This window comes from Streptomyces sedi (assembly GCF_006335015.1).
GTDB lineage: Bacteria > Actinomycetota > Actinomycetes > Streptomycetales > Streptomycetaceae > Streptomyces > Streptomyces sedi.
Map to the genome: position 1 here is coordinate 170,093 of NZ_VDGT01000002.1, position 56,629 is coordinate 226,721.

At 73.2% G+C, this 56,629-nt stretch carries 50 protein-coding genes, 1 tRNA gene, 1 other RNA gene, 1 pseudogene and 1 riboswitch (2 of these 54 cut by a window edge); of the genes and pseudogenes, 29 read left to right on the forward strand and 24 right to left on the reverse strand.

Features of this window, described 5'->3' with window-relative positions:
* Positions 1-895: the start of a pyruvate dehydrogenase (acetyl-transferring), homodimeric type gene (aceE, locus tag FH715_RS03605; RefSeq protein ID WP_139640564.1), read on the reverse strand. It extends 1,838 nt beyond the left edge of the window; only the first 895 of its 2,733 coding nucleotides appear in the window; it begins with the start codon at positions 893-895; the stop codon falls past the left edge of the window.
* A 389-nt stretch (positions 896-1,284) separates the two neighbouring features.
* Between aceE and FH715_RS03610 the strand changes: the two genes are divergently transcribed.
* From FH715_RS03610 to FH715_RS03625, 4 genes are all read left to right on the forward strand, one after another.
* Positions 1,285-1,719, forward strand: a complete 435-nt coding sequence (locus FH715_RS03610; RefSeq protein ID WP_139640566.1) for a DUF3052 domain-containing protein — start codon at positions 1,285-1,287, stop codon at positions 1,717-1,719.
* Between the two features lie 153 nt (positions 1,720-1,872).
* Positions 1,873-2,331 (forward strand): peroxiredoxin, encoded by a 459-nt coding sequence (locus FH715_RS03615; RefSeq protein ID WP_139640569.1) that lies wholly within the window; start codon positions 1,873-1,875, stop codon positions 2,329-2,331.
* A gap of 164 nt (positions 2,332-2,495) precedes the next feature.
* Positions 2,496-3,626 (forward strand): DUF475 domain-containing protein, encoded by a 1,131-nt coding sequence (locus tag FH715_RS03620; protein WP_139640571.1) that lies wholly within the window; start codon positions 2,496-2,498, stop codon positions 3,624-3,626.
* Positions 3,627-3,731: 105 nt separating this feature from the next.
* Positions 3,732-4,472 carry a Tellurium resistance gene (locus FH715_RS03625; RefSeq protein WP_139640573.1) on the forward strand — a complete coding sequence of 247 codons (741 nt, stop codon included), beginning with the start codon at positions 3,732-3,734 and terminating at the stop codon, positions 4,470-4,472.
* Between the two features lie 34 nt (positions 4,473-4,506).
* Here FH715_RS03625 and FH715_RS03630 read toward each other — a convergent pair whose 3' ends face one another.
* A complete protein-coding gene (locus FH715_RS03630) occupies positions 4,507-5,145 on the reverse strand; it encodes a TerD family protein (protein ID WP_139640574.1) in 639 nt (212 codons plus the stop codon).
* A 110-nt stretch (positions 5,146-5,255) separates the two neighbouring features.
* On the opposite strand from FH715_RS03630, the gene FH715_RS03635 reads away from it, so the two are divergent.
* The 3 genes from FH715_RS03635 to FH715_RS03645 are packed head-to-tail and all read left to right on the forward strand — an operon-like array spanning position 5,256 to position 9,684.
* Positions 5,256-6,416 carry an HpcH/HpaI aldolase/citrate lyase family protein gene (locus FH715_RS03635; protein ID WP_139640576.1) on the forward strand — a complete coding sequence of 387 codons (1,161 nt, stop codon included), beginning with the start codon at positions 5,256-5,258 and terminating at the stop codon, positions 6,414-6,416.
* The gene (locus FH715_RS03640) at positions 6,413-8,812 is read left to right on the forward strand and encodes a phosphoribosyltransferase (RefSeq protein WP_139640578.1); all 2,400 of its coding nucleotides are present in this window, start codon (positions 6,413-6,415) and stop codon (positions 8,810-8,812) included. The genes FH715_RS03635 and FH715_RS03640 overlap by 4 nt, the downstream gene beginning before the upstream one ends.
* Positions 8,809-9,684 (forward strand): HAD family hydrolase, encoded by an 876-nt coding sequence (locus FH715_RS03645; protein WP_139640580.1) that lies wholly within the window; start codon positions 8,809-8,811, stop codon positions 9,682-9,684. The genes FH715_RS03640 and FH715_RS03645 overlap by 4 nt, the downstream gene beginning before the upstream one ends.
* Here FH715_RS03645 and FH715_RS03650 read toward each other — a convergent pair.
* Positions 9,575-10,285 carry a DUF4383 domain-containing protein gene (locus tag FH715_RS03650; RefSeq protein ID WP_139640582.1) on the reverse strand — a complete coding sequence of 237 codons (711 nt, stop codon included), beginning with the start codon at positions 10,283-10,285 and terminating at the stop codon, positions 9,575-9,577. The two genes, FH715_RS03645 and FH715_RS03650, sit on opposite strands and share 110 nt — an antisense overlap.
* Before the next feature lie 192 nt (positions 10,286-10,477).
* On the reverse strand, positions 10,478-11,779 hold the full coding sequence (locus tag FH715_RS03655; protein ID WP_211367433.1) for a hypothetical protein: 1,302 nt from the start codon (positions 11,777-11,779) through the stop codon (positions 10,478-10,480).
* A 528-nt stretch (positions 11,780-12,307) separates the two neighbouring features.
* On the opposite strand from FH715_RS03655, the gene FH715_RS03660 reads away from it, so the two are divergent.
* Positions 12,308-12,382 (forward strand) — tRNA-Val (locus FH715_RS03660).
* Between the two features lie 257 nt (positions 12,383-12,639).
* Here FH715_RS03660 and FH715_RS03665 read toward each other — a convergent pair.
* Together FH715_RS03665 and FH715_RS03670 are read right to left on the reverse strand one after the other, a co-directional pair.
* Positions 12,640-14,199, reverse strand: a complete 1,560-nt coding sequence (locus FH715_RS03665) for an alpha/beta hydrolase (protein ID WP_139640586.1) — start codon at positions 14,197-14,199, stop codon at positions 12,640-12,642.
* A gap of 125 nt (positions 14,200-14,324) precedes the next feature.
* Positions 14,325-14,993 carry a hypothetical protein gene (locus tag FH715_RS03670; RefSeq protein WP_139640588.1) on the reverse strand — a complete coding sequence of 223 codons (669 nt, stop codon included), beginning with the start codon at positions 14,991-14,993 and terminating at the stop codon, positions 14,325-14,327.
* 113 nt (positions 14,994-15,106) lie between these two features.
* Between FH715_RS03670 and FH715_RS03675 the strand changes: the two genes are divergently transcribed.
* From FH715_RS03675 to FH715_RS03685, 3 genes are all read left to right on the forward strand, one after another.
* Positions 15,107-15,706, forward strand: coding sequence for a TetR/AcrR family transcriptional regulator (locus FH715_RS03675; RefSeq protein ID WP_139640590.1), 600 nt, complete (start codon positions 15,107-15,109; stop codon positions 15,704-15,706).
* Positions 15,707-15,935: 229 nt separating this feature from the next.
* Positions 15,936-16,649: a histidine phosphatase family protein gene (locus FH715_RS03680; protein WP_139640592.1), complete on the forward strand. Its 714-nt coding sequence runs from the start codon at positions 15,936-15,938 to the stop codon at positions 16,647-16,649.
* A 92-nt stretch (positions 16,650-16,741) separates the two neighbouring features.
* Positions 16,742-17,596 carry an SAM-dependent methyltransferase gene (locus FH715_RS03685; RefSeq protein WP_139640594.1) on the forward strand — a complete coding sequence of 285 codons (855 nt, stop codon included), beginning with the start codon at positions 16,742-16,744 and terminating at the stop codon, positions 17,594-17,596.
* Between the two features lie 102 nt (positions 17,597-17,698).
* Here the strand turns inward: FH715_RS03685 and FH715_RS03690 are convergent, their stop codons facing one another.
* On the reverse strand, positions 17,699-18,394 hold the full coding sequence (locus FH715_RS03690; RefSeq protein ID WP_139640596.1) for a DedA family protein: 696 nt from the start codon (positions 18,392-18,394) through the stop codon (positions 17,699-17,701).
* A 270-nt stretch (positions 18,395-18,664) separates the two neighbouring features.
* Between FH715_RS03690 and FH715_RS03695 the strand changes: the two genes are divergently transcribed.
* Together FH715_RS03695 and FH715_RS03700 are read left to right on the forward strand one after the other, a co-directional pair.
* Positions 18,665-19,363: a superoxide dismutase family protein gene (locus FH715_RS03695; protein ID WP_139640598.1), complete on the forward strand. Its 699-nt coding sequence runs from the start codon at positions 18,665-18,667 to the stop codon at positions 19,361-19,363.
* Between the two features lie 194 nt (positions 19,364-19,557).
* Positions 19,558-20,157, forward strand: a complete 600-nt coding sequence (locus FH715_RS03700) for a TMEM165/GDT1 family protein (protein WP_139640600.1) — start codon at positions 19,558-19,560, stop codon at positions 20,155-20,157.
* A 30-nt stretch (positions 20,158-20,187) separates the two neighbouring features.
* Here FH715_RS03700 and FH715_RS03705 read toward each other — a convergent pair whose 3' ends face one another.
* Both FH715_RS03705 and FH715_RS03710 read right to left on the reverse strand, forming a co-directional pair.
* Positions 20,188-20,853, reverse strand: coding sequence for an HAD-IA family hydrolase (locus FH715_RS03705; protein ID WP_281290692.1), 666 nt, complete (start codon positions 20,851-20,853; stop codon positions 20,188-20,190).
* Between the two features lie 279 nt (positions 20,854-21,132).
* The gene (locus tag FH715_RS03710) at positions 21,133-23,160 is read right to left on the reverse strand and encodes an MDR family MFS transporter (protein ID WP_139640602.1); all 2,028 of its coding nucleotides are present in this window, start codon (positions 23,158-23,160) and stop codon (positions 21,133-21,135) included.
* A 165-nt stretch (positions 23,161-23,325) separates the two neighbouring features.
* On the opposite strand from FH715_RS03710, the gene FH715_RS03715 reads away from it, so the two are divergent.
* Complete coding sequence (locus tag FH715_RS03715; RefSeq protein WP_139640603.1) at positions 23,326-24,333, forward strand: peptidoglycan-binding protein; 1,008 nt, start codon at positions 23,326-23,328, stop codon at positions 24,331-24,333.
* A gap of 373 nt (positions 24,334-24,706) precedes the next feature.
* Here FH715_RS03715 and FH715_RS03720 read toward each other — a convergent pair whose 3' ends face one another.
* Genes FH715_RS03720 through FH715_RS03740 form a run of 5 tightly spaced genes read right to left on the reverse strand, consistent with a single transcriptional unit; the run spans position 24,707 to position 30,735 of the window.
* On the reverse strand, positions 24,707-25,543 hold the full coding sequence (locus FH715_RS03720; RefSeq protein WP_246108525.1) for an ECF transporter S component: 837 nt from the start codon (positions 25,541-25,543) through the stop codon (positions 24,707-24,709).
* On the reverse strand, positions 25,540-27,183 hold the full coding sequence (locus FH715_RS03725; RefSeq protein ID WP_139640605.1) for an ABC transporter ATP-binding protein: 1,644 nt from the start codon (positions 27,181-27,183) through the stop codon (positions 25,540-25,542). Before FH715_RS03725 ends, FH715_RS03720 begins: the two co-directional genes overlap by 4 nt.
* Entirely contained in the window at positions 27,180-28,373 is a 1,194-nt protein-coding gene (locus FH715_RS03730; RefSeq protein ID WP_139640607.1) for an energy-coupling factor transporter transmembrane component T, read from the reverse strand. Before FH715_RS03730 ends, FH715_RS03725 begins: the two co-directional genes overlap by 4 nt.
* Complete coding sequence (locus FH715_RS03735; RefSeq protein WP_139640609.1) at positions 28,370-29,020, reverse strand: SCO2322 family protein; 651 nt, start codon at positions 29,018-29,020, stop codon at positions 28,370-28,372. The genes FH715_RS03730 and FH715_RS03735 overlap by 4 nt, the downstream gene beginning before the upstream one ends.
* Before the next feature lie 29 nt (positions 29,021-29,049).
* Positions 29,050-30,735: an SCO2321 family membrane protein gene (locus tag FH715_RS03740; RefSeq protein ID WP_246108526.1), complete on the reverse strand. Its 1,686-nt coding sequence runs from the start codon at positions 30,733-30,735 to the stop codon at positions 29,050-29,052.
* Positions 30,736-30,852: 117 nt separating this feature from the next.
* Positions 30,853-30,988: riboswitch (cobalamin riboswitch) on the reverse strand.
* Between the two features lie 531 nt (positions 30,989-31,519).
* Between FH715_RS03740 and FH715_RS03745 the strand changes: the two genes are divergently transcribed.
* The 3 genes from FH715_RS03745 (at position 31,520) to FH715_RS03755 (ending at position 34,744) form a co-directional block, all read left to right on the forward strand.
* Positions 31,520-32,812 carry a glycosyltransferase family 4 protein gene (locus tag FH715_RS03745; protein WP_246108527.1) on the forward strand — a complete coding sequence of 431 codons (1,293 nt, stop codon included), beginning with the start codon at positions 31,520-31,522 and terminating at the stop codon, positions 32,810-32,812.
* A gap of 86 nt (positions 32,813-32,898) precedes the next feature.
* Positions 32,899-33,657: a class I SAM-dependent methyltransferase gene (locus FH715_RS03750; RefSeq protein WP_139640613.1), complete on the forward strand. Its 759-nt coding sequence runs from the start codon at positions 32,899-32,901 to the stop codon at positions 33,655-33,657.
* The gene (locus FH715_RS03755; protein WP_139640615.1) at positions 33,644-34,744 is read left to right on the forward strand and encodes a prenyltransferase/squalene oxidase repeat-containing protein; all 1,101 of its coding nucleotides are present in this window, start codon (positions 33,644-33,646) and stop codon (positions 34,742-34,744) included. The genes FH715_RS03750 and FH715_RS03755 overlap by 14 nt, the downstream gene beginning before the upstream one ends.
* 89 nt (positions 34,745-34,833) lie before the next feature.
* On the opposite strand, the gene FH715_RS03760 is transcribed toward FH715_RS03755, so the two are convergent.
* From FH715_RS03760 to FH715_RS29425, 3 genes are all read right to left on the reverse strand, one after another.
* Entirely contained in the window at positions 34,834-35,667 is an 834-nt protein-coding gene (locus tag FH715_RS03760; RefSeq protein ID WP_139640617.1) for a DUF5336 domain-containing protein, read from the reverse strand.
* Between the two features lie 178 nt (positions 35,668-35,845).
* The gene (locus FH715_RS03765) at positions 35,846-36,448 is read right to left on the reverse strand and encodes a class I SAM-dependent methyltransferase (protein WP_246108554.1); all 603 of its coding nucleotides are present in this window, start codon (positions 36,446-36,448) and stop codon (positions 35,846-35,848) included.
* A gap of 176 nt (positions 36,449-36,624) precedes the next feature.
* Positions 36,625-38,199: a hypothetical protein gene (locus tag FH715_RS29425; RefSeq protein ID WP_170184617.1), complete on the reverse strand. Its 1,575-nt coding sequence runs from the start codon at positions 38,197-38,199 to the stop codon at positions 36,625-36,627.
* Positions 38,200-38,646: 447 nt separating this feature from the next.
* On the opposite strand from FH715_RS29425, the gene FH715_RS03770 reads away from it, so the two are divergent.
* The 3 genes from FH715_RS03770 to FH715_RS03780 are packed head-to-tail and all read left to right on the forward strand — an operon-like array spanning position 38,647 to position 41,391.
* Positions 38,647-39,492: a Nif3-like dinuclear metal center hexameric protein gene (locus tag FH715_RS03770; protein WP_139640620.1), complete on the forward strand. Its 846-nt coding sequence runs from the start codon at positions 38,647-38,649 to the stop codon at positions 39,490-39,492.
* Positions 39,489-40,232 (forward strand): zinc ribbon domain-containing protein, encoded by a 744-nt coding sequence (locus FH715_RS03775; protein ID WP_211367435.1) that lies wholly within the window; start codon positions 39,489-39,491, stop codon positions 40,230-40,232. The genes FH715_RS03770 and FH715_RS03775 overlap by 4 nt, the downstream gene beginning before the upstream one ends.
* A gap of 7 nt (positions 40,233-40,239) precedes the next feature.
* Positions 40,240-41,391: a bifunctional RNase H/acid phosphatase gene (locus FH715_RS03780; RefSeq protein ID WP_139640622.1), complete on the forward strand. Its 1,152-nt coding sequence runs from the start codon at positions 40,240-40,242 to the stop codon at positions 41,389-41,391.
* On the opposite strand, the gene yaaA is transcribed toward FH715_RS03780, so the two are convergent.
* Complete coding sequence (yaaA, locus tag FH715_RS03785) at positions 41,378-42,163, reverse strand: peroxide stress protein YaaA (RefSeq protein ID WP_139640624.1); 786 nt, start codon at positions 42,161-42,163, stop codon at positions 41,378-41,380. The genes FH715_RS03780 and yaaA overlap by 14 nt on opposite strands.
* A gap of 63 nt (positions 42,164-42,226) precedes the next feature.
* On the opposite strand from yaaA, the gene rnpB reads away from it, so the two are divergent.
* From rnpB to FH715_RS03810, 5 genes and pseudogenes are all read left to right on the forward strand, one after another.
* An RNA gene (rnpB, locus tag FH715_RS03790) (RNase P RNA component class A) lies at positions 42,227-42,643 on the forward strand.
* A 133-nt stretch (positions 42,644-42,776) separates the two neighbouring features.
* Positions 42,777-43,046: pseudogene (locus FH715_RS03795) on the forward strand (transposase family protein); the annotation flags it as partial.
* Positions 43,047-43,335: 289 nt separating this feature from the next.
* Positions 43,336-44,085 (forward strand): hypothetical protein, encoded by a 750-nt coding sequence (locus tag FH715_RS03800; protein WP_139640626.1) that lies wholly within the window; start codon positions 43,336-43,338, stop codon positions 44,083-44,085.
* Positions 44,086-44,149: 64 nt separating this feature from the next.
* Positions 44,150-44,902: a hypothetical protein gene (locus tag FH715_RS03805; RefSeq protein WP_139640628.1), complete on the forward strand. Its 753-nt coding sequence runs from the start codon at positions 44,150-44,152 to the stop codon at positions 44,900-44,902.
* On the forward strand, positions 44,899-45,258 hold the full coding sequence (locus tag FH715_RS03810; RefSeq protein ID WP_139640630.1) for a hypothetical protein: 360 nt from the start codon (positions 44,899-44,901) through the stop codon (positions 45,256-45,258). Before FH715_RS03805 ends, FH715_RS03810 begins: the two co-directional genes overlap by 4 nt.
* A 98-nt stretch (positions 45,259-45,356) precedes the next feature.
* Here the strand turns inward: FH715_RS03810 and FH715_RS03815 are convergent, their stop codons facing one another.
* The 4 genes from FH715_RS03815 to FH715_RS03830 are packed head-to-tail and all read right to left on the reverse strand — an operon-like array spanning position 45,357 to position 46,977.
* On the reverse strand, positions 45,357-45,815 hold the full coding sequence (locus tag FH715_RS03815) for a hypothetical protein (protein WP_139640632.1): 459 nt from the start codon (positions 45,813-45,815) through the stop codon (positions 45,357-45,359).
* 18 nt (positions 45,816-45,833) lie between these two features.
* Positions 45,834-46,178 carry a DUF7848 domain-containing protein gene (locus tag FH715_RS03820; RefSeq protein WP_139640634.1) on the reverse strand — a complete coding sequence of 115 codons (345 nt, stop codon included), beginning with the start codon at positions 46,176-46,178 and terminating at the stop codon, positions 45,834-45,836.
* A complete protein-coding gene (locus FH715_RS03825; protein ID WP_139640636.1) occupies positions 46,175-46,552 on the reverse strand; it encodes a hypothetical protein in 378 nt (125 codons plus the stop codon). Before FH715_RS03825 ends, FH715_RS03820 begins: the two co-directional genes overlap by 4 nt.
* Positions 46,549-46,977 carry an ATP-binding protein gene (locus FH715_RS03830; RefSeq protein WP_246108528.1) on the reverse strand — a complete coding sequence of 143 codons (429 nt, stop codon included), beginning with the start codon at positions 46,975-46,977 and terminating at the stop codon, positions 46,549-46,551. The genes FH715_RS03825 and FH715_RS03830 overlap by 4 nt, the downstream gene beginning before the upstream one ends.
* Before the next feature lie 210 nt (positions 46,978-47,187).
* Here FH715_RS03830 and FH715_RS03835 point away from each other — a divergent pair, with 210 nt between their 5' ends.
* The 4 genes from FH715_RS03835 (at position 47,188) to FH715_RS03850 (ending at position 54,283) form a co-directional block, all read left to right on the forward strand.
* Positions 47,188-48,054 (forward strand): helix-turn-helix domain-containing protein, encoded by an 867-nt coding sequence (locus FH715_RS03835; protein ID WP_139640638.1) that lies wholly within the window; start codon positions 47,188-47,190, stop codon positions 48,052-48,054.
* A 15-nt stretch (positions 48,055-48,069) separates the two neighbouring features.
* On the forward strand, positions 48,070-48,267 hold the full coding sequence (locus tag FH715_RS03840; protein ID WP_139640641.1) for a DUF397 domain-containing protein: 198 nt from the start codon (positions 48,070-48,072) through the stop codon (positions 48,265-48,267).
* 1,339 nt (positions 48,268-49,606) lie between these two features.
* Complete coding sequence (locus FH715_RS03845; RefSeq protein ID WP_139640642.1) at positions 49,607-54,007, forward strand: HYD1 signature containing ADP-ribosyltransferase family protein; 4,401 nt, start codon at positions 49,607-49,609, stop codon at positions 54,005-54,007.
* Positions 54,008-54,283 (forward strand): DUF6881 domain-containing protein, encoded by a 276-nt coding sequence (locus FH715_RS03850; RefSeq protein ID WP_139640644.1) that lies wholly within the window; start codon positions 54,008-54,010, stop codon positions 54,281-54,283.
* Positions 54,284-54,379: 96 nt separating this feature from the next.
* Here the strand turns inward: FH715_RS03850 and FH715_RS03855 are convergent, their stop codons facing one another.
* Positions 54,380-55,738: an NsdA family TPR-like regulatory protein gene (locus FH715_RS03855; RefSeq protein WP_139640646.1), complete on the reverse strand. Its 1,359-nt coding sequence runs from the start codon at positions 55,736-55,738 to the stop codon at positions 54,380-54,382.
* A 308-nt stretch (positions 55,739-56,046) separates the two neighbouring features.
* A protein-coding gene (locus FH715_RS03860) for a hypothetical protein (protein WP_139640648.1) crosses the window boundary here: on the reverse strand, positions 56,047-56,629 show its 3' portion. 221 nt of this gene lie beyond the right edge of the window; the window shows 583 of its 804 coding nt (coding positions 222-804); its start codon lies beyond the right edge, outside the window; the stop codon is at positions 56,047-56,049.

Below are 56,629 nucleotides of genomic sequence, written 5' to 3' on the forward strand. Positions count from 1 at the left end.
CCCTGAACTGGGACTCCAGCTCCTGCATGATCTTGCCGTTGCCGCGCACCGGGCCGTCGAGCCGCTGGAGGTTGCAGTTGACGACGAACGTCAGGTTGTCCAGGCCCTCGCGCGCCGCCAGCGCCAGCTGGCCGAGCGATTCGGGCTCGTCCATCTCGCCGTCGCCGAGGAACGCGTAGACCTGCGAGTTCGAGGTGTCGGCGATCCCGCGGGCGTGCATGTAGCGGTTCATCCGCGCCTGGTAGATGGCGCTGATCGGGCCGAGCCCCATGGAGACCGTGGGGAACTCCCAGAAGTCCGGCATCATCCGCGGGTGCGGGTAGCTGGAGAGCCCGTAGGGGGCCTTGGACCGCTCCTGCCGGAACGCGTCCAGGTGCTGCTCGGTGAGCCGGTCCAGCAGGTACGCCCTGGCGTAGATGCCGGGTGAGGCGTGCCCCTGGAAGTAGACCTGGTCGCCGCCGTCGCCGCCGTCCTTGCCGCGGAAGAAGTGGTTGAAGCCGACGTCGTAGAGGGAGGCCGAGGAGCCGAAGGTGGCGATGTGCCCGCCCACGCCGATCCCGGGGCGCTGGGCGCGGGAGACCATCACCGCCGCGTTCCACCGGGTGGCGTTCAGGACCTTCCGCTCCACCTCCTCGTCGCCGGGGAAGTAGGGCTCGTCCTTCGTCGCGATGGTGTTGACGTAGTCCGTGCTGCGCATCTCTGGCACGGCCACCCGCTTCTCACGGGCGCGCTCGATCAGCCGGAGCATGAGATAGCGGGCCCGTTCCCGGCCTCGTTCGTCGACCGCGGCGTCGAGCGAGTCAAGCCACTCCTGAGTCTCCTCAGGGTCGAAGTCCGGGACCTGGCTGGGAAGGCCGCCAATGATGATCGGGTTGCGATCTGATCCGGAAGCCACGCTGTTCCTTCACTGTGAGTTGTCTGCTCTGCTGTGTCGCGCCGCCTCCATCGTGTACCGCTGGCGGCGAAACGTCATCTCTACCGGGTGGTAACCCTCACCTCACGGGCCAGGGCGGCTGTCTCACCGGCTGACCGGCGGCGTCCCTCACGGAGGGTCGACCGTCAAGCGTACGCCCCACCCCCTGGGCGACCACGAACACCCGTTCCCCGGGCCCGGTGTGGGACGCTCCCTGTATCGCCCCATGTCATGGGCCAAGACGTCAACGTTTGGGCGGGCTCAGGGGTCGGGTACTTGCGCGATCCGCCCGGCCCGTGTGGACTACGCCCCAAGCCGCGCGCACGCGTGGCACCCTTTGTTCTTTACCCGAGACAGGACAGGAGCTATCAGTGAGCGCGACCGCGGACCACGCGGATGAGCGGACCAACCCGGCCGCCAGGCTGGGTTTTCAGCCCGGGCAGGTGGTCCAGGAACTCGGCTACGACGAGGACGCCGAGCAGGAGCTGCGCGACGGGATCGAGGCCGTCACCGGCGAGGAGCTCGTCGACGAGAGCTATGACGACGTGGCCGACGCGGTCGTGCTGTGGTTCCGCGACGATGACGGCGACCTGACCGACGCGCTGGTGGACGCCACCACGTTGATCGACCCGGGGGCGCCGGTGTGGCTGCTGACGCCCAAGACGGGGCGTGACGGCTATGTCGAGCCCAGCGACATCGGCGAGGCCGCCCAGACGGCCGGACTGTCGCAGACGAGCACCGTGAACGCCGGCAAGGACTGGTCGGGAAGCAGGTTGGTGACCCCCAAGGCCGCCGGCAAGAAGTGAGCGGTAACGCAAAGTGACCCAGGCGCCTCCGGGAGCGACGCCGGGACCCGTCGGGGTCCCGGGCGGCCCCGGGGGCGCCTCCGTGCGTGCGGAGGCGAGACGTAGGCTGTGCCACGTCACTTTGCCGTCCTCAGGGAAACGGATTACGCGCGCATGGCGATCGAGCCCGGTACCAAGGCACCCGACTTCACCCTCAGAGACCAGCACGGCCAGTCGGTCACCCTGTCCGACTTCCAGGGCCAGAAGAACGTGGTGCTGCTCTTCTACCCCTTCGCCTTCACCGGCGTCTGCACGGGGGAGCTGTGCGAGCTGCGGGACCGCCTCCCCTCCTTCGTCAACGACGACGTCCAGCTGCTGGCGGTCTCCAACGACCCGGCGCCCTCGCTGCGCGTCTTCTCCGAGCAGGAGGGCCTGGAGTACCCGCTGCTCTCGGACTTCTGGCCGCACGGCGAGGTCTCGCGGGCCTACGGCGTCTTCGCCGAGGACAAGGGCTGCGCGGTGCGCGGCACCTTCGTGATCGACACCTCGGGAACGGTCCGCTGGAGCGTGGTCAACGACCTGCCCAACGCCCGGGACCTCAACGACTACGTCACCGCGCTCAAGGCGCTCTGACCGGGCTCGGCGGTGGAGGGGTGGACCTCTGAGGCGGCGTTCCCGCGCCGCGTCGGCGGTCCGTCCCCCACGGGCCGGGCGGGGAGGCCCCGGGCCACGGGGCTCTCCTCTCTCCCGTCCACCGGCATAACCACCGCGACCTCGCGCGGAAGACTGGACTACTCGTGATTCTCAAGACCTTTGGCTGGTCCTTCGGCGTGACGGTCGCCGGCCTCGCCGTCGCCCTCTACTTCTGGGGCTGGGAGGGTTTCGCCGTCGTGGCGATCCTCTCCATCCTGGAGATCTCGCTCTCCTTCGACAACGCGGTGGTCAACGCGGGTGTCCTGAAGCGGATGAACGAGTTCTGGCAGAAGATCTTCCTCACCGTCGGCATCCTGATCGCCGTCTTCGGTATGCGGCTGGTCTTCCCGGTGCTGATCGTCGCCGTGACGGCGGGGGTCGGGCCGGTCGAGGCGGTCGAGCTGGCGCTCGACGACCCCGACCAGTACTCGCAGATGGTCACCGACGCGCACCCCTCGATCGCGGCCTTCGGCGGGATGTTCCTGCTGATGATCGCCCTGAACTTCCTCTTCGAGGAGCGCGAGGTCATGTGGGCGCGCTGGCTGGAGCGCCCGCTCTCCCGGCTGAGCCGGATCGACGGCTTCTCGGTCGGCGTCGCGCTGGCCGCCCTGCTGCTCACCGCCACCACCGTCGCCAGCCAGGCCTACCAGCACGGCGGGCACCACGCGGACAAGACCGAGACGGTGCTGCTGGCCGGTCTCGCCGGGCTCCTCACCTATCTGATCGTCGGCGGCCTCTCGGGCTACTTCGAGAACCGCCTGGAGGACGACCAGGAGAAGATGGAGGAGGAAGAGGAGGCCGCCCGCCGCGCCGGCAAGAAGACCACGGTGGTCGGCGCCTCCGGCAAGGCCGCGTTCTTCCTCTTCCTCTACCTGGAGGTGCTGGACGCGTCGTTCTCCTTCGACGGCGTGATCGGCGCGTTCGCCATCACCAACCACATCTTCTGGATGGCGCTCGGCCTCGGCATAGGGGCGATGTACGTCCGTTCGCTCACCATCTACCTGGTCCGCCAGGGCACCCTGGACGACTACCGGTACTTGGAGCACGGCGCGCACTACGCGATCGGCGCGCTGGCCGTGATGCTGCTGATCAGCATCCGCTGGCACCTGCCCGAGGTGGTCACGGGGCTGGTCGGCGTCGGGTTGATCGCCTGGGCGTTCTACTCCTCGGTCCGGGCCAACCAGCGGGAGGCCGCCGAGGGGGTCGAGCCGAAGCACGTCTCCGCCGGGGGTTGAGCGCCCGGCGAACGCGGAAGCCTGTAACGGGACGGTCTCGGACCGTCCCGTTTCGGGCAGGTGGCCCTCCCTGGCGGGAGGGGGAGAGGCGAGGGGTGGCGCCGCATGGTGTCCCTGTGGTCGTACTGGCGCGGGGGCGCGTCGAACCAGAAGTTCGACGCGCTCGGCGGGGCGATGAGCTACGCGTCGGAGCTGACGCGACGCAACCCGGAGGCGGTGCTGACGGGTGACGGTGCCGACACCGGCACCCTGCGGGTCGACCTGACCTGGCGCATCCGCAGCAACAGCGACTTCGGCCGCTCGCAGCGCAGCTGGATGGACAACTGGCGCCATCCGCTCGCGGTGTTCAAACCGGCCGAGATCAAGGGCCACTCGCACGGCGTGGCCAACATGGACTTCGACCTGGCGTGCATGTACGAGCTTTCCGACGGCACCAGGGGCGTCGTGCAGGCGCTGGGCGGCCTCCAGGGCGACTTCAACGAGTCGCCCTACATCAAGCTCAGCGGCGACGACCGCTTCGGCACCGGCTCCGGCGAGCACCTGTACATCAACCTGGACAACAAGGACGAGTTCAAGCGGCTGCTGATCTTCGTCTACATCTACGACGGCGCCCCGACGTTCGACCGCGCCGACGTGGTGGTGACGCTCGCCACCCCCGACGGGAAGAACGTGGAGATCGGCTGCACCGACCCGCCGCCGCAGGCGCGTTCCTGCGCGGTGCTCCTGATCGAGAAGGAGAAGGACCAGCTGGTGGCGCGCCGGCAGGTCAAGTACGTCTACGGCTTCCAGTCGGAGATCGACCGGCTCTACGGCTGGGGCATGTCCTGGGGGCGGGGGCGCAAGTAGTCCACCCGTGGGGCGGGCCGCCGGCCCGGCCCGTTCAGCGGGCGGCGCCGGGCAGGAACTGCGGCCCCTGTGGGGGCAGCACGAACGCCGGGTCGGCGCCCGGGTAGCCGTAGGGCGTGGGCGGCGGTCTGCGGGCCGCGCCGATGCCGAACTCGCCGGCCAGCGCGACCAGTCCGCCGGTGAAGCCGCGCCCGATGGCGCGCAGCTCCCAGCCGCCGTCCTCGGTGCGGGCCACCTCCCCGCAGAGCACCGCCGTCTCGCGCGTCCCCGGGCGCAGCGGCAGCGCGGCGAGCGGGCGCCCGGTGGCGAGGTCGTGCACGGTCAGCTCGGGCCGGCTCAGCTCGGCGCGGAAGCCGCCGTCCGCCGAGGCGGCCAGCGCCATCCGTGTGATCCCCTTGTCCAGGCCGGTCAGTTGGGCTCGCACCACGTCGCGCAGGCTCCCGTCCGCGCGTTCCTTGGGGAGGCGCTGGACCAGCCCCGAGGGGTGGCTGGGGTGGTTGTAGAAGACGAAGTCGCCCTCCTGGCCGACGCGTCCGTCGCCGCCGAGCAGCAGCGCGGAGAGGTCGAGGTCGGGCGCTCCGGCACCGCTGTGCTGCCAGCTCCAACGCAACTCTACGCGGACCCCGCCGGCGTCCAGCCGCAGCGGAGCACCGGGTTCCAGCACAGGGGTCATACACCGAATCCTGCCTACGGCCATGCTCTCGAAACAATGCCGAGCTTACGATGGCCCGAAACCGGTGACGTCAGCCAGGCGGCCGGAGGGTGGGGGAGAGCGGGGACCACATGCGGCACTTCGGGCATCTGACTGCCGCGCGCCGCCGCGCGCTGTTCCATCGGGAGCCGGCCGAGTTCGGCCCCGACTCGCCGGTGAGAACGGTGGGTTACGCCCTGGGCGCGACGCTGTACGCGCCGGCGACCAGACCGCGGCTGGCGGAGGACGTCGGCAAGCAGGCCAGGTCGGGCGTGGTCTCCATGGTGCTGTGCCTGGAGGACTCCATCGGCGACGCCGAGGTGGCCGACGCCGAGGCGAACCTGCTGCGGCAGTTCCGGCTGCTGGCGGCCGAGCCGCCCGGCTCGTTGCCGCTGCTCTTCGTGCGGGTCAGGGAACCGGAGCAGATCCTGGACCTGACGCGGCGGCTGGGTCAGGACATCGGGCTGCTGACCGGCTATGTGCTGCCGAAGTTCACGCCCTCCTCGGGCGCCGCGTTCCTGGAGGCGGCCGTCGCCGCCGAGGTGCTGTGCGGGCGGCGGCTGCTGGTGATGCCGGTGCTGGAGTCGCCGGAGCTGCTGCATCTGGAGAGCCGCCACGAGGTGCTGCGCGCGGTGGCGGCGCTGGTGGAGAAGCACCGCGAGCGGGTCCCGGCCGTGCGGCTCGGCGTCACCGACTTCTGCTCGGCGTACGGGCTGCGCCGCACCCCGGAGATGACCGCCTACGACGTCGGCCTGGTCGCCTCCGTGATCGCCGACGTGGTCAACGTGCTGGGACGCGCCGACGGTTCGGGGTGCACCGTGACCGGCCCGGTCTGGGAGTACTTCCGCACCCAGGAGCGGCTCTTCAAGCCGCAGCTGCGCAACACCCCGTTCAGCGGCCGGGCGGAGGAGCTGCGCGCCCGGCTGATCGAGCACGACATGGACGGGCTGCTGCGCGAGATCGAGCTGGACCGCGCCAACGGGCTGATGGGCAAGACCTGCATCCACCCCTCGCACGTCGCCCCGGTGCACGCCCTCTCGGTCGTCAGCCACGAGGAGTACACCGACGCCGCCGACATACTGGGCGCGGTCCCCGGGGGCGGCGGGGTGCTGCGTTCCGCCTACACCAACAAGATGAACGAGGTGAAGCCGCACCGCGCCTGGGCCGAGAGGACCATGCTGCGCGCCGAGGTGTTCGGCGTCGCCAGAGACGGAGTGGACTTCGTGGACCTGCTCGCCGCGGGCAACGCGTGACGGCCCCCATATGGTCGGGTGACTGGGTCACCCGACGGCTCGGGGTCGCGCTGACCGGAACGGAAGCGCGGGAGCTGCTGGGCCTGGCCCTGCGGCGCAACCCGCGCAGGGCCCATCTGCTGGTCTCCCGCGTGCTCGGCAAGCACGTGCCGCGGCGGCCCGAACGGATACACGGCACCGGGCTGGCCCTGGGCCGGCGGGTCGCCGACGAGCTGGGCGAGGACGCCGGGCGCGCCGTCGTCCTCGGCTACGCGGAGACCGCGACCGGGCTCGGGCACAGCGTCGCCGACGGGCTGGACGCCGTCGGCTATCTGCACTCCACCCGGCGCCCGGTGCCCGAACTGCCCCCGGTCGGCGGCTTCGAGGAGGAGCACTCGCACCACACCTCCCATCTGCTGCTGCCCTCCGACCCCGGGCTGCTCGCCGGCGGGGGCCCGCTGGTGCTGGTCGACGACGAGCTGTCCACCGGCCGCACCGTCCGCAACACCATCGCCGCCCTGCACCGCCTCTGGCCGCGACCGCGCTACGTGGTGGCCACCCTCGTCGACACCAGGACGGAGGCGGACCGCGCCGCGCTGGCCAAGTTCGCCGCCGAACTGGGCGCCACCGTGCGGGTGGTGGCCCTGGCCGCCGGCCGGATCGCCCTCCCGGACGACGTGCTGGCGCGCGGCGCCGCCCTGGTCGCCGCGCACGAGCCCCCCGCCGCCCCGCCGCCCCCGCGCGCCGCGGCCCCGCCCGCCAGGCTCACGCTCCGCTGGCCGGCGGGCGTGCCCGACGGCGGCCGGCACGGCTTCACCCGCGCCCACCGCGCGCGGCTCGAAGCGGCGCTGCCGGCGCTCGGCGCCGAGTTGGCCGCCCAACTCCCGCCCGGCGCACGCCGGGTGCTGGTGCTGGGAACCGAGGAGCTGATGTACGCGCCGCTGCGCCTCGCGCAGGCGCTTCAGGGCGCGCTCGGCGAGGGCGCCGAGGTCGCGTTCTCCTCCACCACCCGCTCCCCGGTGCTGGCGGTCGACGACCCCGGCTACGCCATCCGCAGCCGGCTGGACTTCCCCGCCCACGACAGCCCGCCCGACCCCGGCCCCCGCTACGCCTACAACGTCGCCGGCCAGGGCTGGGACGCGGTCCTCGTCGTCACCGACGCCGCCGGCGACACCGCCGAACTCCACGCGGCGGACGGCCTGTTGGCCACCCTCGCCGGCCACGCGGCCCGGGTGCTGCTCGCCGTGCTGCCCGCCCCCGAGCCGCTGCCGCGCCCGCTGCGCGGCCCCGCGTTCTCCTCCTACCGCCCCGACGAGGTCGGCTGGCTGCTCCAGGACCTCTCCGGCGTCACGCTGGAGGCGCCCCGCGAGGAGCGCGAGGAGGCCATCCAGTCCGGCGGCGCCCACTACGCGGAGTCGCTGCCCGTCGAGTACCAGCCGAGCGAGGAGTACCAGCGCCTCTTCGCCCACGCGCTGGACGCCTCCGCCGACCGCGTCGCCCGCGCCGTCGGCACCGTCACCGAGACGGTCCTCGCCGAACGCTCGCCCTCGCCCGTGCTGGTCTCCCTCGCCCGCGCCGGCACGCCCGTCGGCGTCCTGATGCGCCGCTGGGCCCGGCACGCGCACGGCGTCGACGTGCCCCACTACGCGCTGTCCATCGTGCGCGGCCGGGGCGTCGACACCACGGCGCTGCGCTGGATCGCCGCCCACCACGCCCCGGAGGACGTGGTCTTCGTCGACGGCTGGACGGGGAAGGGCGCCATCACCCGCGAGCTGGCGGCGGCGCTGGAGGCGTTCCCCGGCTTCGACCCCGGCCTGGCCGTACTGGCGGACCCGGGCGGCTGCGTCACCACCTACGGCACCAGGGACGACTTCCTGATCCCGTCCGCCTGCCTCAACTCCACCGTCTCCGGCCTGATATCCCGCACCGTGCTCCGCGCCGACCTGGTCGGCCCCGGCGACTTCCACGGCGCCAAGCACTACCGCGAGCTGGCCGGAGCCGACGTCTCCGGCCGCTTCCTCGACGCCGTCACCGCCCGCTTCCCCGACGTCGCCGACGCCGTCGCCGCCGACACCGCCGCGCTGCTCGCCGCCGACCGCACCCCGACCTGGGCCGGCTGGCGCGCCGTCGAACGCGTCAGCGAGGAGTACGGCATCCACGACGTCAACCTGGTCAAGCCCGGCGTCGGCGAGACCACCAGGGTGCTGCTGCGGCGCGTGCCCTGGCGGATACTGGCCCGCCGGGGCGCCGGCTCCGACCTCGACCACATCCGGCTGCTCGCCGCCCAGCGCGGCGTCCCCGTCGAGGAGACCGACGAACTTCCCTACAGCTGCGTCGGGTTGATCCACCCCCGCTACACCAGGGGCGCCACGGGCGCCGACGGCAGAACGACCCACGGAACGGAGAGCGGCGCATGACACCCCGCACCCTCGTCGCCAGCGACCTGGACCGCACGCTGATCTACTCGGCGAACGCGCTGGAGCTGACCTGCGCCGACCGTGACGCCCCCCGGCTGCTGTCCGTGGAGAACTACCGGGGCAGGCCCCAGTCGTTCGTCACCGAGGCCGCCGCCGCCCTGCTCGCCGCGCTCGCCGCCGACCCGCGCGCCGTGTTCGTCCCCACCACCACCCGCACCCGCGAGCAGTACCTCAGGATCCGCCTGCCCGGCCCGCCGCCGCGCTACGCGATCTGCGCCAACGGCGGCCATCTGCTCGTCGACGGCGTCAGCGACCCCGACTGGCACCGCGCGGTCACCCGCGCGATCGCCGCCGCCTGCGCGCCACTGAAGGAGGTCAGGGCCCACGTCGCCGCCACCGCCGACCCGGCCTGGCTGCTGCGCGACCGCGACGCCGAGGGCCTCTTCCACTACCTGGTGGTGGACCGCGAACGGCTCCCCGACGCCTGGCCCAAGGCGCTCGCCGAGTGGGCGGCGCCGCGCGGCTGGACCGTCTCCCTCCAGGGCCGCAAGCTCTACGTGGTGCCCGAGCCGCTCACCAAGAGCGCCGCGGTCGCCGAGGTCGCCCGCCGCGCCGGCACCGGGCGGGTGCTGACGGCCGGCGACTCGCTCCTCGACCGCGACCTGCTGCTGGCCGGCGACGCCGCCTGGCGCCCAGGCCACGGCGAACTCGCCGGCAGCGGCTGGACCCACCCCCGCGTCAACGGCCTCGACGAACGCGGGGTCAGCTGCGGGGAGACGATTCTTCGCGCGCTGCTCGCCGCGCTTCCCGCCGCCGGACCGGACGACGCAGCCGCTCCCGTTCCCGGTCCTGCCGCCGCCAGTCCTCGCTGATCTCCCGACGCTGCCGGTCGGCCAGCCGCTGCCGCCGCTCCACGCCCACGGCCGCCTCCGGGTGCCGCGCCCGCCAGAACGGGTTGTCGTGCGGCAGCCGCCCGGAGACCCGGCCGTACATGCCGACGAAGAGCAGCGCCAATCCCACGGCGAAGCTGAAGAACACGTTGGAGAGCCCGAAGTTGAGCACGTTCGCGCCGGTGCTCAGCACCGCCAGATGGGCGAAGCCGCTCAGCACGAAGAGCGCGCCCAGGGCCAGGCAGAACACGGACGCCAGGCTCCCCCCGACCAGCATCATCACGCCCAGCGCCAGCCCCACCACGACGGACAGCCAGCTGAGCGCGCCGTTGGTGTTCATGCCCCAGACCGTGTCGTCCCCGGTCGAGAAGGCGCCCAGGCGCTGCGTCACGCCCAGGACGCCGAAGATCACCAGGGCCAGGCCGATCAGCCCGGCGCCGATCCGGTAGAAGCGGTTGAGCCGCCGGTCGGCCGGCCGGTCCCGCTCCAGCGTCGCCCGCCGCAGCAGGCCGAGCGGGCCGCCCTCCGGCAGCCGGGGCTCGCCGCGCGAATCCGTCCCCAACAGGGACGAGACCGATGCCATGGTGGCCTCCTCGGGTCCCTCGGAAGTCGGTCGCTCCGGGAACCGCGCCTCACCGGCCGCCGCACTCCCGGAATGTCCCGTTCCGCGTACCCGGGCCCGCCCCGGACGACACCGCCCCCGCCCGACGATCCGCCGGGACCTGCCGCAGGGAGCCCCGGATCGCCCGGCCCGCCCGGATCGCCGGCGATGGCCTCAGCGGCCCGCCCGGATGGCGTCCACCACCGCGCCCGCCGTCTCCCGCACACCCTCCAGCTCGGTCAGAAACCGCCAGTAGTCCGGGTTCCGCCCCCCGCCCTCCAGCTCCGTCACCGCCCGCTCCAGCCGCGTCACCGCCGCGTCCAGCGGCCCGGCGTGCCGCGGGTCGGGAACGGTCCGCCCCCGCATCGCCAGCCGCTGCGCGTCCCGCAGCGCGAAACGCGTCCGCTCGATCTCACCCGACGGGTCCCCGGCGATCTCGTTCAGCCGCCGCAGCCGGTCACCCGCCGCCGAGACCGCCTCGTCCGCGCCGCCCAGCAGCTCGTGCGCCCGCGCCAGCTGGACGGTCGCCGCCTCGAACCGCTGCGCACGCCGCTCCCCGCGCGCCGCCGCCAACGCCTCCCCGGCCTCCCGCACCGCCTCCTCGGCCTGCTCCGGCACCCGCTGGAGGTCCTGCCAGCAGTTGGCCATGAACCGCCGCCGCAGCTCGCTCAGGACCGGCCCCACCGAGTCTGCGCGGTTGCTGATGGCCTCCGCCCTGGTGCGCGACGAGGTCAGCCGCCGGTCGATCTCCGCCGCCCGCTCCGGCAGCCGCGCCGCTTCGGCCGCGATCGCCTCCGCCTGCCGACGCACCCGCTCGGCGCGCTGGATCGTCGGCCGCACCCCGTGCCGGCCCGCGCCCTCGTTCAACGCCCGCAGCTCGGGCCCGAGCCCCGCCAGCCGCGCCGCCAACTCGTCCGCGCCGAGCCCGGAACGCCGCGCCCCGTCCAACGCCTCCGTCGCCGCCAGCAGCGCCGCCTTCGCCCGCTCCACCGCGGGCGCCACCTGCGCCAACTGCTCCTGCGCCCGCGCCACCAGCGGCGTCAGGCTCTGCTCGAACCGCTCCAGGTCGCCCTTCAGCCGCACCAGCGCGTCCGTCACCCGCGCCAGCTCCCGCTGCGCGCGGTTGGCCGCGCCTGCCTCCAACTCCTCCGCGTCCAGGTCGTGCGCGTCGAGGGTGGTGATGTAGTCGTGGCTGACCTGGTCGACCTGCTCGCCCAGCGTGGCGAAACCGGCGTTCGCGCGTCGCGACTCCGGGGTCTCCTCGGCGGCCGACACCGTCTCCAGGGTGATCCGCAGGTCCCGGTGCGCGGTGTCCAACTCGTAGAACGCGGTCGCCGCCGCGTCCTTCGCCTGCTGCGCCCTGGCCCGCGACTCCTCGGCCCGGCCCCGGCCCCAGCGCCGCGTCCCCCCGCCCGTGAACGCGGCGGGCGCCGCCACCAGCGCGAACGCCACCAACGCGGCCGGCGCCAGCACCATGGAGACGGTGAGATCCCTCGCCAGTCGGCTCGCGGCTCGGCCGGTTGTCACAGTGTCCTTCTCCCCGTGGTCGCTGGGCCAGGTGAGTCCCCGCTCATTCTCCCACCCACACAACGTTCCGAAAGCTGTCGGTAGTGCCCGACAACACGCCTTGCCGGCGCGGGTGCGCCGTGCGACTACCGGACTCGCCGGTGCGGCACGGTGGTCGTCCGCGGCCCGTCACGGATGCGCCGCGCCGTTCCCCGCGCGCCTTCGCTGTCGCGGACGGGGGGTGCGAGTGACCGTTGGCCGTGCTGCGGGCGACAACCCGCGTGGTCTGTGCGGCACGGTGGTCGTCCGCGGCCCGTCACGGATGCGCCGCGCCGTTCCTCGCGCCCCTTCGCTGTCGCGGACCGGGGGCGCGGGGAACTGCGCGAGCGACCACACACCGAGCCGCACCCGACAAGGTGCCCAGGCCGGCAAGACCGGGGGCTGCCGGCCTCGTTGTTCCCGGCGGCCAGCCGTGTAGGCTTTGCCAGCGAATTCCCCGGGTGCATAGCTCAGCGGTAGAGCGCCGCCCTTACAAGGCGGATGTCGGCGGTTCGAACCCGTCTGCACCCACCAGAGGATCGTCGTTCGAACCAACGACCTCACCGGTTTGAGTTCCAGGCGTGGAACGAGCAAGTCGCAGCGCGGCAAGACCGCCGCGCCCAGAATCGTATGCGGTGGCTGCGGCCCGCGCCCGCGCCACTCTCGAAGCAGCGGCCCGGACGGCCGGAGCGATGGTGGCCATGGTGGCCATGGACCGAACCTGGCGTCGGAAGACGACCGCCACGGCAAACCGCTGGTCGATCCCGCCACAGGGCCGCCTCAGGGCCGCCTCAGAGGCTGCAACGCGCTCCATCGGGCGGGGTTCGTACGTCGATGAGGTACGCCTCGACGATCTCGTCGACGCACCGACTCCCGCCCAGAAGGTAGGCGCCGTGCTGTTTGCCCTCGACAGTGAGGAGGCTGCTTCCGAGCGCCTCGGCAAGAGCGACACCTCCGTCGTGCGTCGTTCCGGGGTCGCCGGTGACCGATACGACGAGGGTCTCCGGAAGCTCAGGAACGTCGGTGAGCCACGGGTCCTCACGCGTCGGCGGCGCGGGCCAGGCGCCGCACTCGCTGCGGAAGTTCTGTCCGGTGAGCACCTCAAGATCGAACATCGGAGCCACCTCCGCGAGTTCGCGCGCGTGGGCGGCGTGCTCCTGCGGCGTGGACCGTGGGTAGTCCATGCAGCGCACGGCGATGTTGACGTCGGCGTCGATCGTGTAGACACCGTCCGGCGTCCGACCGAACGACGCGTCGCGCAGCGCCAACACCCCCTCCGGGTCGCCGTCCTCCAGCGCGGTCAGCGCGGAGATGACGTCGGGCCACTTCGCCTCGGAGAACAGGCCGCCGACGATGCCGGCGTAGACGTCCCACACGTCCAGCTCCCGGCCGTCGTCCGTGGCCGCGGGTGACTCGACGACCGGCTGGACGATCTCGTGCAGGCGGTCGCTCGCTGTCCTCGGGTCGTCGCCCAGCACGCAGTCGCCGGACTCGGCGCAGAGCGCGGCCAGGTCGTCGAAGCGGTCCTGCTGGACGGCGAGCTGGGAGACGCGGAAATCCGGCAGCGTGAGGTCCGGCGCGACGCCGCCGTCGAGCACCAGCGCGCGGATGTTGTCCGGGTACTCCGTGGCGTACATGGCACCGAGCTCGGAGCCGTAGCTGTAGCCGAGGTAGGTCAGCTCGTCGTCGCCGAGGACCTCCCGGAGGACGTCCATGTCCTTCACGACGTTCGTCGATCCGACGCTCACCAGGTTCTCCGCGCCGCCGGACCCCTCGGCGCAGCGCGTCGCCAGCTCCTCTGCCTGGTCGGCGCTGGTGACGTTCCAGACGGCGGCGAATCGTGGCACCTCACCCGCGTCGTACTCCTCGTCGGAGTAGCAGTCCACGGAGGGCGTCGACGCACCGACTCCGCGCGGGTCGAACCCGACGATGTCGAGCCGTTCGGTCAGGCGACCGTCCTGCAAGGTCGGCGCCTGTGCCGCCACGAACGAGAGACCGGATCCGGCGGGGCCACCCGGATTGACGAGCAACGAGCCCTCGGCCTCGCCACGGGCCGGAAGACGCATCAGGGCGACCTGCGCTGTCTCTCCCTCGGGCTCGGTGTAGTCCAGCGGCACCTCGGCCGATGTGCATTCGAGATCGGGGTTCGCGAAGAGCTCCTCGTCCACGGCGTTGGTCGCGACGCCGTCGCAGGTCCCCCAGTCGAGATCCTGCTCCAGGTAGATGGAGAGGCCCGGCGTCGGGGTCGACGGCGTGCAGGCGGGGAGGCCGACGAGCGCGGTCAGTGCGGCGAGAACGAGTACCGACGGGCGGGGTCGGGCTCGACGTGCGGAACGGGATGGGTGACGCACGGGTTCTTCTCCTTTGCTGGGCCGAACGTGTCCTGCGGAACGTGGCCGTGGTGGGTGGTCAGCCGTCGAGAGGGGGGGGGCCGGCGCGCGAGCCGACGGCAGCAGTGCCGCGCGATCCCCTGACCTCAGCCGTCCATCCCGGCGGTCTCGACGTCCAGGAGCCAGTGGTTGCGCAGGGAGAGCGCTCGCTCCACGCCCGCGAGTGCGCCGAGCACGGCGAGGGCGGTGTTGGCCCAGGCGGGGAGGGCGAGAGGTGAGTCGAACGACGGGAACCGGCCCGTCCAGATCGACTGATGGGTGAGCAGGTCCAGCAGCTGCGGAGCGAGGACCATCAGGTTGACCACCAGCACCAGCACGGCGGCGGCAGCCAGAGCCCGCCCCATGCCGGGGCGCCGCCGGGACAGCTGCGCCCGCCAGTGCTCCGGCGTCCCCGGGGCGGGAACGAGCTGACGCTGGCTTCCGTCGGCCGCGACGAGGCTGATCCTCTCCATGCCGAACCTGCTCGCGGCGACGTCGATCCTGCCGCGTTCGAGCTGGAACTCGACCGGCATCTCGGCCGTCTGGACGTGTCTGTCGTCGCGGTAGAGGGAGGCCAGCCCCGCAGAGTGGTCGACGTCGACCGTCGCGGTCGACGCTTCGGGGAGGTCGATCGCGAACCGGGTGCGCCGCAGGAGGAGCGAGGGGCGAAACGGCGGCAGCGGTGCTCCGGGCGGTGGCGCCGGCGGCCACCGCGCCTCGGCGCCGCCGTCGAGATCGCCGAGACCCGAGGACCAGGGATCGCGCGGGGCGTTCATGACTCCTTCCGATCCTCGCTCGCCGCGGATGGGGGACTGCCCGTGGGCTTTAGTAGCACGTCCATGCCACTAAAAGTAGCACGAACATGCTACCTGCGGGGTATGCTCCTCCCATGGCCAAGAGAATCGACCCGGAAGTCCGTCGAGAGCAGGTCGCCGACGCGGTGATCGACGAGATCGCCGAGCACGGCCTCCGCTCGGTCACCCTCGCTCGCATCGCCGCCCGCTCGGGCCTGGCCATCGGGAGCATCCGGCACTACTTCGGCGACACGCTCCGCGAGGTCATGCGCTTCACGCTCACGGTCCTCATGCAACGCGTCGCACGTCGCGACACGACGCTGTCCACCGATCCTCTGACCCGGATCGCCGACGCGGTCGCCTTCACCGTTCCGACCAGCGACCAGGAGCGCAAGGAGAACGCCGCGCTCGTCGAGTACCGCGTCATGGCGCGCACCGACCCCGAACTCGCCGCCGACATCGCCGCGACGTCCGCGCTGAGCCAGGATGCCGTCCGCTCGGCCCTGCGCGACGCGATGGCCGATCGCGCGATCGACGACGCGACGCTGGACCGCGAAGCGCTCCTGCTCCACGCGGTCGTCGAAGGGCTCTCCTTCAGCTCGGCTCTGTTCTCCGCCCCCCTGACGGAGGAGCACGTCCACGAGGCGATCGCGGCGTCCCTGCGCCGGCTCAGGGAGGCTCACCCGCCGGCCTGAACCCCTCGTCGTCGGGCCACGAGGACACCCTCGCCATCGAGCAGGCGTTCGCCGCTGCCTGAAAGGTCGGGGCCGAACGTGCTTCGCCCGTGCGGCTCGCCGCGGCTGTTCGATCGTGGCCGCGCGGGCAGCTCGACGTCGTCGCCGTTGGCGACGAGGCTGCTATGGAGGCCCACCCCCCCCGCCGCGCGTCGGCCGTTCGGGCCGTCCTCGGCGTCACACTGGGCGCATGTCGAGTGATGTGCTGCCGCCGCCCCCGTTCCCCCTCGCCGAGCTGACCGCCGTCCGGCACGGGGAGAGCGTCTCCAACGTCGTCTTCCGGGAGGCCGCCCGCGCCGGGCGGCCCGATGACAGCCTGGCCTACCGCGAGGCCCGGGTGCCGCTCACCGGCGTCGGGCGGGAGCAGTCGGCGGCCGTGGGGCGGCGGTTGGCGGCGCTGCCGGCGGAGCGGCGGCCCGAGCTGGTCGTCTGTTCGCCGTACGCGCGGGCCCTGGAGAGCTGGTCGGCGGCGGCCGAGCAGTGGCCGGGCGCGCCGGCGCCGCTGGTGGACGAGCGGCTGCGGGACCGGGAGGCCGGCGTCTTCGAGCTGATGACCCCGCTGGCCGTCGAGGCCCACGCGCCGGAGGAGGCGCGGCGCCGCGCCGCGGTGGGGGAGTGGTGGTACCGGCCGCCGGGCGGCGAGTCGTTTCCCGACGTGACGCTGCGGGTGCGGGACTTCCTGCGCGACCTGGCCCAGGCCGCGCCGGGGCGGCGGGTGCTGCTGGTGGCGCACGACGCCGTGGTCGTGGCGTTGGGCCTGGTCGTCGCCGGCCTCGGCGCGGTGCCGCCGGAGCGTCCCGCGGCCGTGCCGAACGCCTCCCTGTCCCGCTGGGAGGGGGACGGCACGCGGCTGCGGCCGGTCACCTTCGGCGACACCGCCCACCTGACCGGCACCGACGGCTGAGCCGTCGACAACTGGCCACACCGCGACGGGAGATGCCACCGTCAGCTGACGGTCTTTCGGTAATTGGTTACTCTGCCACGGGAGTTCGACACATGATCGACAACCCGGAACCGGAGGACCGTGTGGTGAGTGGACAGGGTGAGGGCGCGCCGCCGGAGGCGTTGGACCTGCGCACGGACCAGCCGCACTCGGCGCGGATGTACGACTATCTGCTGGGCGGCAAGGACCACTACACCGTGGACGCCGAGGCGGCCGAGAAGGCGCTGGGGCCGTTCCCGTTGCTGCGCACCGCCGCCCGGGAGAACCGGGCGTTCCTCGGCCGCGCCGTCCGCTATCTGGTGCGGGAGGCCGGCATCCGGCAGTTCCTGGACCTCGGCTCCGGGCTGCCGACGGCGGAGAACGTGCACCAGGTCGCCCAGGCAGACGATCCGACCGCGCGCGTGGTCTATGTCGACAACGACCCGATCGTGCTGGTCCACGGCAGCGCGCTGCTGGCCAGGGACGAGCGGACGGCCGTCATCCAGGGCGACATACGCCGCCCGCGCGAGGTGCTGGAGCACCCCAGGGCCGCCGAACTGCTCGACTTCTCGCAGCCGTTGGGCCTGCTGGCCGTCGCCGTGCTGCACTTCGTCGCCGACGAGGAGGAGCCCGAGGGCCTGGTGCGGGTGCTGCGGGAGGCCGTCGTGCCGGGCAGCCACTTCATCCTGTCGCACGCCACCGCCGACCTCGCGCCCGAGGCGGCGATGGGTGTGCAGCACGCCTACCGCAGGCAGGGCGTGCCGTTGACGCTTCGCGACCGGCAGCGGTTCACCGGGTTCTTCGACGGGCTGACGCTGGTGGAGCCCGGCGTGCAGGTGGTCAGCGACTGGCGCAACGAGGAGCCGGAGGAGTCCCGCCCCGACCACGCCGACGTGTCCTGGTACGGCGGGATAGGCCGCCTCGACTGAGCCGGAACGGCCGGAACGCCCTGCGGGAAGGCAACGGCGGCGAGGGACCAGCGGAAACGCCCCCGCGTCCGCCCCGCGTCCGGTCCTTCCGGGGAGCGCGGGTCAGACGACCCGCGGCTCGGAGGCCGGCGCGGGGATCTGGGCGGCGGCCTGGGCGGCGGCCTGGGTCTTGGCGTCGCCGCGGGGGCGCAGCAGCCGGGCGGCGAGCACGCCGGCGCCGACCAGCGCCAGCAGCGACAGCCCGGCGCTCAGCCAGCTGGCGCCCAGCAGCTGCCCGCCGAGGTAGCCCACGCCCACGCTGTAAGCGGTCCACGCCAGCGCGGCCAGCGTCGACCACGGCAGAAAGTCGCGCGTGCGGCGGTCGGTCACGCCGGCGCCCAGGCTGACCACCGCGCGCCCGGCGGGCGCGAAGCGCGCGAGCACCACCAGCGCACCACCCCCGCGCGTGAGCGCCACCTCAAGCCGCTGCTGGGTGCGGCGCAGCCGGGGGGAACGCGCTATGGCCGGTCCGTAGCGCCGCCCGCCGCGCCTGGCCAGCCGGTACGCGAGCACGTCCCCGAGGACGGAGGCCGTGATCGCGCAGATCACCAGCAGGGCGATCTGCGGCAACTTGCCGCCCGGCGTGGGCGGTCCCGGCAGGGAGGTCACCTCGGCCGCGGTGTCGGCGGCGACGGCGGCGGCGGTGACGACCAGCGCGCCGCTGGGCAGCACGGGGAAGAAGACGTCGAGCGTGATGGACAGCACGACGGCCACGTAGATCCAGGGGGCGTACAGCAGTATCCCCAAGGTCTCCTGCACTGCTTCTCTCCCCGTTCCCCCCAGTGATCGGGCCGACCGCTCCGGCGCGCGAGGTGGTGACTGATCAGACGTGGCGCGGAACGAGTCGGTTCCGCCGTACAGCGTACGCGCACGTCCTTCGGCAGGATCACGCGGGTGCGTGCGCGGGTGCGTGTGGCCATCATCTCACGCTGTGCCCCGGCAGGGTGGGGTCTCGACGCCGTTCCTTCGCGGCGCCGCAGTCGTTCACCCGGCAGTACAACCGACAGCTCGACCGACAGGGAGCACGCGATGAGATCACTGGTCACCGGCGGACTGGCGGCGCTGCTCGCCGCGTTGGCGAGCACCGGGGGGACGGCGCTCGCCGCCGAGCGCGCGGGGGAGCGGGAGGGGGCCGGGCGCGAGGTCGAGCAGGGCTGGCTGTTCGTGGGCGAGTTCGCGCCGGTCGGCGCGGGCGGCACGGGTGCCGTCACCTACGACGAGACGCTGGTGCCGGCGGGCTCGCCCGTCGAGGTCGTGCAGTGGGTCGGCGACGGCCGCACCCGGGTCGAGCTGCGCGTGCGGGGCCTGGTCCCCGGCCACACCTACGGCGCCCATGTGCACGCCGAGCCCTGCGGCCCCGACCCCGCCGACTCGGGCCCGCACTACCAGCACGAGCCGAGCGACCGCCCCGGCGCTGCCAACCCGTCCAACGAGGTCTGGCTCGACTTCACCGCTGACGGCGAGGGCGCCGGCGCCGCCGACGCCCGGCAGGACTGGTACTTCCGGGCGGGCGAGGCCAACTCCGTGGTCATCCACGAGCACGCCACCTCCCGTGGCCACCACGGAACGCCGGGGGACGCCGGCGTGCGGGTGGCGTGCCTCACGGTCCCGTTCCGGGGCGTACCCGTCTCCGGCACGGCGGAGGCCGAGACCCTGCCGGCGCCCCCGATCCCGGCGCGGCCCTCCGGGGCGGCGGCGGGTAGGCTGGGGGGTACTGAAGGGGAGTAGCCCTACGCCGGTGCGTTCGACACACTGGCCCGCCGCCACCAGCGGCGCGGCCCGGCGCCCGGAGCGGACCGCGGCCGTGAGGCCGTGCCGCGGCGAGACCTTCGGCCGACAGTGTCAGTTGACGCTGCCGTGCCGAGGTCAGCGCTCCCCGCGAGGCACTCGGCCGGCGGCCTGAGCCCTACCGAGGTTCCCCAGTGTTCGACATTTCGACGGCGGCCGTGGTCTTCGGCGTCGTCTTTCTCGCCGAGCTGCCGGACAAGACCGCGCTCGCCGGTCTCGTTCTCGGCACCCGTTTCCGTGCCTCCTACGTCTTCGCCGGCATCGCCGCCGCGTTCGCCCTGCATGTGGCGCTCGCGGTGGCGGCCGGCAGCGTGCTGACCCTGCTGCCGCAGCGCCCGCTCCAGGCGGTGGTCGGCGTCCTCTTCCTCGGCGGCGCGGTGCTGCTGCTGCGGGAGGCGGCCAAGAACGACGAGGGTGAGGAAGAGGAGGAGCGGGCGAAGACTCCGAGCAGCGCCACCTTCTGGCGGGTGGCGGGCAGCGGCTTCATGCTGATCCTGGTCGCCGAGTTCGGTGATCTGACCCAGATCATGACGGCCAACCTCGCCGCCAGGTACGACGATCCGTTCTCCGTCGCCGTGGGCGCCGTGCTGGCGCTGTGGGCGGTGGCGGGGATCGGCGTGCTCGGCGGCGCCGCGCTGATGAAGCGGGTGCCGCTGCGGGTGATCACCCGCGTCGCGGCGGTGGTCATGGTGCTGCTGGCCGGGTTCAGCTTCTACGAGGCGATCACCGGCTGAGCGCCGCGGCGCGAGGGAGGCGGCGCCCGCTCAGCGGGTGATCGTCACGCGGGCGCCGCCGTCGGGCGCGGGGGTGACCCGCAGCTGCTCCAGCGTCTCCACATGGGCCGTCGCCCCGAGGGTGGCGGCCCGTGGCCCGACGCCGATGACCTGGGCGCCGGAGGCCAGCGCGGCCTCGACGCCGGCGGCCGAGTCCTCCAGGGCCACGCAGTCCCAGGGGTGGACGCCCAGCGCGGCGGCGCCCTTGAGGAAGCCCTCCGGGTCCGGCTTGCTGGCGCTCACCGACTCCGCGGTGACCTGGACGTCCGGCATCCGCAGCCCGGCCGCCGTCATCCGCGCCTTGGCCAGCGCCGAGTCGGCCGAGGTGACCAGGGCGTGCGGCAGCTCCTCGATCGAGGCGAGAAAGCGGGTCGCGCCCGGGATCTCGACGACGCCCGCGACGTCGGTGGTCTCCTCGGCGAGCAGCAGCGCGTTCTCCCTGAGGTTCTCCTCCATCGGCCGGTCGGGCAGCAGCTTCGCCATGGTGGCGAAGCCCTGACGGCCGTGGACCACGGCCAGTACGCGGGCGAAGTCGATGTCGTGCTCCTCGGCCCAGCGCCGCCAGATCCGCTCCACCGCGGCGTCGGAGTTGACGAGGGTGCCGTCCATGTCGAGTAGCAGGGCGCTGAACACGCCCACGGTCTCTGTCGTACGCAACGGGGCCGTCCTTCGGTAGCGGACCGATGAGGAGTCACTGCGGAGAGTTCGGTCAGTGGCCTGGCGTGGGGGGCGAGAAAGCCAGTGGTCCCGCCCGGGTGGTCGGGGATCGGGCGGGGCCACTTTGTTTCCGTAGGGTACAAAACGTGGGCCGCGTCGCGCCACCCCACCAGAGGCGCGTTACCTTCGCGTTCCGGGAGCGTTCACCGGAGAAGTCCTTCGGGCGGCGGGTGTTGACGGGGTGGCGCGCACGCCGGCGCGCGGGCTTCCGGCGCGCGCTCAGTGGGCGCGGGGCCACTCCGTGCGGGAGCCGCCGAGCTCGGCGCTCAGCTCGCGGACCAACTCGGCCAGGTCGCGCGGGCGTTCGGGCCCCCACCAGTCGCCGAGCAGCTCGGCGAGCGCGGCCTCCCTGGCGGCGGCCAGCCGTTCGGCCAGCTCGCGACCCGCCTCGGTGGCCACCAGCGGCAGCCCCTCGCGCGCGGCCAGGCCCCGTTCCTCCAACTCCCGCGCCGCGTCCAGCAGCACGTCGAGGGGAATGTCACCGCGCTCGGCGAGCAGCCCCGGCTCCGCCGAGCCGTACCTCCTGACGCGCAGCAGCAGCCAGCAGCCGGCCGGCCGCAGGTCCGTTCCGGCGGCGGTGGCGATCCCCGCGTACAGGTCGCGCCGGCCCGCGCGGCTGCTGAGCGTCGACAGCGCGCGGGCGCACTCCGCGCGCGAGGAGCGTTCCACCGGGCTCGGCGGCACGCTCTCGCCCATGTCGTGCGCCAACACGCCCCCGCGCAACGGATCCTCGCGCAGCGCCCACGCCAAGGCGTGCGCCACCAGCAGCAGCGGCGCCGCGTAGAGGAAGACGCTGGTGATCGCCTCCGCGTAGGAGCCGAGCACGCCCTCCCTGGCCGCCGCGGGCAGCGCGCCCACCCGCTCCGGGTCGTGCAGCAGCCGTTCCCTGTCGACGCCCGGCGGCAGGTCGACCCCGCGCAGCGTCGAGGTCAGCTCGTCCCCGAGCCGGTGGTTGAAGACGGCCCCCAGCGCCGCGACGCCGAAGGCCGCGCCGACGGAACGGGCGAACGTCACGCCCGAGGTCGCCACCCCCAGGTCGCGGTACTCCACGGCGTTCTGCACCGCCAGGATCATCACCTGGAGCACCAGCCCGAGGCCGAGACCGAAGACCGCGAACCACAGGCTCATCACCAGCACGCCGCTGTGCTCGTCGAGGGTGTGCAGCAGCACCAGCCCCACGGCGGTGACGGCCGTGCCGACCACGGGGAAGACCTTCCAGCGGCCGGTGCGGCTGATCAGCTGCCCGGAGAGGGTCGAGGAGAGCAGGATGCCCAGCACCATCGGCAGCAGCCGCACCCCGGAGAGCGTCGGCGAGACCCCGTGCACCACCTGGATGAACGTCGGCAGATAGGTCATCGCCCCGAACATCGCGAAGCCGATCACGAACGAGATCGCTCCGCAGAGCACGAACGTCCGCACCCGGAAGAGACCCAGCGGGAAGACCGGCTCCTCCGCCCGGCGCTCCACCGCCAGAAACGCCAGCAGGCAGCCGACCGAGAGCACCGCGAGCCCCGCCGTCTGCCAGGAGAGCCACGGCCAGCTGGTCCCGCCGAGCGAGGCGATCAGCACGAGACCGGCGGCGAACGACGCGATCAGCGCCGTGCCCGCGTAGTCGATCACGTGCCGCCGGTCACCGGTCGGGATGTGCAGCACGGCGGCCACGACGGCCAGGGCCAGCGCGCCGAACGGCAGATTGATGTAGAAGACCCAGCGCCAGCCGAGATGGTCGACGAACAGCCCCCCGAGCAGCGGCCCGAAGACGCTCGTCGTGCCGAACACCGCACCGAACAGCCCCTGGTACCGCCCGCGTTCACGCGGCGGAACGAGATCGCCGACGATCGCCATCGACAGCACGATCAGGCCACCGCCGCCCAGTCCCTGCAGGAAGCGGAAGGCAATCAACTCTGGCATATTCCGGGCGAGTCCACACAGCGCGGAACCCACCAGAAAGATGACGATGGCGAGCTGGAAGAGGCGCTTGCGGCCGTGGGTGTCGCCGAGCTTCCCCCACAGCGGCGTGCCGGCGGTGACGGCCAGCAGATAGGAGGTCACCACCCACGAGAGATGGTCGAGACCCCCCAGGTCGCCGACGATGGTGGGCAGCGCGGTGGCCACGATGGTCTGGTCCAGCGCGGCGAGGAACAACCCCAGCAACAGAGCACCCATCGACAACAGCAGCCGGCCGCGGGCCCGGCTGTCCGGGGGCGGCGGCATCGCGGAATCGGCGCGGGACGGCCCCGTGGCCATGGGCGTCTCCTGGCATGGGCGGCGGCGTTCGAGAGGGCCGGAACGGGGCGGCCCCACGGCCAGTTTGGCGGCTTTTGCCCCGCGCGGCTTCTTCAGTAAGTTGGCCCACGTTCACCCATAAGGGTGGTGCATAATCGCTGCCAACCGACCGGGAGGGCAGGCGCGGTGACGGACCGGCTCGACTGTCTGATCTGTGGCCGCCTGTGGCTGCCCAGTGGCGAGCCGAGTTGTGACTGCCTGACCCATTCGCTCTCCCGCCCCGTCGGCCCTCCGCAACACGAACCGGACCCGGCCGACGTCGCGCTCTTCCCGCTGGAGGAGGAACGCCACCCCAGGACGGCGGCTGCCGCGCGCCGGCGCGCGGGGGGCGTGGAACGGCTCGGCGTCGCGCCGGTCGACGCGGTGGGCACCGCCGACGTGGTCGACGCGCCGGCGGGCGCCGCCCGGCCCGCGCCCTCGCACCGCAAGCCGCGCTCCCGCCACCGGGCCTCACTCGCGGCCGGCGGCGCGGTGGCCGCCGTGGTCGGCGGCGCCGCGCTGGCCGCCTCGTTCTTCAACGGCGCCGGCCGCGACCGCGCGGTCTCCGACGCGTTGCCGCCGGTGCCCAGCCTGGTCCTGCCGGACGGCAGCGGGGAGACCGGCGAGGGCACCGCCACCGAGAGCGACGGCCACACGCCCGAGCCCGAGGAGGGCACGGAGGCCGCGCCCGACGGCCCGGACGGCGGCGAGCCGCCGCCCGACGAGCCGGAGGCCGACGCGACGGGCGAGCAGCCCCCGTCGCCCGACCCGACGCCGACGGACCGGCCCGACCCCCCGCCGACGGGCCCCAGCCCGACGCCCACCCCACCCACCGAGCCGGCGCCCGACGACCCGGAGGAGCCCGAGGACCCCGAGGAACCGGAAGACCCCGACGACCCGGACCCCGACGAGCCCGACCCCGACCCGACGGGCAGCCTGAAGGAAGGCGACGAGGGGCCCGAGGTCGTCGAACTCCAGGAACGGATGCGGGAACTGCGGTGGGTCTACCGGGGCCCCGCCCACGGCACCTACGACGCGGCGACGAGGGAGGCGGTCGCTCGCCTCCAGTCGGCCTACGGGGTGACGGACGACCCCAAGGGCGTCTACGGCCCGCCCACCAGGGAACTGCTGGAGAGCCTGACCCAGGGCCGCTGATCTTCTTTTCTGCGGAGCGACCACCGCGGCGGGGTGCCTGGGCGAGCGGCTTTGGGGGCGCGGGGAACTGCGCGGTGCATTCGTGGCGGGTCGCGCTCGACAACGGTGCGGCATTGGTTAGGTGGGTTGTCGGGTGCGCCCCGGTGTCGGGTTGCTCGCGCAGTTCCCCGCGCCCCTTGACGGCCGCTCGGGGGTGCGGGGAACTGCGCGAATGCTGGGTGGCGGGCTGTGGGCGACTACGGTGCGGTATCGGCTAGGTGGGTGGTCGTCCGCAGGCGGTGGCGGGCTGCGGGCGACTGCGGTGGCGCATTGGTTAGGTGGGTTGTCGGGTGCGCCCCGGTGTTGGGTTGCTCGCGCAGTTCCCCGCGCCCCTTCACGGCCCCGCGGGGTCCGCAGACCCCGCGAAGCGGGGCTCCGCGTTGAAGGCCGCCCGCCGCGTGGCGCGGCGCAGCGCGCGCAGGACCGTTCCGCCGCAGAGCAGCACCAGCCCCGCCGTCAGCACCGCCCTGGGCACGTCCCAGCCCAGCGAGGTGGTCAGCACATAGGTGAGGTAACGCCCCAGGTTCTCCGGCAGCGGATCACCTGGCACGAACGAGATCCCGCTGCTCATGCCCGCCAGATAGGGCCACGCCTGGAGGTTCATCACCAGCCCGTACCCCAGGGAGGTGACCGCCCCGTACCCGGCCACCAGCGCCAGCTCGGCGCGCCCGCGCAGCCGTCGGGAGCCGGGCAGCAGCCCGGCGCCCATCGTGACCCAGCCCATGGCGAGCATCTGGAACGGCAGCCACGGCCCGACACCGCCGGTGAGCAGCCCGGAAGCCAGCATCGAGACCGAGCCCAGCACGAAGCCGAAGCCGGGGCCGAGTACCCGCCCCGCCAGCACCAGCAGGAAGAACATCGGTTGCAGTCCCGCCGCCCCCGCCCCCAGCGGGCGCAGCGCCGCCGCTGCCGCCGCCAGCACGCCGAGCATGGCGACGGACTTGGCGCCCAGGCCGGACTCGGCGATCGCCGCCCAGCCCACCGCCAGCATCAGCGGCAGCAGCAGCGCGAAGAGCCACGGCGCGTCCGACGAGTGCGCGAGCCCCGCACCGGGCGCGGCCAGCAGCGGCCAGCCGAAGCCCATCACGCCGACCGCGGAGACCAGCAGCAGCGCGGCGACCGAGCGCGGTCCCAGCGGCACCGGCGCCGTCCGGGGCCCGGTGCCTCTCACTCCGGCCCCTCTTCGAGGGCGCGCGCGACGGCGCCCACGGTCAGCCACGGCTCGGGCGCCAGCACCTTCGCGACCTGCGGCGCGAACGCCGGGGAGCCGGTCACCACCCGCGCGGTCGGTCCCTCGGCGACCACCTCGCCCTCGGCGACGACCACGACGCGGTCGGCCAGTTCGGCCGCCAACTCGACGTCGTGCGTGGCCAACAGCACCCCGTGGCCGGCCGACACCAGTTCGTCGAGGATCGCCACCAGCCGGTCCTTGGCCGCGTAGTCCAGGCCCCTGGTCGGCTCGTCGAGCAGCAGCAGCGGGGGAGCGGCGGTCAGCACCACGGCCAGCGCCAACGCCAGCCGCTGCCCCTCGGAGAGGTCCCTGGGGTGGGTCGCCTCCGCCACCTCCGGCAGCAGCCGGCGTACCAGCTCCCCGCAGCGGCCGGGGGCGGCCCCGGCCTCCGCGTCGGCCGTCGCGCACTCCTCGGCGACGGTCTCGGCGAAGAGCAGGTCGCGCGGGTCCTGCGGCACCAGACCCGCGTGGCGCAGCAGCGCCCCGGGCGCCGTGCGGTGCGGAACCACGGGGCCGCCGTCGTCTCCGGGCGCCGGCGCCAGCCGCACCGTGCCGCGCGCCGGCGCGTGCAGCCCCATCATCGCGCCCAACAGCGTCGACTTCCCGGCCCCGTTGCGGCCCATCAGCGCCACCGCCTCGCCGGCGGCCACCCGCAGCGCGACACCGCGCACCACGTCGACGCCGCCCCGGCGCACCACCAAGCCCTCGGTCTCGACCAGCGGGGCGCCCCCCGCCGCCGGAGCGCGCGGGCTCGGCGGGCGCCGGCTCGCGAGCCGCTCGCGCAGCCCGGTCGCGCGCCGGCGCGCGTCCCGCACCGAGAGCGGAACGGGCGACCAGCCGGCCACCCGCGCCAGCCGCACCACCGGGGGCCGCACCGGGGAACGTTCCAGTACCTCGGCCGGCGCGCCCAGCACCGGCGCCCGCCCCGGGCCCGGCAGCAGCAGCACCGAGTCCGCGTACTGCACCACCCGCTCCAGCCGGTGCTCGGCCAGCAGCACCGTGGTGCCCAGGTCGTGCACCAGCCGCTGGAGCACCGCCAGCACCTCCTCGGCCGCCGCCGGGTCCAGCGCCGAGGTCGGCTCGTCGAGGACCAGCACCCTGGGGTGCGGGGTCAACACCGAGCCGATCGCGACCCGTTGCCGCTGCCCGCCGGAGAGCGCGTCCAGCCGGCGGTCCCGCAGCTCGGCCAGGCCCAGCAGGTCGAGCGTCTCCTCGACCCGCCGCCGCATCACGTCGGGCGGCACCCCCAACGACTCCATGCCGTAGGCGAGTTCGTCCTCCACGGTCTCGGTGACGAAGTGCGCCGCCGGGTCCTGGCCCACCGTGCCGACCACGTCGGCCAGTTCACGCGGGGGATGGTCGGCCGTCGACCGGCCGGCGACCGTCACCTCGCCGCCGAGCGTCCCGCCGGTGAAGTGGGGGACCAGCCCGGAGACCGTCCCCAGCAGCGTGGACTTCCCGACACCGGAGGGGCCGACCAGCAGGCACAACTCGCCCTCCGGCACCGTCAGATCGACGCCGGCGAGCACCGGCGGCGCGTCCTCGCCGTACCGCACCGACACGGAGGAGAACCGGATCACGCCGCGCCCTCCCCACGTTCCGCGGCCACGGGGGCCGGACGCCGCGCGCCCGCCTTCGCCGGCACCGGGGCGACCAGCGCCGGCAGCAGGCCGACGAGTACCGTGGCCGCCGCGCCCAACGGCAGGGTCGGCGCGGTCAACGGCACCGCCGCCGGCGTGAGGGCGCCCGGATCGGCGCGCGCCGCCACGATCACGCCGGCCGCCGCGACGGCGCCCGCGCCGGCGACCAGCCAGGCCCGCGCGCCCCAACGGTCCGGACGGTAACGGGTCCTGGGACTGCGCCGCCCGCCCAGCCACAGCCCGGCGACCGCGGCTGCCACCCCCGCCAGCAGCAGCGGTAGCCCGAACCCGGCGCCCTCCGCCGACAGCAGCCCGTAGACGCCCACGCAGACGCCCAGCGCCCCACCGAGCAGCAGCCCGTGCGTGGCCCGCCGCACCGCGGGCGACACGGCAGCGGTGCGCCCGTATCCCCGGGCGTCCATCGCGGCGGCCAGCGCCACCGAACGCTCCAACGCGCCCTCCAACACCGGGCGCGCCACCCGCACCAGGGAGCGCACGCCACGGTCCGCACGCCCGCGCAGGCGCTGCGCGGTCCGCATCCGCACCAGGTCGGCCACCAGCCGGGGCGCGAACTGCATGGCCACCACCACGGCCACTCCCATCTCGTAGAGCGCGCCCGGCAGCGACTTCAGCAGCCGCCCCGGGTCGGCGAGCGCGTTGGCGGCGCCCAGACAGATCAACAGGGCGGCGAGCCGCAGCCCGTCGCAGAACGCGAAGTACAGCGCCTCGGCCGTCACCCGGCCGCCCAGCCGCACCCCGGCGAGCCAGTCGGGCAGCGGCACCTCGGGCAGCGTCACCAGCACCTCGCTGCCCCCGATCGGCGAGCCGAGCAGCAGCGCGAAGAGCACCCGCACCGCCACCACCACGGCGCCCAGCGCCAGGAAGAAGCCGAAGGCGCGCGCCCACGGCGCGTCGGTGCGGCGCGCCGCCACCACATAGCCGGCCACCGCCACGACGAGCCCGAGCAGCAGCGGGTTGGTGGTGCGCGAGGCGGCGGTCGCCAGCCCCAGCGCCCACAGCCACCACGCGCCGGCGTGCAGGGCGTTGCTCCGGTGCGCCAGGGGCGCGCGCAACGAGCCGAGCGCCCGCCGGCCCTCGTCGGCGGCCCCCGGCCCCACCACGTCGCTCATTCCGCGCGCCGCCGCGCCCGCGCCCAGCCGGCCAACCCCAGCAGCGCGACCGCCCCGACCCCGACCAGCAGCGGAACGCCGACCGATCCGCCGCCGTCCCCCGCCGCGTTCTCCTCGCCGCCCTCGTTCTGCCCGTTCCCCTCGTCCACCGGATCGCCGCAGCCGCTGACCGGATAGCCGGCGATCCCGCACAGCAGCCCCGCCTGGTCGTAGCGCAGCGGCGGCGCGACCTCCGCCAACACCTCGGCCACGGTCGCCCGTTCGGGCAGTGGCACGCACTCGGCGCGCGGCTCGGGCGGTGCGGCACCACCCGGCGCCTCCTCGGCGGTGCCGAAGTCCAGCACCAGCGCCATGCTCGGCTCGGCCGCCTCGGCGCCGCAGATCTCGGCGTACGTGGCCCCGCCGCGCGGCGCCCGCCGGTCGTCCCGCTCACCGCTGACCCCGAACCGGAGGCCGACGAGGTCCCCGGCGCCGGGCCGGAACGTTCCCGGCCCCTCGGCCGCGTAGACCCACCCCTCGCCGTCGGTCTCCCAGGACCAGAACGACCAGTAGCGGTAGGCGTTCTCCGCGCCGTCGTCCGCGACGGCGAGAGCGGCGCCCGGGCCGGCGAGCGACGCGATCACCGAGGCCAGTGCGGCGCCCGCCATGCGGAGCCGCCGCCCGTGCTTGCCGCCGCTCACGGCTGTTCGGGCCGCCGCTCGCCCTCGGCGTCCCCGCTCCCGGGGCCCGCGGAGCCCTCGGAGCCCTCGGCCTCGTCGGGGCCGTCCGCGCCGGGCCCGCTCTCCTCCGAGGCGGCCTTCTCGGAACGGGTGCCGTCACTGTCCGGCCCGGCGGCGCCGTTCTCCGGGGAGCCGCCGTCCACGGCGTCGCTCTCGGCGTCGCGCCCCGCGCCGTTCTCCGCGCCGTTCTCCGCCGCCCGGCGGCGGAAGCTGAGCAGCACGCCGACGCCGATGCCGGCGACCAGGCCGATGCCGATGATCCACGGCAGCGGGCTCGACCCGCCGTCCGCGTCGTCGCCGTCGCCCGATCCCGACTCGTCGCCCGGCGACGAGTCAGGCGCCGGTCCGAGGCGGCCCAGCTGCTCCAGCAGGTCGGTGCCGCCGAAGTCCTCGCCGGTGCCGCCGGTCGCGTGCGCCGCGAGGACCAGCAGGCTGACCGCCGTCGGGTCGGAGGCGTAGCCGTCCCACTCGCCGTGGTGCGCGCGCAGCCACTCCAGCGACGCCATCGCCTCCTCCGCGTGGCCGCCGGCCGCCAGCGCCAGCACCGCGCGCGCGGTGCTGGCGAAGTCCGGCTGCGGCTCGCCGCCGGGCGGCGTGGACTCCAGGTGGTTCTCGCCGCTCTCCAGCGTGCCTACCAGCTGCGCGGCCCCCGCCGAACCTGCGCGCGCCTGCGGGCTGAGCGGCTCCTCGTCCGCCGTCTCCGAGGCGGAGCTGTCCGACTCCTCCCCGCCCTCGTCCTCGTCCTCCGCGTCGGCGTCGGCGTCGCCGCCCCCGCAGTCCAACGGGGTCACCGGCGCCTCGGGCGTCTCCGGGTCGACCAGCAGCCCGCTGCCGTACGCGGCGAGGACCGCGTCCACGGTCGCCATGTCGCTGCCGAACAGGTCGCCCGACTCCGGGTCGGGCTGCCAGGCGAAGGCGCCGCGCTGGTCGTCGGGCGCCTCGCAGCCGAGCTGGAGGGTGCCGAGCGCGGAGTAGGGGGAGTTGCCGGCGCGCTCGGCGGCGGCCGGGTCGTTGCCGGAGGCGGCGAGCGCGCCGATCACCACGGCGGTGGAGTTGGCGTCGCTCGCGGTGCCGGGGTTGATCCCCCAGCCGCCGTCCTCGTTCTGCACGCCGGTCAGCCAGGCGGCTCCGGCGTCCACGGCGTCCTGCCGCCCTCCGACGGCGGCCAGCGCCTGCACGGCCAGGGCCGTCGCGTTGGAGTCGGAGGCGGTGACGTCGGCGCAGGGCTGCTCGGGGTCGGCGCGGAACGGGAGGAACGAGCCGTCGGCGCACTGCTGTCCGGCCAGCCAGTCGACGGCCTCCTCGCCCGGCGTGTAGCCGGCCGTGTGCTGCGCGAGCAGCGCGTAGGACTGCCGCCACACCCCGTCGTACTGCGGGTCGGCGTCGCCGAACAGGCCCTCGGGCGCCTCGGCGGGCGGCGGGGCCGGCGACTCGTCGGCGACGGCCGACGGCGCCAGCGCGGCCGTCCCGGTCAGCGCGGCCACCGCGACCAGCGCGGCCCGCGTTCTCCACGCCGGCGCGCGCACCGTCGCCGGGGTGAACGCCGGGCGCGTGTCCTTGTCGCGCGCCGTCGCGCGCGCCGTGGCGTGGTCGGAGGCAGCGCCTCGCGGCGCGCCCCTGAGCGGGCTGCGGGGGAAGAACACGCGGAAGCCTTTCGCTGTGCCGGCCGACGACGCGAGGGCCGCCCGGCGCGCACGGCGCCCGACGGCACGGGCGCGACGCCGTACTCCTCGACGGTGCCGGTCGCCGTCCGGCGACCGTGGCCAGTGCCCTTCACGGCGGGCGTTCCGGCTCACGCGCACGCCCGGTGCGGGCGGCACGATCACGGCTGCGGGTCAGCGCCGGATTCGCACCGGCTTCCCCCGCTCGTGAGTGAACTGATCGGGCTCACTCTAACGGCCTCGGCACCCGAGCCCCCGGCCGCCGTTCCCCCACGCTGTCGGGACGGCGCCCGACCGCCGATCCGGGCGCCCTTCACCGTGCTCGGTACCGCTCCACGCGGCGCTCGGCGCTCGGCCGGGTCCCCGGCGGGTTTCACCGTGTCCGGTGCTCGGCATTCCGTTCGGCCCGGTGCCCCATATCTCCGGCGCCCGGCGCCCGGCGGCTCCGATGCCCGGCGACCGTCACCGCCCCGCCGCGCGGCCCCGTACCGCCCCGCCCCGCCCCGCGCAGGCGCGCGGCCCCGCACCGGCGCCCCGCGCCGGACGGCCGCGCCCGCCCCCGCTCCGGCGCGCGCCGCCGCGCCCCGCGCCGCCGCGCCCCGCAGCCCGAGGCAGCCTGGTGCCCAGCTCACCCGCAGGGTGATAATCGCCCCACCCGCCGCAATACCACCCGTCGACGGGCGAGTAGTGTGCGTACCCGCGAGTAGGTGCGAAGAGGGTGCGACAGAATCGCGAAGCGGCTCGCGGTCGACCGGAGGGGGCGTGTGTGGCGGAGACCCGGGCTGAGCGCCCGCTGAGGATCGCCCTGCTCAGCTACAAGGGCAACCCCTTCTGCGGCGGTCAGGGCGTCTACGTCCGCCATCTCTCCCGCGAGTTGGCGGCGCTCGGCCACCGGGTCGAGGTCATCGGCGCCCAGCCGTACCCCGTGCTCGACGACGGCGTCACGCTGCGCGAGCTGCCCAGCCTGGACCTGTACCGACAGCCCGACCCGTTCCGCACGCCCCGGCGCGGCGAGTACCGGGACTGGATCGACCTGGTCGAGGTCGGCACCATGTGGACCGGCGGTTTTCCGGAGCCGCTGACGTTCTCCCTCCGCGCCCGTCGCGAACTCGCCGCGCGCCGGGGTGAGTTCGACGTGGTGCACGACAACCAGACGCTCGGCTACGGCCTTCTGGGCAGCGGGCGGCTCGGGCTGCCGCTGGTCACCACGATCCACCATCCGATCACGGTCGACCGCCGCCTGGAGCTGGCGGCGGCCGACGACCGCCGCCGCCGTTACGCGGTGCGCCGCTGGTACGCGTTCACCAGGATGCAGGGCCGGGTGGCCCGCAGGCTGCCGAACGTGCTCACCGTCTCCGGCTCCTCCCGCCGCGAGATCGTCGACGACTTCCGGGTGCCGCCCGAGCGCGTCTCCGTGGTGCCGATCGGCGCCGACACCCGGGTCTTCCACCCCGACCCGTCCGTGCCCAGGGTGCCCGGCCGGATCGTCACCACCTCCAGCGCCGACGCCCCGCTCAAGGGCCTGGTCCACCTGGTGGAGGCGCTGGCCAAGCTGCGCACCGAGCACCCGGAGGCGCACCTGGTGGTGGTCGGCAACCGCCCGGCGGCCGGCCCCGTCCACCAGGCGCTGGAACGTTTCGGCCTGGGCGCGGCCGTCGAGTTCGTCAAGGGCGTCAGCGACGACGAGCTGGCCGACCTGGTGCGGGGCGCCCAACTCGCCTGCGTCCCCTCCCTCTACGAGGGCTTCTGCCTGCCGGCCGCCGAGGCCATGGCCGCCGGCACGCCGCTGGTCGCCACCACCGGCGGCGCCATCCCCGAGGTCACGGGCCCCGACGGCGAGACCTGTCTGGCCGTCGCGCCGGGCGACGCCGGCGCGCTGGCCGTCGCCCTGGGCCGGCTGCTCGACGACGCCCCGCTGCGTGAACGCCTCGCCGCCGCCGCGCTGGAACGGGTCCTCGGCCGGTTCACCTGGCGGCACACCGCGCGGGCCACCGCCGAGCACTACCGCGCCGCCATCGCCGCCCACGGCCCGCGCCGCGGCACACCCGCACCCCGCTGAACCGGCCGCACCACAGCCCAGGACGCCGCAGCCCCAGGATCCCGCAGCCCCAGAATCCCGCAACGGAACGACGAAAGGCCGACCACGTGCTGACCGTGGACTTCACCCGCTTCCCGATAGCCCCGGGCGACCGCGTCCTGGACCTCGGCTGCGGCGCCGGCAGGCACGCCTTCGAGTGCTACCGGCGCGGCGCGCGCGTGGTCGCGCTGGACCGCGCCGGCGACGAGGTGCGCCAGGTCGCCGGCTGGCTGGCCGCGATGGGCGAGGCGGGCGAGGCGCCGGCGGGGGCCGCCGCGGTCGCCGTCGAGGGCGACGCGCTGGCCCTGCCGTTCCCCGACGACAGCTTCGACGCGGTGATCGTCTCCGAGGTGATGGAGCACGTCCCCGACGACAAGGGACTGCTCGCCGAGGCCGCGCGCGTGCTGCGTCCCGGCGGCCGGATCGCGGTGACCGTGCCGCGCTACGGCCCCGAACGCGTCTGCTGGGCGTTGAGCGACGCCTACCACGAGGTCGAGGGCGGCCACATCCGGATCTACCGCGCCGACCAGCTCCTCGCCCGCGTCCGCGAGGCCGGCCTGCGCCCCTACGGCACGCACCACGCGCACGCGCTGCACTCGCCCTACTGGTGGCTCAAGTGCGCGATGGGCGTGGACAACGAGCGCGCGCTGCCCGTGCGCGCCTACCACAAGCTGCTGGTCTGGGACCTGATGAAGAAGCCGGCCGCCACCCGGGTCGCCGAGCGGCTGCTCGACCCCGTGCTCGGCAAGAGCTTCGTGGCCTACGCGACCAAGCCGCACACCGCCCGGCGCGGTGCGGCGAGGGGTGCGGCCCGTGCCGACTCCTGAGCACACCGGGCGGTCCGACGAGCGCACCGGCCGGCTCGCGCTGCCCGGCGTGCTGACCGCGGACGAGGCCCGCGCGACCGTCGACTGGATCTCCGGACGCCAGCGCCCGGACGGCGCCATCCCCTGGTTCGACGGCCACCACCTCGACCCCTGGGACCATGTCGAGGCCGCCATGGCGCTGGACGCCGCCGGCGAACACGCGCGCGCCGCCGCGGCCTACCACTGGCTGGCCGACCACCAGAACGCCGACGGCTCCTGGTACGCCGCCTACGCCGAGGGCGACCCCGGGCGCCCCACCGACCTGGGCCGGGAGAGCAACTTCTGCGCCTACCCCGCGGTCGGCGTGCTCCACCACCACCTGGCGACCGGCGACGACGCGTTCCTGGAACGGATGTGGCCGACGGTGCGGGCGGCCGTCGCGTTCGTCCTCGGGCTGCAGCGGGACGGCGGCCAACTCGGCTGGCGGCGCGAGGCGGACGGCCGCGCCGTGCCGGACGCCCTGCTGACCGGCTCGGCCTCCGGACACCAGGCGCTGCGCTGCGCGCTGGCGCTGGCCGAGCGCGTAGGCGAGGCGCAGCCCGACTGGGAGGTCGCGACGGGCAGGCTGGGCCACGCGGTGCGCGCGCACCCGGAGCTGTTCCTCGACAAGTCCCGTTACTCGATGGACTGGTACTACCCGGTGCTGGCCGGCGCGATGCGCGGCGACGAGGCGGCGGAACGCCTCGCGGCGCGCTGGGACGAGTTCGTGGTGCCCGGGTTCGGGGTGCGCTGCGTCCGGGAGAACCCGTGGGTCACCGGCGGGGAGAGCGCCGAACTGGCCCTGGCGCTCTGGTCCGTCGGCCAGCGGGAGCGCGCGGTCGAGATCCTGCGCGCCATCGGCCGGCTGCGCGCCCCCGACGGGCGCTACTGGACGGGCTATGTCTACCCGGACGACGCGTTCTGGCCGGTGGAGCACACCACGTGGACGGCCGGCTCGGTGCTGCTCGCCGTCGCCGCGCTCCTCGGCGACCCGCCCACCACCGCGGTCTTCGGCGCGCGGGAGCTTCCGGAGGGCCTGGAGCCGGACTGCCGGACCTGCCGCGCCTGAACGCGAGACGGCGGTGGCCCCACCCGAGTCCCGCAGTGGGGAACTCGCGGTGGGGCCACCGCCGTTACCTGCCGTATCGGTCCTGCGCCTCAGCCGCGCTGGATGCCCGAGGTGTCCTGGAGCACGCCGCGCCGCCCGTCCTGGGTCTGCGCCACCAGCTGCTGGCCGCGCTGCTCGACCGCCAGGTACCAGGTGCCGGGGGCCAGTTCGGCCACCGGGGTCGGCGAACCGTCCTCGCCGTACAGCGGCCGGGCGGCCGGCACGGCGAACCAGAACGGCTGGAAGTTCGGGTCCGCGGCGGGGGCACCGGGCTGCGGGGTGGCGGGGCCACCCGGCTGCGGCTGCTGCTGCTGCGGGGCGGGCTGGCCGTAGCCACCCGGCTGCTGCTGCTGCGGAGCGCCGGGGTAGCCGTAGCCCGGCTGCTGCTGCATCCCGCCGTACGGGGCGCCGGGGCCGGCCGGCCCGGGGTGACTCGGCTGACCGGGGGTACCGCCGGCCAGCGGCACCTGGAGCGCCGGCACCATCGGGGTGGCGGCGGCGAGGCCGGCCAGCGCGAGGGCGGCGATGGTGCCGAGGATCAGACCGATGCCGTTCTCCAGGCCCTCGCCCCCACCGATCAGCGACCAGAGGCCGGCCCAGGCCGAGGTGACCGCGAGGGCGATGCCCCACTGGTTGAGCTTGAGCCCGAGGATCTCCTTGTCGGCCACCGGCGGCGCCATGAAGCGCGAGCCGACGATGAGCCCGGCGCCGATGATGCCGGCCAGGAAGACCGAGGGCAGGATCGGGAAGAGGTCGGCCGACCAGCCGTTCTCCGACACGTCGTACCCCTTGAGGGTCCGAGCGTCGAGGAACGAGAAGATCAAGAGCAGGACCGCTGCTCCGATCACTCCGGCGTCGCCTCGGGAGAGGGAGCGGTTGTTCACGTCAGATCCTTAGTCGTTCTCGTCGTCTTGGTCGTTTTGAGTCGGTCGAGCCGGGCCCGCCCATCGTACGGATGAACCGGCACCGGGGTGTCCGGGAGGGGTTTCCTGTTTCCCAGGCGACACGCTTGTGATGCTGTTGTGACCTGTCGGGGCGTTTCGTCCTGCGTGCGCGGCCCGTTCAGTGCCCGGGGGCTACCCGTCTGAGCACGCGCAGCGAGCGCTCGCCGCCGACCTCGGCGAAGGCGCCGCTGGCCAGGGCGCGGGTCCACACGTGGTAGGGCGCCTGGCCGCCGTCCGCCGGGTCGGGGAAGACGTCGTGGATCGCCAGCAGCCCGCCGACGGCGAGCGCGGGCACCCAGCTGTCGTAGTCCGCCCGCGCGTGCTCCTCGGTGTGGCCGCCGTCGACGAAGACCAGCCCGAAGAGGCCGCCGCCGTTGCCGCCGAACGCCCGCGCCACCACGGGGGAGGCGCCCACCGCGGCGACCACGTGCGCCTCCAGCCCTGAGGCGGCCAGCGTGCGGCGGAAGTGCGGCAGGGTGTCCATCCGTTCGGGACGCTCGGGGTCGACCAGCTCGGGGTCGGAGTACTCCTGCCCCGGCTGCTGTTCCTCGCTGCCCCGGTGGTGGTCCACGGTGACGACGACGGTGCCGGCGGCGCGCGCGGCGTCGGCCAGCAGCAGGGTGGAACGCCCGCAGTAGCTGCCGATCTCCAGCAGCGGCAGGCCCAGCCCGGCGGCCTCGACGGCGGCGGCGTGCAGCGCCAGGCCCTCGTCACGGGGCATGAAGCCCCTGGCCGCCTCGAAGGCGGCGAGCACCTCCGGCGCGGGCTCACGCACCGCGCCCACGTCCTCGCCCACGTCCTCTTCCCCCTGTGGCACCTGTGTCCGAACCTTCCACATGCTGCCCCATCGCCCCACCCGTCCCGCAAGGGGGTCCGGGTGGGACGCGTCACCCGCCCTCAGCGGGTGCGGGCCAACGGCGCCTCCTGGAGCGGCACCGGCCGGGTCACCCCGGTCGGTGGCGAGGTCTCGGCCGGCGGGGCGACCGGGCCCGTCGCCTCGATCCGGGGCGGCGGCGCCCCGGTCTCCTCGGGGCCGGGCTCCGCGGGCGCGAACTCAGCGGGCGCCGAGGCGGGTTCGGCCTCGGGGCCGGCTTGGGGTTCGGCTTCGGGTCCGGGCGTCGGGAGGGGCGGCGCGTCCTCGGCGGGGGTGGCGGGGGCGTGCGACTCGTTGCCGGCCGCCGGCTCGTGCAACGGCTCCGCCTCGACGGCGTGCGCCACCGGCTGGGGCTCCGGCGCGCGTCCGGGCTCGGGCGCCGGCTCCGGCGCCGGCGCGTTCACCGGCGTGGGCGCCGTCGCCGTCCCGGTCGTCGCCACGGTCTCCGCCGGGGCCGGCTCCGCGGCCGGAGCCGTTCCCGCCGTCGGGCCCGCTCCCGTCCCCGCCGCCCCCGCCGGAACGGGGGCCTCGACCGGGATCTCGACCGGGGCCTCGACCGGGACCTGAACGGGAGCCGGCGTCGCCGGGGTCCTCACCGGCCCCGGGGGCGCCATCGGCACCGGCACGGTGGCCACCCCGCACGGCACCTGCGGGGTGGCGTACGGCAGCAGCAGATCCCCGTGGACCGTCAGCCTCCCGGTGCCGGCCAACCAGCCGGCCGGCGCCGCCAGATGACTCAACTCCCTCTGCTGCGGTCGCCACACCGCCACCCACTCCGCGTCGGCCGTCGTCATCCGCAGGGCGACGCCGCACTGCTCGGGCATCAGCACCTGCCCCGGCTGCACCGCGAACGGCACCATCCGCACGCCCGGCTGGTGCAGGCTCTCCGGGAAGCGCACCGGCCGATGGCTGCCCAGCACACCCCAGCCGATCCGTTCGCTGCCCGGCGCGTCCGAGAGCACCAGCAGCAGCCCGCTGTCGTGGTCGGCCAGCAGCAGCCGGTCGTCGCTGTCCTCCGCGATCCGCAGCAACTCCGTCGGCTCGCCGCCGTGTTCCACGTCCACCGTCACCGCGCGGGTCCGCCCCGAGGCGTCGACGCGGTCGAGCGCGAGCAGCCGCCCGGCGCCGTCCAGCCACGCGCCGCCCGAGCAGCTGCCGGCGATCACCGTCACCAACTCGGGGCCGAACGCGCCCCCGCACACCAGCCAGAGCGCCGTCCCGCCCCCCTCGCCCGCCTGCGGCGCGAGCGCGTAGACGCGCGCCCCGTCGGGCGCCGGCGGCAGCAGCGTGAGCCGCTCGCACTCCACGGCGCCCAGCGCCAACTCGCCCGTGTCCGGCGTCGACGGGTACAGCAGCGAGAAGTGGTAACGCCCCTCCGTGCGCCGCCCGATGAGCACCCGCCCGTCGGCCAGCGGCACCAGCGGGCTGTCCCGCTCCTCCGGCTGCGCCCCCGGCAGCAGCACCGCGTAGGGCTCCGGGCTGTCCAACGTCCAACGCTCCGGGCACCACCCGCCCTGGCCACGGGCGACCAGCCGCGCCGCGTAGGAGCCGTCGGCCGCGATGGTCAACGGCTCCGGCCCCTGGGCCTGGCCCATCATCCGTCGCTCACCTCCGTCTGGAGCGTTCCGACCGTCCGATCCGGTCCGGTCAACGGCGCCGCGTCCCGAACGGAAGCCCGTGCCACACGCGCCGCGCGCACCCTCGACGGTAGGGCCGATCGCCCGGCCCGCCACGGGACTTGCCGCATCCCGCCGGCGCCGGCGCCCCCGGCGGCGGCCTCACCAGGGCGTTCGGTTCCCACTCTCACGGGGGATGGACAACCGCCACGGTTGACTTCACCCCCGGGGCGCGGGGCCCCGGGGCGCACTCCGCCCGTTCCACGCCCCCCGGGCGCCACCGCCGGACGCCGGGACCCGGCCGTCCCCCGGTCCGCCGCCGGCGCCCAACCCCCTCGCCCCCGGCCCCCGTCGAACCCGCGCCCTGGGCTCGGGGGCCAACCTCGCGGAGGCGGTTTCCCGAGGCCGCGAGGCAGGTAGCCTGGGCCCGTGCCCGTACTCTCCGATGTGATCACCACGCTCGACACCCTATGGCCCCGCGCCTGGGCCGAGCAGTGGGACGCCGTCGGCCTGGTCTGCGGAGACCCGGACGCCGAGGTCACCCGCGTGCTCTTCGCCGTCGACCCCGTCCAGGAGGTCGCCGAGGAGGCGGTCGCGACCGGCGCGCAACTGCTGGTGACCCACCACCCCCTCTATCTGCGCGGCACCACCACCGTCGCCGCCGACACCTTCAAGGGCCGCCTCGTGCACACCCTGATCCGCCACGGGATCGCGCTGCACGTCGCCCACACCAACGCCGACCGCGCCGACCCCGGAGTCTCCGACGCCCTCGCCGACGCCCTCGGGCTGCGCGTCACGGGCCCCCTGGTCCCCGCGCCCGACGACCCCGCCGGCCGGCGCGGCCTCGGCCGAATCGCCGAGCCAGAAGCCCCGTTGACCCTGCGCGCCCTCGGCGAACTGGCCGCCGCCAGGCTGCCCGGCACCGCCCAGGGCATCCGCGTCTCCGGCGACCCCGACCGCCTCGTCCGCACCGTCGCCGTCTGCGGCGGCTCGGGCGACAGCCTCTTCGCCGAGGTGCGCGCCGCGGGCGTGGACGCCTTCCTCACCGCCGACCTGCGTCACCACCCCGCGTCCGAGGCCACGGAGCACTCCCCGCTGGCGCTGCTGGACGCCGCGCACTGGGCCACCGAGTGGCCCTGGTGCCAGCAGGCGGCGGCCCAACTCGACGCCGCCTCCGAGCGGCATGGCTGGGGCCTGCGCACCGAGGTATCTCGCCTGGTGACGGACCCCTGGACCGTCCAACTCCCTTCGCCCACCTCAGGAGCCCCGAACTGAACGCCGCGCCCGCCGACCAGCTGCGTCTGCTGGACGTCCAGGCCCTGGACCTCCGGCTCACCCAGCTCGCCCACCGCCGTGACAACCTCCCCGAGCACGCGGAGATCCGCACGGTCGAGAGCCAGATCGTCCAGCAGCGCGACCTGCTGGTGGCAGCCCAGACCGAGGAGGGCGACACCGCGCGCGAGCAGACCAAGGCCGAACAGGACGTCGACCAGGTCCGCCAGCGCTCCACCCGCGACCAACAGCGCCTGGACTCGGGGCAGGTCACCAACCCCCGCGACCTGGAGTCCCTCCAGAGCGAGATCGCCTCCCTCGCCAAGCGCCAGGACGACCTGGAGACCGTCGTCCTGGAGATCATGGAACGCCACGAGAGCGCCCAGGCCCGCGCCAAGGAGCTGGCCGCCGCCCTCGAAGGGCTCCAGAACGTCGCCGCCGAGGTCGTCACCCGCAGGGACGCCGCCCTCGCCGAGATCGACGCCGAGGCCGCGGCCGTCCGCTCCGACCGTTCCGTCACCGTCGAGTCCGTTCCCGCCGACCTCCTCAAGCTCTACGAGAAGCTGCGCGAGCAGCAGGGCGGCGTCGGCGCCGCCCGGCTCTACCAGCGCCGCTGCGAGGGCTGCCGCCTGGAGCTGAACATCACGGAGCTGAACGAGGTGCGCGCCGCCGCCCCCGACACCGTGGTGCGCTGCGAGAACTGCCGCCGCATCCTGGTCCGCACCCCCGACTCGGGGCTGTGAGCTGCCGATGACGCGGGAGTTGGTGATCGAGGCCGACGGAGGCTCGCGGGGCAACCCGGGCCCCGCCGGCTACGGCGCCGTGGTCAGGGACGCGGGCAACGGCCAGGTGCTGGCCGAGACCGCCGCCTACATCGGCAGGGCGACCAACAACGTCGCCGAGTACCGGGGCCTGATCGCCGGACTGCGCGCCGCCCACGCCCTGGCGCCCGACGCGGCGGTGCGGGTGCGGATGGACTCCAAGCTGGTCGTCGAGCAGATGTCGGGCCGCTGGCGCATCAAGCACCCCGACATGAAGCCGCTGGCCATGGAGGCCCAGAAGATCTACCCGCCGGGCGCGGTGCGCTTCGAGTGGATCCCCCGGGAGCGCAACAAGCACGCGGACCGGCTCGCCAACGAGGCCATGGACGCCGGCCGCCGAGGCGAGGAGTGGCGCCCCGGCGAGCCGTCGGCCGCCGAGGCCACCGCCGAGCCGCCGTCCCAGGAGCCGGACGCCGCATCGACGACCCGCGGTTGGGGCCCCTCGACCGGCACCCCGACCACCCTGCTGCTGCTCCGCCACGGCGAGACGGCGTTCACCGCGGAGAAGCGGTTCTCCGGCAGCGGCGGGCCCGACCCCGAGCTGACCGACATCGGCCACGCCCAGGCCGCCTCGGCCGCCGCCGCCCTGGAGGGCGTCGGCCTCGGCGCCGTCGTCACCTCCCCGCTGCGGCGCTGCCGGCAGACGGCGGCGGCCGTCGCCGAACGTCTCGGGCTCGACGTGCGCGTCGAGGAGGGGCTGCGGGAGACGGACTTCGGCGCCTGGGAGGGGCTGACGTTCGAGGAGGTCAGACAGCGCCACCCGGAGGAGCTGCGCGCCTGGCTGGACTCGGCCGACGCCCACCCGACGGGCGGCGGCGAGAGCTTCGCCACGGTCGCCCGCAGGGTCGCCGTCGCCAGGGACAAGACCCTCGCCCGCTACGCCGGCCGCACCGTGCTCGCGGTGACGCACGTCACCCCGGTCAAGACGCTGCTGCGCCTCGCGCTGGGCGCCCCGCCCGCCGCGATGTTCCGCATGGAGCTGTCACCGGCCGCCCTGAGCGAGATCGGCTACTACCCGGACGGCAACGCGACGGTGCGCCGCTTCAACGACACGGCACACCTCGGCGTCACACCTCGCTGACCACCACGTCCAGCCGGCCGGGCGCCGCCTCGTCGGCCTCCACCCGGTAGCCGAGCCCGCGCAGCGCGTCGGCGACCCGGTCGGCCCGGCGCGGCAGCGGGCCGGCCTCCAACAGGTCGCGCACCAGCCGGCCCTTGGTCGCCTTGTTGAAGTGGCTCACCACCGACCGCTTCGGCACGCCCCCCACCAGCCGTTCCTGGAGCACCCGCACCGTCAGCGTGCGCGCGGCCAGCTCGCCCGACGGGCGCCACAGCGCCGCGTAGGCCGCGGACCGCAGGTCCAACACCGGCCCGGAGCCCGCCACTTCGGGCAACACCTCGCCCAGCGGCCCCTTCCAGTGGCCGGCCAACGAACCGATCCCCGGCAGCCGCACGCCGCCCGAGCAGCGGTAGGCGGGAATCCGGTCGTTGATCCGCAGCACGCCCCACAGCCCGGAGAAGACCAGCAACGCCTTCCCCGCGCGCCGCTTCGCCGCCGGGCTCAACGTGGCCAGGCCCAGCGCGTCGTAGAGCACCCCGGTGTAGACGGCCCCGGCGGGCGCGGCGGGCGCCGCCCGCAACGCGGCGTTCCTGGCGACCTCGGCGGACTGGCCCTCGCTGAGCCCCAGCACCTCCCTGGCCTTCGCCGGATCGCCCGCGCACAGCTCCACCAACTCGTCCACGACCCGAGCCCTGGCCTCGTCCAACGCCGGCAGCGCGAGCGACCCCCACGCCAGCGGCCGGCCCCTGAGCCCGTCGGCCTTGCCCTCGGAGGGCGGCAACAGCACCAACATGCCCCGCAGCGTACGCGGTCGGGTGATGTCGGCCGGCCGAGGTAGGCTTGCCCACACGGCGGACGAGCCGGCCGGGCGGTCGCGTTGGTGCCCCCACCAGGGCCCCACCGAGGAACGTCCGGGCTCCACAGGGCAGGGTGGTAGGTAACGCCTACCTGGGGTGACCCACGGGACAGTGCCACAGAAAGCAAACCGCCGGGACCGCGCGAGCGGGACCCGGTAAGGGTGAAACGGTGGTGTAAGAGACCACCAGCGCCCAGGGTGACCTGGGCGGCTCGGTAAACCCCACCCGGAGCAAGGTCAAGAAGGGGCCGTTCTCGAACGACCCCGCGTGAACGCCTGAGGGCTGCCCGCCCGAGGTTCACGGGTAGACCGCTTGAGGGTGATGGCGACATCACCCCTAGATGGATGACCGCCACCCGGCGCGCACCTTCGGGCACGCACCGGGAACAGGACCCGGCGTACAGGCCGACTCGTCCGCCGCCTCCCTCTTTCCCCAGGTCGGACGCGGCGCGCCCGCACGGTCTCCGTTGCACTGGAGGTGGGGGAGGGTGACCCGATCACCGACCACGAGTCGGTGGCGGGCTTCCTCTACCGCACCGTGGACTTCGACGGGCCGGTCCGCATCCCGTGCTGGGGACGATAAGAGAACCTCTCCGCAGGCCAGCAGGCGGTGAACCGGTCCCATGCGAAGATCCGGGCCCTTGTCGAACAGGCCGTCGCCACCCTCAAGTCCTGGCGGCTCCTTCGCAAACTGCGATGCTCCACCACCCGGATCACCAAGCTCGTCCAGACCGTCCTCACCCAGCCTCACCGTCACCGACGCACACCCCTTCTGGAACCAGACCAGGACATTGGTGATGTCGGGGCGGGGGCTAGGTGAACAGCCGTTTATTCGTGCCGAATCTTCCACCAGCTCACCTGGCGTGACCGTCGGGGGCGTGTGGTGCCCAACGACGAACTGACCTACGAACACCGAGAGCCCGTCGTTGAGCACTGGAATCGCGAGGGATACAACACCGACCGTGCGACACGGAACGACTTCTACAATGACGTCGACAACCTGGAGCCGATGACCAGAAGCCAGAACTCCCGGGGCGGTGCTAACTTGAGCACCACGTACCGGCAGGACGTGGGACCGAATTACGTGTGCAGTTGACAGGAGTTTCGCTATGGGCCTGAAGGATGCGGTCGATGCATTCCCCAACGTCGCTGCCCTGGATGGAGTTCCGGACGCTTGGGAATGGTCTCCGGCTCCTGGTCTGAACTTTTCCGGGGTGGTTGACGCGCGCAGTGGAGTGCTGTTTCAGTCGCATTATCGGGGCAAGCGTGATACGCGTGTGAACGAGGCGGTTGCGAAGTTCATCCGGGCACACTCCGGTGAACTCGCGGTGCCCACTCGACCTCTGAACCCGGTGAGTGGTTTCTCTGCACCTGGGTATTCCTTCGATGTTCTGGTGGCGCTCCCCCCAGAGATCCACCGGCACTACGAGTACGAGAACCCGGAACTCAACCCCTTCGTCTATGTGGTTTTCCCCGCGTATGCGCTCGAATTCGCCGGTGATGAGGATGAGGCGGAGGCGGAGGCACGCGAGAGGCAGATCGATCCCTGGGTCCTCGACCGAGAGCCCGTTCCCTATCTGAAGATGCGGTTCGACAACACCAGGACTCAGGCGCGTAGTCGGGGGAGCGCCAGGGGGTTCGCGCGGCACGCCATGTTCCATCACGAGTTGGGGGAGTTGGAGGGCTCGCCGGGGAGTTTTGTCGAGTTTGAGAACCGGCATCACGAGGTGTGGCGCGTCGAGTGGGACGGTGGGCTCGTTCTGACCGGGGCGGGTATCGAGGGTGCGCGGCGACTCGGTCTGGCTGAGCTGCGGGCGTTCGCGGATGAGCGGCTGCGGGGGGAAGGGAACCTCGCGTGACGAGGATCCGCGCCATCGAGTGGGACGGCACCGTCTGGGATGATCCCTCTGACTGGGAGCATGGGTGGATCTGAAGAGTGTGGTCGAGGGATTTCGCAACGTCACGGCTGTGCGAGGGGTTTCGGACGCCTGGCAGTGGTCGCCCGCCCCGGGGCTGAACTTCGTAGGCGCGCTTGCCCCGGGCAGTGCCCCAATGCTGTTCCAGATGAGCTATCGCGGTGAGCGTGACGGGCGCATGGACGAGGCCGCGGTGGTCTTCAGCCGGCAACGTGCCGACGGACTCGCCGATCCGACAAGGGCGATGAACGCGGTGGGTGGCTTCTCAGCTCCCGGGTACCGTTTCGATGTCCTGGCGGCGCTTCCGCCGAAAGTTCACCGCCATTATGAGTATGAGAATCCGGGACTGGACCCCTTCGTTCGTGTGGTGTTCCCTGGCTACACGTGCGAGTTCGCCGGCGACGAGAGCGAGGAGGAGGTGTTGGCGCTGAGAAGGCTGCTCAATCCTTCCGTGCTCGCCAGGGAGCCCGTTCCCTATCTGAAGATGCGGTTCGACAACACCAGGACTCAGGCGCGTAGCCGGGGGAGCGCCAGGGGGTTCGCGCGGCACGCCATGTTCCATCACGAGTTGGGGGAGTTGGAGGGCTCGCCGGGGAGTTTTGTCGAGTTTGAGAACCGGCATCACGAGGTGTGGCGCGTCGAGTGGGACAGTGGCCTCGTTCTGACCGGGGCGGGCATTGAGGGTGCGCGGCGGCTCGGTCTGGCTGAGCTGCGGGCGTTCGCGGATGAGCGGCTGCGGGGGGAAGGGAACCTCGCGTGACGAGGGTCCGCGCCATCGAGTGGGACGGCACCGTCTGGGATGATCCCTCGCCCGAGCGGTTGGGGGATCTGCTGGCGGACATGAACCACCGGTTTCGGTTCCTGATTGTGGAATGGGCCGATGCTCCGGACCCCGAGCAGTGGTACCTCCAGGTGCGGCTTGAGGACGACGGCAGCCATACCGTGGAGTACCGCGAGGGTGGCCCGTTCGCGCACTACACCGCTCGGGTGGAGCGCCGGCCCGAGCCGTGGGGGCTGGACTTCCTCGTCTCGGTCGTCAACGACTGGGCCGCCGGCGGTTCCGACTGGCGCACCGCCCTGCCCTGGCGGCTTCTGTCGCCGGAGGAACTCGTCTGAGGGGTGAGGCCACGTACCAGGGCGGCCCCTGGGAGAACGCCCTAGCCCCCGAGTGCCGCTCGCGCGCACGGCTTCCGGGGTGCGCCCGTCCGCCCTCGTCAGATGAAGGCGGATTCGGGGCGGTCGGTGTTGATGAGGAGGGGGAGGCGGCGGCGTTGGCCGGTGGCGATGATGGCGTACTGGTAGAGGGCCGGGGGCTCGTACAGTTCGCGCATTGGGACCCAACTGGCGCCTTCCTTGGGGTCCCTGGACGGCACGTCCGGGAGGACGCCGCCGTCCAGGACGTAGGTGAGGCCGTTGAGTGTGCCTTCGTCGTCCGTGGTCGGGGTGACGGCCACCACCTCGGACAGGGCGCGTTCGCAGCCGGTCGCCTCAAGGAACGTCTCGCGGGCGGTCAGGATGATGCAACGGCCGGGCGGTACCTGGCCGTTGGGCAGGACCCACCCTTCCTGGCCGTCCTCCCGCAGCCCGCGCACCATCAGCATGTGGTTGCTCTGCGTCGTGGCCAGCACGTGGAAGGTGATCGGGATCGGGGAGTGGTTGATGGTGGTCAACATGACTGGTTTCTCCTTGCGTTAACTGGTCAGGGCGGGCAGAAGGCCCGAGAGGGCCGTGAGCAGGCACATCAGGCCGACGAACGCCGGACCGACGAACCCCGGACCGGAGGACGACGGCGGTGGTGGGTTGTCCGGGCGGGGGACGACGCGCCAGTGGCGTTCGGTCCGGGCGAGGAAGAGGGTGTGGTCGGGCCGGTCCTGGGAGTGTTGGAGCGCCCAGACCGCGACCGGGAGTGAGTCGTTGTCGAAGAGCGGGGAGACCGCCTCGCAACTCATGCACTCCGCGCCGTAGATGCCCTCCGGCACCCCGGGCCCCCGCTCCTGGATCAGCACCCGATCCGCGCCGCGCACGATGTCGTTCACGACGGATGCGCCCCCTTCCAGAAGCGGGTCCCGAACGTGGTGCGGGAGCGTGGGTGCCATCGTTTTCTCGATGGCCAGGGCGACCAGGCGTCTTCGGTCGCCCGGTAGGGCTCCAACGACCGCCCATCGGGGGCGCGGGGTGCGGCGCGTTCGGCGTCGGTGAAGTCCCAGGCCATCGCGGCCAGTTGGCGTAGGCACGCGTCGCACGCGTAGAGCGGGGCGGTGGCGCCCTCCGAGGTGAGGCACCCGATCCACACCACCGGCGAGACGCGATACCCGCACCAGAACCAGCAGGGCCCCAGGGCCCGTTGCTCCGCACCGACGATCCCCGGCACCGGTATCTGGAACTCCCACTCGGGGGTGGCGCCGTTCATCGCGGGCCGTCCGCATGGGCGACGGGGAAGCGGAACCAGACGGCCTTGCCGCCAGGAATGCGGGAGTAGCCCCAGTCGCGCACCATCTCGGCGAGGAGCCACAGGCCGCGGCCGGATTCGGCGTCCCAGTCGGGGATCGTCATGGCCGGGGGGTGGGGCGAGCGGTCGCGGACGGTGACGCGGAAGCCGTCGGTCTCTCTGCCGACGATGAGGACGCACCGTGGGTCCGTCACATGCTTGGCGACGTTGCTCAGCAACTCCGAGACGCCGAGGCGGGTCAACGCCACCGCGTCCTGGTCGCCGCCGAGTAGGGCGACCGTCTCCGCCGCCCGCGCGCGCCAGCGCTCGATGGTCTGCGGTGCGGCCGTTAAGTCCCAGGTGTACTTCTCGGCACCCTCGGGGCCTTGCACGGTTTCGGCGATCACGAACACCTCCCGGTGATGGAGTGGCGCGTCCGCCAAAGTGCAGCGTGAACCGGTTGATCGAGATTCCAGAATCACGCAACGTGGAGCGGCGCTCACCGGATAGTATGGGCACGCCGACTTCTGTTGTGCAAGTCATGCACGGTGTTCGAATTCCGCGAACAGGTGTGGCAACGGAGCGATACGCTGTCGGCCGTAGCGGAGGAGAGAGCAATGCCGGAAGACCCGAAGCCGACCGTGCGCCGCCGAGTGTTGGGAACGAACCTCCGGCGCCTGCGCGAGAGTCACGGCCTCCTGCTGGACCACGCCGCCGAGGTCCTGAGCTGCAACATCTCGAAGGTCAGCCGCATCGAGTCCGGCCGCAGCCCGATCAGGCCGCTGGACCTGAAGACACTCCTCGACCTCTACGAGGTCACCGACCCTGGCGCCCGTGAGGGATGGCTCTCGCTCGCCCGCGAGAGCAAGAAGCAGCGCTGGTGGCGCGTGCTGGAAGACCGGCTGCCGCAGGACTTCGTCGACCTGATCGGGCTTGAGGAGGACATCTCGTACTGTCGCGGGTTCCAACCGGGCGTCATCGACGCGCTGTTCCAGACCAAGGAGTACGCCGAAGCCGTGATCGGCGGCGGATCTCCCGGCCCCCTGGGGCCGGACGAGACGACCAAGCTCGACGTCCGACTGGAGCGACAGAAGGCCCTCACCCGCGAGGAGAACCCGATCGGGGTCTGGATGATCCTCGGCGAGGGAGCGTTGCGCCAGCAGGTGGGAGGGCCGGCGGTGATGCGGGCCCAACTGCGCCATCTCATCGAGCTGGCGAAGCTGCCCAGCGTCACCTTGCAGGTACTACCCTTCTCGGTGGGCGCCTACCGTGGCGGGCCCTTCCCGTTCAAGGTCTACCGGTTCCCCGAGCCGTCCGACATGCAGGTCGTGCTGCTGGAGAACCACGTCAGCCACACCTACCTGGAAGACCCGAGCGACATCGGGTTCTATGGCGATGTCTTCGACCACCTTCGCGCGACCGCCTGCGGGGAGTTGGAGAGCCAGAGGCTCATCGAGGGCATCATCAAGGAAACAAAAGCATAGGGAGACTTGAGGGAGATGAAGGAAAACCAGTCCGGTTGGTTCAAGAGCAGCTACAGCGGTCAGAACGGTGACTGTGTCGAGGCGCGGCACCGCGCCGGCGGCCTGGACGTGCGGGACTCCAAGGACTTCGGGGGCCCCGTCCTCGCCGTGGCGGCGCCCCACTGGGCCGCGTTCACCTCGGCGGTCAGGGAAGGCGCCTTCGACATCCGCTGAGCGCGGCACATCCGCGGCACATCCGCGGCACCCGTGGGCCCCGTGACGCCGAGAGGCGGCGCGGGGCCCTGGCGCGTCCGACGAGGTGCGGAGGCTGAGTCGCACTTCGGTTGCTGGAGGGGGAGGGTGTAGATGTCGCTGCCCTCCGATTCCGCTGAACGGCCCTGCGCCTTCCCCCGCTTCTCCTCCCCGGTCCACGGTCGTCCCAACACGGCACCCGCACGAGATCCGCGCGCTCCAACGCGAACACCGGCGCCGCCACGTCCCCGCGCAGATCGAAGCCGGCAAGCCCGCAGTCATCTCGGCCGACGCGTAGCGTCCCCGCGTTCGGCGCCGGCCCGAGCAACGAGCCCGCTCCGCCTGGCGGCGTGAGACGGACAGCTCCTCCGCGAGCTGTTCGGGGTGTGGACGCCGGCCCCCGACGAGCAGTTCTCGCACCCGCGCACGCCGTTCCTCCGCGCGCCGGTGGCGGGGGTTCGCCGGAACGGTCGCGGGGCCGGCTGTTCCGTGCCCCCGCCGGGGGCGCGGCCAGCCAGGCGGGGAGTGTGTGGCGGTGGAAGTGCGGCACCCCGAACACGAACTTGTCCCCGGTTCGCGACTGTTCTCGCTCGCCCAGCCGACTTGCGGAAGTGGCCGACGCGCGGGATACGTCGACCGGGAATACGTTCACGCGGCAGCGCGGTCGTTGACCTGCTGAACCGGGCACCTCGTGTGTGTGCCGACTGCCGCGCCACTCCTTGGGTAGTCCAGCGGCGGGTCGGGCCCGGGACGGCGCTGCGCCGGGGCAGGCCCGGCGCAGCCGGGTGCGCGCCACGCCCGCCCCCGCCGGCCGGCCGGCCTTCAACATCGGCGCGGTCATGGCGCCCGGATGGCACGGCCGCAAGCGCCGATCCTCGTTCGGCAACCCCCCTGGCCCCCGGGAGCCGCCCTCCCCTCCCAGCTGCCTCCTTGCGGCCATCCGCTGAACCCGCACCCGGGCGACCACCCGCCACGTAGGCCGCCCACCGCGGCTGCGTTGACGGCATGTTGACTGCTCGTCATGGGGCCTTCGTCGTGCGCTGCGTGAAGTTCTCGGGCCGGGGAGTGGCAGTGCGCGTTCCGGGGACGGTCTGGTTGAGGGTGTTTCAGCCGTCCGCTTCGAGGTAGCCGCGCCACCGGTAGGCCGCTTCGGCCCCCGTGACGGTGCGGTTGAGGAACATTCAGGTAGCTTGCGGTGTTCCGTCGTCGTGGGGGACGGCGACCTGCGCGATGTGACCGCGCAGGCGTGGGACGGTTGTTGATCAGCGAACAGATATGGGGTGGGGCAGTGGTGCGCCCGGCGGACTGGTCTCCGGTGGACATGGACAGGGATCCGACGCCCGGAGACCCGGACGAGGTCCGGGAGTTGGCGGACGACTTGCGGGAGTTCGCCGACGATGTGGGGGAGGCTCTCGGCAAGATCAGGGGGATGGCGGGGGAGCGCGCCGTGCTGGAGTGGGCCGGGCTCTCCGCGGACGCCTTCCGTCGCGAGTTCGACGGCGTGCCCGACAACCTCACGAAGCTGGAGGATTCTTACAGCCTCTGCGCGCAGGCACTCCATACCTATTGGCCCAAGCTGCAAACGGCGCAGGGCATGGCCGACCGCGCGCTCGACCGCGCGGTCTCCGCGCAGGTGGACCTCGCCTCAGCCCAGTCGGCGTTGGGCGACGCGACCGACTGGGTGGGCCGCGCGGGGGACGAGGCCGAACGGCTCCAACGCGAGGGGGAACGCGACGGTGCCGAGCCGCCCGACGAGGCCGACGTCCGCGCGGCGGCCCGTGACCAGCAGGCTGCCGAGTCCGCCGCCGGCGCCGCGCGGAGCCAGGTCGACGACGCGGAGGAACGACTGGCCGCCGCACGTCAACTCGCGCTTGACGCACAGGAGATGCGTGAGGAGGCGGCGCGCGAGTGCGCTCGTGACATCGACGAGGCGAGTGACGCCGGCATTCAGAACCGCCGCTGGTGGGAGAAGGTCATCAAGTGGGTGACCGACAACTGGGACACTCTGGTCGAGATCTGCAAGGTGATCGTCGCCGTCCTCGGCGTCGTGGTCATGATCATCGGCGGCCCGTTGGCCTGGGTGGTCCTGGCCGCCGCGGTCGTCGTCCTCGCCGACACCCTCATCAAGTACGCCAAGGGGGAGGCCGGACTCCTCGATGTCGCTTTTGCGGCACTTGACTGCATTCCCGGCATGAAGGGGCTGACGACGCTCGGCGGGCTGGCCCGTGGAGTGCGGGGACTGGCCTCGACCGGGCTGCGCGGTCTGCGCCAGGGGGCGCTGGGGTTGGGCCGGCGCGCCCGCGGCGAGGGCATTCCCATCAACGCCCGCAACTCCTGCGGCGATCCGGTGGACGTCGCGACGGGCGAGCTGCTGATGTCGGCCACCGACGTCCTCCTTCCTGGCGTGCTTCCGCTGACGGTCGAACGGCACCACGTGTCCGGCTACCGCGCGGGGAGCGCGTTCGGGCACGGCTGGTCCTCCACCTTCGACCAGCGCCTGGTTCTCGACGAGTACGGCGTCAGGTTCCTCACCGCCGACGGCATGTTCCTCCTCTACCCGCGCCCGATCCCGGGGGAGGCCGTCTATCCGGTGGAGGGGCCGCGGTGGTCGCTCTCCTGGGACGGCGTCGCGGGTTCACCCCTGGCGGTCCACCAGGTGGAGACGGGGCTGACGCTCCGCTTCGCACCCGTGGCCGGCCGTCCCGCCAGCGAGCTGCCGGTCACGGCGATTACCGACCGCAACGGCAATCTCCAACAGTTCGTCTATGACAGTGACGGGTTCCTCACGGATGTCCACCACTCCGGCGGCTACCACCTCGGTGTCGGCACCACGGCGGGTCGGGTCACGGACATTCGGCTTCTGAGCGCCCCCGGACGGCCGGTCCTCATGCGTTACGGGTATGACCGGAGTGGAAGTCTCACCGACATCGTCAACTCCTCCGGCAAGCCGCTGCGCTTCCGCTACGCGGACCCGACGCGAATAGCCCGCTGGGAGGACCGAAACGGCAACTGGTACGAGTACACGTATGACGAGCAGGGGCGCTGCGTCCACACCACGGGCCCGGACGGCCTGCTGGCGTACCGGTATGTCTACGACTCCGAGAACCAGCGCACGCTGGTCACCGACTCGCTCGGTCACGTCTCGACGTTCCAGTTCAACGACTCCTTCCAACTGCTCGCCCAGACCGACCCGTTGGGGCATACCTCCCAGCGCTCCTGGGACCGGCACGACCGTGTGCTGAGCCTCAGCGATCCCCTGGGCAACACGCTTCGCCACACCTACGAGGAACACGGCTGGCTCAGCGCCGTCACGCATCCCGACGGCAGCACGGTGCGTATCGAGCGCAACGAGTTCGGTCAGCCCGCGGAGATGACCGAGGCGAACGGGAACACCTGGAGCCAGGCCTTCGATTCGTCGGGCAATCGGATCGCTCTCGTGGACCCCCAGGGCAGAAGGACGCTCTACGCATACGACGCGCACGGGGGGCTCGCCCGCATCGTCGACGCCGAAGGCGCCGTCACACAGGTGCGGTGCGACGGGGCGGGACTGCCCGTGGCGGTGACGAGCCCGGACGGTTCCGTCACCCGCTACGAGCGGGACGCGTTCGGCCGCCCGAGCCGCGTTGTCGATCCGCTGTCGCACGAGGTGCTCCTTGAGTACACCCCGGAAGGGCTCCTCTCGCGGCGCGTCGACCCGGCCGGCGGCGAACAGCTCTGGGAGTGGGACGGCGAGAACAACTGCGTCCGCCACACGGATGAGAACGGCGGCGTCAGCCACTTCACGTACGGCCCCTTCGACGTCCTGACGAGCCAGACCGATCCGACCGGCGCGCGCTACGAGTACCGTCACGACTCCCAGTCGCGTCTCGTGTGTGTGGTCGCGCCCGGCGGAAAGACCTGGGACTACACCCGCGATGCGAACGGGCGAGTGGTCGCCGAGCGCGACATGGACGGACGCGCGGTCTCCTACACCTTCGACGCCCGTGGCCAGCTCACGGCACGGACGAACGCCACGGGCCAGGTCGTCGCCTGGGAACGTGACGCGCTCGGTCGGGTCGCCGCCAAGCGTGTCGGTGACACCGTGACGGACTACCGGTACGACGAAGCGGGCAACCTGGTCGGTGCCGCCGGCCCCGACGTCGAACTCGTGCTCGAACGGGACCCGATGGGCCGGATCCTGGCGGAAACGGTCAACGGACGGACGCTGGGCCAGCGTTACGACGGGCGCGGGCGCCTGGTGGCCCGAACCACCCCTGGCGGCCACACCAGCACGTGGCAGTACGACCTCGAAGGGCGGTCGGCCCGGCTGGAGGCAGCCGACCATGTGCTGTCGTTCGCACACGATCCGACCGGCAGGGAGACCGAACGGCGGGTCGACGACAACGCGTCGGTGGCGCAGGTGTGGGGAGCGTCGGGCCAGCTCACCGCGCAGGTGGTCAACCCCGGCGCCGCGCGGGAGCGACGCCGGAGCTACGGCTACCGGGCGGACGGCCACCTCACCGCGATCACCGACAGCGCCGGTGGCGCCACCGAGATGGCTCTCGACGGCCTCGGCCGGATCACCGAACTCCGCGGGCCGCGTCACCACGAGGGCTACGCCTACGGCGCGGGCGGCGCCCTCGCCGCGGTCCGGGTCGACGGTCCGGCCGTGGACACCCAGGAGGCCGCCGTGACGTTCGACGGGGCGCGCCCCGCCGCCAAGGGGGACCTGCGGTACGAGTACGACGCGGCAGGTCGCGTGGTGCTCCGCGAGCGACTCCGGCCTTCGGGGCGCGCCGAGGGATGGCGGTACAGCTGGGACGCCGAGGACCGACTCACCGAGGTGGTGACACCGGACGGGACGCGGTGGCGCTACCGGTACGACCCGGTCGGCAGGCGATCCGCCAAGGAACGTCTGCACGCGGACGGTTCGGTCGCCGAGACAACGACGTTCACCTGGCACGACACCACGCTCGTGGAGACGACGACGGAAGGCGCGGACGCCGGTCCGACGACGCTCACCTGGGACCACGACGCGCTGCGGAGGCCGATATCCCAGACCGAGCGCCGAGGCGAGAACGACCGCCGTTTCTACGCCATCGTGACGGACCTTGTCGGCACTCCCACCGAGCTGCTCACCGCCGAGGGAGAGCGCGTCTGGGCCTCGCGGACCACGGTGTGGGGAAAGAAACTGGCACCCACCGAGAACGATCCCGTTCCGCTGCGCTTCCCCGGCCAGTACGCGGACGAGGAGACCGGGTGGCACTACAACCTGCATCGCCACTACGACCCGGAGACGGCCTCCTACACGGCCCCCGACCCCCTGGGACTCGCCCCCGCGCCGCACCACTACGGGTACGTGGACAATCCGCACAGCTGGCTCGACCCCCTGGGGCTCACTCCCTGCCGGCTTTATCACTACACCAACGAGGACGGGTTGCGCGGAATACTCGACAGTAAGGAGATGTGGCCCTCACTGCGCGCACAGAACCCGAAGGACGCCCGTTATGGCGACGGTCAATACCTGACGGACATCGCTCCGGGGACGAGGACGCTCGGCCAACTCTCCTATGCCTTTCTGCGAGTACCGTGGGCCGGCAGGCGATTCACCCACTACGTGGAGATCGACGTACGCGGGCTGGACGTCCTCCAGGCACCTGACCGGCCGGATGTCTTCATTTTCCTCAACGACGGTAACCTCGACATCTCGGACCGCATCGTCAGTCATGGACGGAGTACCTGAGTGCGTCACTGGAAGGTCTACTGGCATCACCAGTTCACCGAGGAGCCCATCAGTATCTACAGTGAACTCCGCGACGACGGTAGCGAAGTGCGTCGCGTGGAGGAATTCCGCGACGGCACGGCGGGGTGGGCCGACGGTGACGCGCACAGCGCGAGAACCTTTCTGGCCGATGTCGCGTTCGGCGACATGAGTGAGGTGGCGGCGCAGGAGGAGTTCACCGCTTTCCTCATCGAACGCCAGGAGTTCGAAGGCGCTTGGGCGCGTGCGCGTCGGTAGTCGGTAGTCGGTAGTCGGTAGTCGGGCGGTGGGCGGCGGCATCGGTGTCGGCTTGGTCACGGGGCGGGCGTCCGCGTCGGGCCGAGGTGCCGGTGGTCAGCCGTTCAGGCCGCCGCGCAGTTGGCGGTGGGCGTGGTCGCGCCACTCCCGTACCCGGGGTTCCCGCGCCCAGGGGGCGAGGGCGGTGTCCACGTCGGAGACGTACTCGCGGGCGCGGTCCGAGGAGACGCCGGCGAGGATGTCCACCGAGCGGCGGCCGACGGCCAGGCCCTGGTCCAGGTCTCCGGCCTGGAGGTGCGCGGTGGCGGTGACGGAGAGCCGGAGTCCGACCGCCCGGGTGTGTCCGGCTGGCATGGTGGCCTGGGCGTCCCAGCTCGCGGCGACCTGCGGCTTGCCCAGGTCGCGGTAGATCTCGACCGCGTCGCTCGCCATGCGGGCCGGCCCGAAGTAGGCGATGTAGGTGGGGGATTCGGTCTCGCGCGCGGCGTCCAGCAGCCGTTCGCAACGGGCGAGCGCCCGGGCCGCCGCCCGTTCGTCGCCGGTCCTGGCGTTGGCGCGGGCCTCGATGAGCTGGGTGAACGCGCGGACGCGGGGGGAGGCGTCGCGGCCGGAGCGCTCGTAGGCGCCCTGTGCCATGTCGATCGCTTCCGTGGGGTACCCGCGGCGCATGGTCTGGAGTGCCATGGTGGCCAGGACATACGCGCCCAGCTCGGCGTTGTCGCCGGCCCGCGCCAGGCTCAGCGCCTGCACGAAGTGCTCCTGGGCGAGCGCGTGGTCGCCCGCGTCGAAGGCCGCCCAGCCGGCGAGCCGCGAGAGTTCGGCTGCGGCGGAGTGCAGGCCGTTGGAGACCGACTGGGTGGCCCTTCCCGCGAGCAGGGGAGCGGCGCGGTTGGTCAGGCAGTCCACCACCTGCCCGGTGCGCCAGTTCGCTCCGCCGTAGCGGGCGTCCCACTGCCGGGCCTGCTCGGCCTGTTCCCACAGCTCGTCCAGTTCCTTCTGGCCGACCCGTTGGCCGCCCGCGTGGGTGGGCGCCGCGGCGGCCGGGTGGATCAGCCAACGGGTGACGGGCAGTGCGAAGGCGCTGACGACGAACGCGCGCCTCAGATACGAACGGCGGTGCATGTTTCTCCAGAAGTTGGCCGCCTGCGCCGCGGCGTCGGCGGGGTCACGTGAGAACTCCAGCCCGCCGGCGTCGTCCGGATGGGAAGGGGCCATGCCGATCTCGGCCACGTCTACCGCTCGTCCGAGCCTTTCCCCCAGAGCCTGCGCCAGCAACGCCGGAACGGGCTGTCGCGGGATCATGCCGGCGAGCCAGTTGGACACGCTTGTGTGCGTGTAGGAGGTGGGCCGACCAGCGCCGGCGGCTAACTGGTTGACGCGGTGCGCCAAGCGCTTGTGGCTGGCGCCGGACGCGGAGACGAGGGCGGCCAGTGAGCCGTTGGGTGATCGGGTCACTGTGTCCTCGCATCCTGATGGCGCGTCACCGCGTCATCGCCGAGCGTAGAACAACGCGCTTGCGGGTCAGCCCTCTTGTGAGTTTTCGGCCCCCCTTGTGAGCCTCCTTTTTCTTCGCGTACCCCGGGTTTCCTGGTGTTTGTGCCGGGACCGGTATCACCCGCTGACACGGTGGAGGGGCGATGAGTGTTTCTGCTGAGGGGCCGGTGCGCGCGTTGCGGCTCTGCCCCGTTGTCGGTGCGAGGGGGGTGACGGTCGGATCGCCGGATGGCGGCGCGGCGGTCGTCCCCCTCACCCAGGGAGGCGCGTCACCCCTCGCACCTCACCCCCACGGGGCAGAAGTGTTCCAGCGCCACGTCGAGGAGCGCGCGTTCCTCGTTCAGCGCCCGGTCGCGCCCGCCGGCGGACAGGCTCCAGTAGAGGCCGTCGATGGCCTCGAAGCGAATCTCGACGAAGTACTCCGCCTCGTTGACCCCGGTGGCGGGGACCCGATACTCCATCTGTTGCCCGGTCACGTCTCCGTAGATGAAGAACTCGGGGCCTGCCAGTACTTCGGCCCAGCTCTGCCCGGACTCCTGGAAGGATTCCTCGGGGGGCGCCTCGAAGGCGTTGGAAAGGAAGAGGACGCGCGGGCCGAAGTCCTCCCCGTATCCCACGTGCCCCCTGTCACCCGACAGAGCCTTCTCCTTGAGCCCCCAGCCGTCGGGGATGACGGCCGCGAAGCCGTCTCCCTCGTCGTACCACTGATAGCCGGCGGGCAGGGCCTCCGGCTCCGTGGTCGCCTGCCCGCCGTCGCCGGTGGACTCCCCGCCGTCACCGACGGACTCCTCCCCACCGCCGGTGGACCCCGAGCCGCCGGTGGACCCTTCACCGCCGGTGGACTCCCCGTCG

Bases quoted from the DNA above. Each gene is read 5' to 3' on its own strand.
- FH715_RS03615 (WP_139640569.1), top strand. From the start codon at position 1,873: ATGGCGATCGAGCCCGGTACCAAGGCACCCGACTTCACCCTCAGAGAC.
- FH715_RS03625 (WP_139640573.1), top strand. From the start codon at position 3,732: ATGGTGTCCCTGTGGTCGTACTGGCGCGGGGGCGCGTCGAACCAGAAG.
- FH715_RS03630 (WP_139640574.1), bottom strand. From the start codon at position 5,145: ATGACCCCTGTGCTGGAACCCGGTGCTCCGCTGCGGCTGGACGCCGGC.
- FH715_RS03635 (WP_139640576.1), top strand. From the start codon at position 5,256: ATGCGGCACTTCGGGCATCTGACTGCCGCGCGCCGCCGCGCGCTGTTC.
- FH715_RS03645 (WP_139640580.1), top strand. From the start codon at position 8,809: ATGACACCCCGCACCCTCGTCGCCAGCGACCTGGACCGCACGCTGATC.
- FH715_RS03650 (WP_139640582.1), bottom strand. From the start codon at position 10,285: ATGGCATCGGTCTCGTCCCTGTTGGGGACGGATTCGCGCGGCGAGCCC.
- FH715_RS03655 (WP_211367433.1), bottom strand. From the start codon at position 11,779: ATGGTGCTGGCGCCGGCCGCGTTGGTGGCGTTCGCGCTGGTGGCGGCG.
- FH715_RS03670 (WP_139640588.1), bottom strand. From the start codon at position 14,993: ATGAACGCCCCGCGCGATCCCTGGTCCTCGGGTCTCGGCGATCTCGAC.
- FH715_RS03675 (WP_139640590.1), top strand. From the start codon at position 15,107: ATGGCCAAGAGAATCGACCCGGAAGTCCGTCGAGAGCAGGTCGCCGAC.
- FH715_RS03680 (WP_139640592.1), top strand. From the start codon at position 15,936: ATGTCGAGTGATGTGCTGCCGCCGCCCCCGTTCCCCCTCGCCGAGCTG.
- FH715_RS03685 (WP_139640594.1), top strand. From the start codon at position 16,742: ATGATCGACAACCCGGAACCGGAGGACCGTGTGGTGAGTGGACAGGGT.
- FH715_RS03695 (WP_139640598.1), top strand. From the start codon at position 18,665: ATGAGATCACTGGTCACCGGCGGACTGGCGGCGCTGCTCGCCGCGTTG.
- FH715_RS03710 (WP_139640602.1), bottom strand. From the start codon at position 23,160: ATGGCCACGGGGCCGTCCCGCGCCGATTCCGCGATGCCGCCGCCCCCG.
- FH715_RS03730 (WP_139640607.1), bottom strand. From the start codon at position 28,373: ATGAGCGACGTGGTGGGGCCGGGGGCCGCCGACGAGGGCCGGCGGGCG.
- FH715_RS03735 (WP_139640609.1), bottom strand. From the start codon at position 29,020: ATGGCGGGCGCCGCACTGGCCTCGGTGATCGCGTCGCTCGCCGGCCCG.
- FH715_RS03765 (WP_246108554.1), bottom strand. From the start codon at position 36,448: ATGCCCCGTGACGAGGGCCTGGCGCTGCACGCCGCCGCCGTCGAGGCC.
- FH715_RS29425 (WP_170184617.1), bottom strand. From the start codon at position 38,199: ATGATGGGCCAGGCCCAGGGGCCGGAGCCGTTGACCATCGCGGCCGAC.
- FH715_RS03780 (WP_139640622.1), top strand. From the start codon at position 40,240: ATGACGCGGGAGTTGGTGATCGAGGCCGACGGAGGCTCGCGGGGCAAC.
- yaaA (WP_139640624.1), bottom strand. From the start codon at position 42,163: ATGTTGGTGCTGTTGCCGCCCTCCGAGGGCAAGGCCGACGGGCTCAGG.
- FH715_RS03800 (WP_139640626.1), top strand. From the start codon at position 43,336: ATGGGCCTGAAGGATGCGGTCGATGCATTCCCCAACGTCGCTGCCCTG.
- FH715_RS03815 (WP_139640632.1), bottom strand. From the start codon at position 45,815: ATGTTGACCACCATCAACCACTCCCCGATCCCGATCACCTTCCACGTG.
- FH715_RS03825 (WP_139640636.1), bottom strand. From the start codon at position 46,552: ATGAACGGCGCCACCCCCGAGTGGGAGTTCCAGATACCGGTGCCGGGG.
- FH715_RS03835 (WP_139640638.1), top strand. From the start codon at position 47,188: ATGCCGGAAGACCCGAAGCCGACCGTGCGCCGCCGAGTGTTGGGAACG.
- FH715_RS03840 (WP_139640641.1), top strand. From the start codon at position 48,070: ATGAAGGAAAACCAGTCCGGTTGGTTCAAGAGCAGCTACAGCGGTCAG.
- FH715_RS03845 (WP_139640642.1), top strand. From the start codon at position 49,607: ATGGACAGGGATCCGACGCCCGGAGACCCGGACGAGGTCCGGGAGTTG.